Origin of the sequence: Duganella sp. Root1480D1, assembly GCF_001427305.1 — a bacterium.
Lineage (GTDB): Bacteria > Pseudomonadota > Gammaproteobacteria > Burkholderiales > Burkholderiaceae_D > Rugamonas.
The window spans coordinates 56,118-110,239 of sequence record NZ_LMFZ01000049.1 but is presented as its reverse complement, the minus strand read 5'-3'; the positions used below and the strand labels follow the sequence as shown (position 1 = coordinate 110,239).

Below are 54,122 nucleotides of genomic sequence, written 5' to 3'. Positions count from 1 at the left end.
AGTCAGGCAGATTGAAGCGGGCGTAATTGGCGCGGCCGCTGTTGGAGCCCCACAGGAGCTGGTAGAAGTTGTCGCCATCCGGGAAATCGGCAATCCAGTTGGTTTCGAACATCTGCACCTTGCCAAGGCGACTGGCTTTGATGATCTCGGTCTTCTTGTCGGTCTTGAAGCTGACGCGGATGCCAAGCGCGTTCAGGTTCTTGCGCCACAATTCATCGCGCAGGCGGCCCACCATGGTCGGCTCGCTGTGCATCACCAGCGCCAGCGGCTGGCCGTCGGGCAGGGTGCGGAAGCCGTCCTTGCCTACCTTGTAGCCGAAGCGGTCCAGCAGGGCTTTGGCCAGCTTGGGGTTGTAGCTGATCGGGCTGCGGTAGTCGGGGTCGTAGCCAAGCACGTTCGGCGGCAGCGGGCTTTGGGCGGGAATCGCCAGGCCCTTCTTCAGCAGGGCGATATCTTCGGGGCTGTCATAACCCAGTGCTATGGCGCGGCGCAGGGCGACCTTCTCCTTGCTGTAGCCGCCGATGACCGGGTCGTCCATGTTCATCCACATGTAATAGGTCTGCAGCACGGGAAACGGGGACAACACCATGCCGCGCGCAGCCAGGTCCTTTTTCAACACCGGCTTGGGCGAGGAGGGATCGAGCACCATGTCGCGCATCGATTCCGGCACCTGCTCGATGTAATCGAACTCGCCATTCAGGAAGCCCAGCACGCGTGACTGATACTCCTCCATGACCTTGACTTCGACCTTGTCGACGATCGGCAGGTGCTGGCCTCGCCAGGCCTGGTGGTAGCCCTTGTTGGCGGCCAGAGTGATCTTGTCGCTGCGCTTCCATTCTTCGATGACGAAAGGGCCGGAGCCGACCGGGTGGTTGCCTACCTGGCTGCCGTAGGCATCGGTCACTTCTTTCGCCACCGCTCCGGTGGCCGGCAGGGCGAGATAGAACAGCAGGCTCGGGTCGGGCTCTTTCAGCGTCAGGCGCAGGGTGTACTTATCCAGCGTCCTCAGGTCGGCCAGTTTGCCCTCGAACATGAAGGACCAGGGCGATTTGAGCGCGGGATCGAGCAGGCGTTCGATAGCGAATTTGTAATCCTCCGCCGTAACTTCGCGCTTCTTTCCGTTAAAAGCTGGATCGCCGCTGAAAAACATGCCTGGCTTCAGGTGGAAGGTCCAGACTTTGCCGCTGGTGTCGCTGGTTGGCATTTCACGCAGGCTGCTTGGCGCCAGTTTGACCGGGCGCGCCTCGTAGTCGTAGCGCAGCATCGGCTCGAACAGGTTTTCCAGCAGGCTCAGGCTGGCCAGGTCGGAAGCGACAGCAGGATCGAGGCCGGTTTCGCCCGTCGACAGAAAAGCGTGCAGGACCTTGTCGGCGGCCTGCGCTGCCGGAGCGGCAATGGCCAGGGCAAGGGTCAGGGCGGCGAGAACGCGAAGTTTTTTCATGCAGCGGAGCATAAGCCAGTGCTTGGCGATACGCCAGCTTATAACTTTTTTACATGAGCGCAGCGCATACTTTCATCCGCTGGCCCTATACTTTCGCTGCAAAATCGGTCATTCCACTACAAGAAGTACATCCATGTCCCTTAATTACATCTGGTCCGGGTTTTTCCTCGTAGGCTTCGCCGCCGCCATCATCCAATGGCTGTTCATGGGCGATACGGAGATCTTCAAGAAGATCATCGACGGCACTTTCGAGTCGGCCAGGCTGGGTGTGATGGACATCGCACTGCCGCTGGCCGGCGTGATGACGCTGTGGCTGGGGATCATGAACATCGGCGAAAAGGCCGGGGCGATCGGCTGGCTGGCGAAGATCATCTCGCCCTTCTTCTCGCGCATCTTCCCTGAGGTGCCGAAGGACCATCCGGCCACCGGCCACATGGTGATGAACTTCTCGGCCAACCTGCTTGGCCTCGACAACGCCGCCACCCCGTTCGGCCTGAAGGCGATGGAAAGCCTGCAGTCGCTGAATCCGAACAAGGATACGGCCAGCAACGCGCAGATCATGTTCCTGGTACTGCATACCTCCGGCCTGACCCTGATCCCGCTGGCGATCATGGCGCAGCGCGCCATCCTCGGCGCAGCCGATCCATCGGATATTTTCATTCCCTGCATGATTGCGACTTATGCGGCGACGATCACCGGCATCATCGCGGTCGGCATCCGCCAGCGCCTGAACCTGTTCGATCCAGTGCTGCTGGCCTGGATCGGCGGCATGACGGCGGCCATTGCGGGCCTGATCTGGTACTTCACTGCATTCCTGACGCGCGAGCAGATCGAGGTGGTGTCGAAAGTGGCCTCCAACCTGATCCTGATTTCGATCATCGCCGCCTTTATCATCGGCGCGCTGGTCAAGAAAGTGAACGTGTATGAGGCCTTTATCGAAGGCGCGAAGGGTGGCATCCAGACTTCGCTGACGGTGATTCCTTACCTGGTCGGCATGCTGGTGGCAATCAGCGTGCTGCGTAATGCTGGCGTGTTCGGGCTGGTAATGGATGGCTTCAACTGGGTCTTCAATGCACTGGGCTTGCGCACCGACTTCGTGCCTTCGCTGCCAACGGCGCTGATGAAGCCTTTCAGCGGTTCCGGCTCGCGCGCCATGATGATCGATGCGATGAAGACTTACGGCCCGGATTCCTTCGTCGGCCGTCTGGCTTGTATCTTCCAGGGATCGGCGGATACTACCTTCTATATCGTGGCGCTGTATTTCGGCTCCGTCGGCATCCGAAAGACGCGCTATGCGATTTCCGCCGGCCTGATTGCGGATCTCGCGGGGGTCTTGACCGCGATTGCGGTAGCCTACGTGTTTTTCGGTTAAGGATTCGATAATGCGCCGCCTGCTTTTAGCCACTTTGCTTGCCGCTATAGGCGCGTCCGCCCAAGCGGCACTGCCGGAGCCGATCGCTCGCCTGGCTGCCGAAAAAGGCATCCCGGAGGATGCCATCGGGGCAGTGGTGCTGCGCGGCGACCAGGTACTGGTCTCGCACGAAGCGGCGCGCACCTTCACCCCTGCTTCGACCATGAAGCTGTTCACCACCATGGTCGGTCTGGACGTGCTTGGCCCGCAGTTCCGCGGCCGCACCGAACTGCGCACTACCGGTGATGTGGTGGGCGGCGTGCTGCACGGCGACCTGGTGCTGCGCGGGGGCGCCGATGGAGACTTCACGGCCGACGTCTTCACCCACATGCTGGAAAAGCTGCGCACCAAGGGCATCCGCAAAATCGACGGCAACCTGGTGCTGGACCGCCAGCTCTGGCAACCCGCGCGTGCCGATGCGGGTGCGCCGCCGTTCGACGAGTCTCCCGAGGCTTACTACAACCTGATCCCCGATGCGCTGCTGCTCAACATGAACTTGCAGACGCTCGATATCGCCTCCGACGCGAAATCGATCAAGGCCAGCGTGCTGCCGGAGCTGGACAATGTGCGCGTGCGTTCGGAACTGACGCTGGTCGACCGCGATTGCACCAAATGGGAAGACGGCTGGAAGATTCCCGAGTATGTGCGCAACGGATCGCACCTGACCGTGGTGCTGAAAGGGACGTTCCCGCGCAATTGCAGCAAGACCAATGTGATTAACGTGTTGGACCGCACGGATTACGCCGAGCGCCTGTTTCGCGCCACGTGGGAGCGCCTTGGCGGGCAATTCAACGGCATGGCTGTCGAGGCTTCCGCCGAGCAGTCGCGAGCCTTCAATAGCGGTGCTTCGACGCTGCTGGCCGAACATGTGAGCCGCTCGCTGCCTGAGATGGTGCGCGATACCAACAAGCTGTCCGACAACGGCCTGGCGCGCACTATCTTCCTGAGCCTGGGCAGCCTGCAGGCTGATCCCGTGCAGGGCAGCCGCCCCTTGCCGGACGCAGCGCCAACGGAAATTCCCGGCGGCGCCGAAGCGGCGCCAGCGCCGATGACCACTAACGCCCGCTCGGAAATGGTGATCCGCAACTGGTTGCGGGCCCACGGCATCGACGACACCGGCATGGTGTTCGAAAACGGTTCCGGCCTGTCGCGCATCGAGCGCTTCAGCCCGGAGCAGATGGCCGGCTTGCTGAAGGCCGCGCAAAATTCGCTGTGGGCGCCGGAGTTCCTTACCAGCCTGCCGATTGCGGCGATCGACGGAACCATGAAGCGCCGCCTGAAAGAAAGCCCTGCCGCCATGCACGCCCGTGTCAAGACCGGCACGCTGAAAAACGTGGTCGCCATCGCCGGCTACGTCCCGGATGCCAACGGCCAGCAGTGCATCGTCGTCGTGATGGTCAACCATGATCGCGCCGGCAACGGCAATGGCCGCGCGCTGGTCGATGGCGTGATCGATTGGGTTTCGCGGATTCCGGCGCAGTAATCAGACAGTTATAACTCCAACACTCAATCTTCGGAATGAAATTATTCAAAGCGGGCCTGTTGCTGGCCACTCTTTTAGCATCGAACGTAGCCTTCGCGCAGGTGAAGTCTTCCGACCTGGTAATCGACTCGATCAAGCTGGACCCATCCAATGGCAGCACACTGAAGGAACAAACCCCAGTTCTCGCAACAATCAAGTTCCACTTTTCCAAGCCTGCGTCCCCGCTTCGCGCCTGGGTTCGCATTTTCGACGAGACTTATCAGTCGCAGTACATTGGAGTGCCAGAAGAACTGGAGCCAGGGACGCACGTCATCAGGCGTGGTGCCTACCTGACCGAGCCCGGTACTCTGAACAAGATGACCGTAGTTTTCAAGGATGAAAACTCGACCGAGGTATTCAGGCAGGATCTTCCTGTCAACTACAAGTTCGTGCGCGATCCCGCTTTGGATAAACGAAAGCGAGACGGCCTTGGTTCCTCAATCAAGCAGGTACGCCTTCCAACAGGAAAACAAGCCTCGGTGAAGAAAGGCACTTTTATTCCGGTCGAATTCGAGTACGACATCAACACTCCAAATGGCCTTTTTCCCGGCACCGTACCCGACACGAACTGCAGCATGACTCACACCGGTCTTTTCGAACCGCTTTACGCCAAGGGCAAGATCCAGATGGGTTTCTCGGTTGGTGAGCGGTGCTCGATTAAACGTATTAAAGTCTCATTGCGGAACGAGGCGGAACGGCAGGTCTTCGAGAAGATCATTGATGTCGACTTAACGATCACCGACTAGGATCATTTCAGATGGCGAAGCAAAGTAAAGGTATCCCGACGGCATTGCTGGCGGTCGTTATTGCGATAGCGGCGTATTGGTATTGGTCGCCGCTGCTTGTTGTGCACCAGATGAAGGAAGCGGTGCGGGTGCATGATGTGGAGGCATTCAATAGCCACGTCGACTTTCCGGCGCTGCGGGAAAATATGAAGGACGATATCGCCGGCAAGCCAAATGACGATGCTCTCAGCGGCTTCGGCCGACTGCTGGGCGGCGTGGTGGTGGATGCACTGGTGCGGCCGGAGGCGGTGATGCTTGTGCTGGAGCACGGCGACTTTGCGAAGAAGCGCAAGGACCGGCACGAAGATCGTGACGCACGTGAACAGGAACGCGAACGCGATGACGAGCCGCCCTCAGGCGAGAAAAGGCCAAAGTGGGTCACCGAGCGCGATGGCGTCAACCGCTACATCGTCCGCAACGACAAGATCGCGCTGGTCTTCGTTCGCAACGGTTTTGCGGACTGGAAGCTGTCCGAATTCCGTTTATGAAGCGCGCAACACCTTGCGCGTCGCCCACACGATCGGAAGGCTGAACAGGAAGATGTGGGACAGGATGTCCATGCCCCAGGAGAAGGCATTGAACGTCACCGGGCGCGGAAACGCCGACAGCGGCAGCACCACCAGCCGCATGGTGAAGAACACCAGCAGGCCGTAGCCGACCGCCGCCAGCAGCGGCTTGCTCGCCAGCGCCGGAATGCGGCGCGCAGCCAGGAAGAAGATCGCCATCCACGCGAAACTCAGGGCGAAATGGCAGGCGAGGCCGAATGCTGCGGCAGGTGCGCCGCCGGTGAATGCCGCTTGGCCTAATGCGCCGCTGGCCACTACTTGCAGCAGCCGTTCCGGCGGCAGGCCGTTGTAACCGGCGAAGCTGATCGCGAACAGGATGTCCAGCAAGCCGCCCAGCGCACCGCCGGTCAGGATTGCTCGTGTGGTAGACCAGGGCTGCCGCATGGCGGATGTCTCCTTTATAGGACTTTTGTGTAATCGCGGCGCACCAGCACGCGGTCGCCGCAGTCGAAATGCCACCATTCGCTATTGATTCCCGCGAAGCCGGCCTGGAACATGGCGTCGCGCAGCAATTGGCGGTTGGCGATGTGCACGGCAGTCAGTTCACCGCTCGCCAGGTGCCGCGCCTCCAGCGCTGGGTGGGACAATTCTGTCATATCGTCGAAGCCGGTGCCCATGTCGAGCTCCTGCCCTGCCGGATCGAGAATGGTGATGTCGACCGCCATGCCAAAGGAGTGGATCGAGCCGCGTTCCGGCGGCGCCAGGTACATCTGCAGGCTGGTGCCGGCCAGCGCATCCCACAACTGTTCCTGCACGCGGTGCGGGCGCAATGCGTCGAGCAGCAGGACCTTGCAACCAGGCGCACGCTGCGCCAGGTAGCCCACCACGCGTTCGATGGCGGCGGCAGCGTCGCGGTGCAGCCAGGCGCAATCCAGCGGCGAATACAGGTCCCGGCCCACGAAGTTGTCCGGTCCGGCATAGCGCAGGTCCACCGCAATACCGTCGATGGTGTCCAGGTGCCGGAAATCGGGGCTGCCGGGAACCTCTTCACTGGGAATGGTATTGCTCATCACTTTCCTTGTTCGAGGCAGGCGCGGGCCATGCTGGCGATGGAATCAGCCAGTTGCCGGGCGCCGTGCGACAGGGGCGCGTGGCTATTCGTCAGCAGGAAAAGCTGGATCGGAATAGCCGGCGCCCATTGGCGTTTCTGTACTTTGGCCGGATCGGCCGATGCCGCCGTGAACGGATCAACCACAGCCAGGCCAGCGCCGGCTTCCACCAGCGAACGGGCAATCTGGTAAGTCTGCACGGTGGTGCGGAAGTTGGGCTGGATGCCCTGCGCTTCGCAGGAAGCCACGATCATCTCGCCCAGCGGGTCGTTGTCGGCATGGCCGATCAGCTCACCGCTCAGGCCTTCCGCCGTCAGCGGCATGCCGGCGTCGTCGCTGCGCCAGGTGCCGGCCGGTGCGATTACCGTCATTACGCCTTGCGCGATCGGTTCGGCGATGATGCCGGGGTGGCGCGGATCCTGCAGCGACAGCGCCATGTCGGCTTCGCCCAGACGCAAGGTGTTGACGATCTCGGATGTGTGGTGGGTGGCCAGCTCGCAGCGGGTATCGGGGAAATCCTTGCGCCATTCGCTCATGGCTTGCGGCAGCACGCTGATGGCGATGGTCGGGGTCGAGACCAGCCGCACGGTTTCGACGGCGCGGCCTTTCAGGCTGGCCGCCAGGCGGCGGATGCCTTGCAGGTCGCGGTGCAGTTTTTCGGTTTCGGCAAACAGGCGGTGCGCTTCCGGCTTCGGGTACAGCTTGCCGCGCACGCGCTCGAACAGCGGCATGCCCAGTTGCAGTTCGGCGTGCTGCAGCACTTTGGTCACGGCTGGCTGCGATATATGCAGCACCTGGGCGGCACCGCTGATGGTGCCGACCTGCATGATGGCGTGGAAAACTTCGATGTGGCGCAGCCGCATGGTCCTGGTTCCTCTTCCTCAGCGCCGCAGGCCCTCCCCCGCGGCATTTTGGCAGGATAGGGGAAAGCCGGCGGCCGTGCAAACCGCCTTATGGTTTTGGCTTGGGCGCGGTCAGTACGTCGAGGATGGCAGCGGATTCCGCGTCAGGCACGCCGTCCCATTTGCTGTTGCGGTACTTGGCCTGGAAAGTCACCAGCACATTGTGGGTTTCCGGGTCCAGCACGCCGGTCTGCGGGGTGGCGTAGCCGTGCTGGGCCAGCTTTTGCTGGAACCAGGCGACGTCGGGCAGCTGGGTTTCATATTTCGGGAGCGCCGCAGCGACGGCGCTGGCGTCCGGCCAGGCGATCAGGCCCTCGTCGGCCAGGCGCTTCCACGGGAACATCGGGCCCGGGTCCTGCTTGCGCTGTGGCGCCACGTCGGCGTGGCCGAGGAAGTTTTCCGGTGCGATCTGGTGGCGTTCCTTGATCTGCTTGAGCAGGGCGACCAGCTGGTCAATCTGGCGGCCGGTGAAGCCGTACCAGTGGCGGCCATCCGGCATGTCCTTGAAGCCGGGATTGACGATTTCGATGCCGATCGAGTTGTAGTTCAGTGCCGTGTAAGTCTTCCAGCTGCTCAGGCCCGCATGCCAGGCGGCGCGGTTTTCGTCGACCAGGGCGTAGACGCGCGGCTCATTCTCGTCGGTGATCAGGTAGTGAGCGCTCACTTCTTTCTCGGTCAGCAGCTTGACCGACAGCGGCAGGTCGGACACGGTGTAGTGGATCACGACAAAGCGCACGCGGCTGCTCTGCCCCTTGGACGTCAGCGAATGGTCGATGTTCGGCAGTTGGGTGGCGCAGCCAGTCAGCAGGGCGATCAGGGAGGCAAGCAGCAGTTTCTTCATATTTTCCTTAGTTGCGGGGCCGGGCGGCCATCCTGGCAGCCGCATGATGCGGCCTGGCGGTGCGTTTTTGCAAATGGAATCCAGGCGGCAAGTCTGCGCGCATGGCTTCGAAAATCAGGGGATGCAGTTCGGCGGCGCGGCCGGACAGGACAATCGGCCGCTCGCCGAAGCGCGTCACCAGCGCCAGCGCCAGGCGGGCCAGCTCGCGTCCGGCCTGCAGCAGGATGTGGCGGGCGGCCGGGTCGGCGCCGGCGCTCATGGCGACAGCCAGCGCCAGCTTGCCGATCTCGCCCCGCTCCTGGGTGTACATGAAGTTGCGCGAGAAGGACCAGTCGCTGCCGCCCACATGGTCGAACACCGCATGGGCCATCGGCGAATCCTGCCATGTGCCGGGCTGCTCGTCCTCGCCGCGCCAGATGCGGCGCATCGCTTCGCGCGCGATCCAGAAGCCGCCGCCGGCATCGTCCAGCATGACGCCGCGGCCGCCGGCACGGTGGAATTCGCCCTGTTCGTCAATGAAGGCGGCAATCGAACCAGTGCCGGCGTAGACCAGGTAGCCCTGGCCGGGTTCGAAAGCGTCGAGGTAGGCGACTTCGATATCGTTGCAGAGGGTGACCGCGTCCAGGTGCACCCCGAGCAGGGTGGACAGCCAGTCCATCAGCACATTGCCATCGCCGCCGAAACCGGTCAGCCCGGCGCAGATGCGCAGCGGCTTGCCGGCTTCCAGCACCTCCTGCGCCAACTGGCTGAAGGTGGCGTGGACTTGTTCACGGCCGGCTGGCTTGGCCATCATCAGGGCGGACAGTCCGGCGACCGTGCTTTCGGCCACAATTTCGCCTGCCGGGTCGGACAGCGCCCAGCGTGTTTCCGTGCCGCCAGCATCGATTCCCAGCCCTAAGGTACGATCGGTGTCAGGTTTGCCCATGATCTGTCGAGTGTACGTTGAAACGCTGTCATCTTGACATGAATGCGTGTGCGGCACTCATTCCAAAAAGTTATAAGGCAGCGGAAACTCGTGGACTTTCGTTACCTAAGCGGTCGACCGCCGACACCACCACGCTGCGGGCGGGCACGCCGCTGTCGTCGGTCAGCACCACTTCGCTGCGGCCGGCTGGCACTACATTGAAACGCCATTCCTCGCCATACCGCGCCCAGATGGCGAGATGGGTGGCGCGGGCGGCATTGCCAAGGGTAAGCGACAGCCCGCTGGCGTGGCGCTTGACTGCCACGGTCGGTGCGGGCGGCGCTTCACTGCCCAGCCATGGAGATGCCGGCACCAGTGCCGGCCCCTGGTAGCTGGTGGCTTTCAGCTGGTCACTCACGCCTTTGCGGTTTTGCATCAGGGCGGCGATGCTGAAATGGATGTGGCCATTCGCATTGGCGCGGCTGCGCATCACATCGACCTGCTGCACGATTTCGTCCGCCGTGAAGGACTTGCTGCTGTCGTCGATGCGGCTGGTGTACAGGCCCGGCCAGATATGGCGGCCGCGCTTGTTTTGCCCCAGCCAGTAATCGAGCAGCACGGGGAAGGCTTGCGGCTGCTGGGCGATGGGCCAGTAAAGCTGCGGCGCCAGGTAATCGAGCCAGCCGTTTTGCAGCCACAGTTCGGCATCGGCGTACAGCTTGTCGTACTGGCTGAAGCCTTGGATGCCGGGCGGGCGGCGGTCCGGGCGGCCAATGCCGAAGGGGCTGATGCCGAAGCGCACCCAGGCTTTTTCCTTGTGGATGCCGGTGTAGATTGCTTCGATCAACTGGTTGACGTTCTGGCGGCGCCAGTTGGCGCGGTCCAGGGTGCCGCCGCCTTGCAGGTAGCGCTGGTAGGGGGCGCTGTCGGGGAAATCCAGTTCGGGCTTGTTGCCGTTCGATGGTGCGTCCAGCGCCGCCTCGCCGCCATTGGCTCCGGGGGCTTCGATCGGGTATGGATAGAAATAATCGTCGATGTGGACGCCGTCGATATCATAGCGGCGCACCACGTCCAGGATCACGTCCAGCGTTTGCTGGGCGGCGGCTTCTTCGCCCGGGTCCATCCATTGGAACTTGCCGTACTGGCGCACCACTTGCGGCTTGGTGTTGGCGATATGGTCCCGCGCGTTCGGCGTGCGGGCGGCGGAATGACGGGCACGGTAGGGGTTGAACCAGGCATGCAGTTCCAGTCCGCGGGCATGGGCCTGCGTGATCCAGAACGCCAGCGGATCCCAGGCTGGCTCGGGGGCCCTGCCTTGCTGGCCGGTCAGGAATTCGGACCAGGGTTCCAGCCTGGACGGGTAAATGGCGTCGGCGCTGGGGCGCACCTGCAGCACGATGGCGTTCAGGTGCAGGGACTTGGCGCGGTCGAGGATGGCGAGGGCTTCCGCCTGCTGGCGCGCCGGCGGCAGGTTGCTGCGGCTTGGCCAGTCGATGTTGGCGACCGTCGACACCCAGGCGGCGCGGAATTCGCGCGGCGCGGCAGGCGGTTGCTCGCCGGTGATGCGTTGGGGCGCCGCTGCCGAAGCCGCACTCGCGGCCGGAACCGGCATATTGCCGCTCCCGCCACCGGAAGGTGGTACCGCAGCTTCACCGGCGGCTGGCACGGTAGGCGTCGACGAACACGCTCCCATTAATGCGGCCACGCCGGCCGCGGCGGCGGCTATGGTCAGCCGCCTTTTCGCATTAAAAGCCAAAACCTAATCCTCACATCAGCAGGAGCCGTATTCTACCTATTCCCGGCCAAACGCCGGGTCTATCTTGATCAGTGCCGTCATGATGAAGGCCGGGATAGTCGCCGTGCAGGCAAAAATGAAGAAGTGCTGGTAACCCAGGATTTCCTGCAGCTTGCCGCTGGCCATCTGCGGAATCATCATCCCAAGCGCCATGAAGCCGGTGCAAATCGAATAATGCGCAGTCTTGTGCTCGCCCTGGCTCACCATGATCATGTACATCATGAAGGACGTGAAGCCCAGACCGTAGCCAAACTGCTCCACCGCCAGGCAGGTCGAAATCCAAACAAAGTCCTGCGGCTGCGCTTGCGACAGGTAGACGAAAATCAGGTCCGGGATGTGGATCGCAATCGCGAAAGGCCACAGGCAGCGCCTGAGGCCAAAGCGCGCAATCAGCCAGCCGCCTGCCAGGCCGCCGAGAATCAGTCCAATGATGCCGACGGTGCCGTAGGCGATGCCAACGTCTTCGGTGCTCAGGCCAAGCCCGCCTTTCGCCAGCGGGTCTTTCAGGAAGGGCACCACCATTTTCAGCAACTGCGACTCGCCAAGGCGGAACAGCAACAGGAACAGCAGGATCACAACGATGCCGTCCTTGCGGAAGAATGCTGCGAAGGTGGCGAAGAATTCTTTCATCGGCGCAGACGATCGCACCGCCGGTGCATCCTCGGCCGGCTTGGGCAGCGCGAAGAGATGGTAGAGCGCCAACGCCAAAAATACGGCGCCCAGGGCGGCAAAGGCGACTGACCACGCCATATGCGGGTTGCCGGTGTGCTTGATGATTTTCCCAGCGAGGAAAAGCACCCCGCCCTGGCAGGCCACAGTCGCGGCGCGATAGAAGGTACTGCGCACGCCGACGAATTCCGCCTGCTGCTTTTGCCGCAGCGCGAGCATGTAGTAGCCGTCCGCCGCAATATCGTGCGTGGCGGAGCTGAACGCCATCAGCCACATGATGCCAAGGCTAAGCTGGAAGAAGTTCGATAGCGGCAGCGTGAAGGCGACCGAGGCCAGCGATACGCCCAGGACCATCTGCAGGATGGTGGTCCATGCGCGCTTGGTGCCGAGCATTTCGATCAGCGGCGACCACAATGGTTTGATCACCCAGGGCAGGTACAGCCAGCCTGTGTAATACGCCATGTCCGCGTTGGAGATGCCAAGGTCTTTATACATTGCGGTGGTCAGTGCCATGACCGCAAAATAGGGAATGCCCTGGTTGAAATACAGTGTCGGGACCCAGCCCCAGGGGCTGCGTTGCTGCGCTCGATCCATTACGTCCTTTCTTATCGGCCGGGACGAGCGCAGGGCGGGTCAAATGGCGAGTGCGCCGCGCACGCTGCCCCTGGCCTGGTCCAGCAAGTCTCCCGCTTGCTGAACCGTGGTTTTCTTTAACAGGGCGACCACCGCCACTTTGACATGGAAGCCGCACTGTTCCAGCGCTGTGCGGGCTGCCGCTTCGTCGGCACCGGTGGCGTGCATGGTGAGCCGCACCGTGCGCGCAAACAGCTTCGCATTGGTCGGCTTCAAGTCTACCATCAAGTTTCCATAAACCTTGTTCAATCGCACCATGATCGCGCTGGAGATCGTGTTCAGCACGATCTTCTGCGAGGTGCCGGCCTTCAGGCGCGTGCTGCCGGAAATGATTTCGTAGCCGGTGTCGAGGGTGATGCCGATTTCGGCTTCCTGCGTGAGCGGCGAGCCAGGGTTGTTGGCGATGCCGACAGTCAATGCACCGGCTTTGCGCCCCGCCTCCAGCGCGCCCAGCACATAGGGCGTGGTGCCCGATGCAGCCAGCGCCAGCACCACGTCATGGCGCCCGGGGTTCAGCGCCAGCAGGTCGCGTGCGCCCTGTTCGCGGTCATCCTCCGCGCCTTCCACTGCCTGGAACATGGCTTCCGTGCCGCCGGCAAGGATGGCGACCGCACGTTCATGCGGCCAGGAGAAAGTAGGGTAAAGCTCAACGCTATCGAGCACGCCGAGCCGGCCTGAAGTCCCGGCGCCGACGTAGAGCAGCCGGCCGCCCGCTTCGATGCGGGGCACGGCAGCTTCGACTGCTTTGGCAATAGCGGGGACGGCGGCACGCACGGCTTGCACCGCGTTGAGCTGGTCATCGGCAAAGGCGGCGACCAGCTTTTCGATCGGATATTGGTCCAGCTCGCGATGTTGGGAACTGGGCGTTTCGGTCTTCAGCATAAAACGAGTGTAATGCCAAAATGCCGGGCCCCCCCATGACAGGACTTGCGGAGCTTATGCCCCCAGGTTATGCAGCCCGGCCTACGCGGCGCGGCGCATCTCCGCCACGAAGTCGTAATGATCGCTGCGGCAGTAGGAATGCGTGAGCTCGATCGCCTGGCCCGACTCAAGATAGGCGATACGGGTAATAAACAGTACGGCCTGGCCTTCCGGCACTTCGAGCTGGCGCGCCAGCTCGGCCGAGGCATTCATGGCGCGGATGTGCTGCAGCGCGCGTGCCGGCCCCTTGCCGACCGAATCCAGGTATTGGTAAAGCGAATCGCCGATCAGCTCCGGATTGGGGACGATGGTTTGCGGCAGCACCGATACTTCATACGCCATCACCACGTCATCGGCCAGGCGCAGGCGTTCCAGGCGCGCCACACGGGTATTGGGCGACAGGCCAAGGCTCAACTGCTCGTCGGCACTGGCGGCCACCAGCGCGCGCTTGAGCCAACGCGAACCCGGCTTGTAGCCGCGCTGCGAGAGTTGTTCCGAAAAGCTGGTCAGGTTCGACAACGGTTGTTCAATGCGCGGCGCGATGTAGTTGCCCGAACCGCGACGGCGCACCACCAGGCCCTGGTCCACCAACTGGTCGATGGCTTTGCGGGCGGTCACGCGCGAAACGTTCAGCAATTCCGAGAGGGTTCGTTCGGAAGGCAGCGCCTGGTCGACCTGGTAACGTCCGTTTCGAACATCGTCGCTCAACTTGCGGGCAATCTGCATGTACAGCGGCGAATTGTCTTGTTGATCTGGTTTGAATTCAACGCTGGTGAGGCTCATTACATTTCTCCTATAACTGCTAGTGTAATAGCGAAAGAGAAATTTCGCTGCTCTTTTCATTTGGCTTTAGAGCCCGATACACCGGGGTTATAGGCAGATAATCAGTTTTCATTAGCTGCCTGAAAGGGCGGCGCCGTATGCTGTTTGCAAAAGGAGAATGCATGCAAAAAGGGATACGCGCCCTGATCGGCGCAGTACTGTTGGGCAACCTCGGCCAAGCTGCGGCGGGCAAGCTGGATGCGGAGCTGGCGGCCATCGTCAACGATGCGCAGCGGCCGCTGTCGGGCTTGTCGGTGCTGGCGATCCGCGATGGCAAGGTGACTTATCAACAACAGTTCGGCTTGCGCAGGATTGATACCACGGGCAGCGGCGGCGCGGCGCCGGTAACGCCGCAGACCATGTTCCGCATCGCTTCCATTTCCAAAATGATGACCACCTTCGGCGTGATGAAGCTGGCCGAAGAAGGCAAGCTCAAGCTCGACGCCGATGCCGGCGATTACCTTGGCTTTGCCTTGCGCAATCCGAATTATCCTGAGCGGGCGATCACGCTGCGGCATTTGCTGAGCCACACTTCGACCTTGCGCGACGACGGCGGCTACTTCTGGAGCGCAGGCACGGCCTTGCGCGCGGTGCTGGTCCCGGACGGCAAGATGTGGGCGCGCGATGGCGAGCCCGGCCAATACTTCACTTATTCCAACCTGAACTGGGCTGTGATCGGAACCATCATGGAGCGCGTGACGGGCGAGCGTTTCGACCGCCTGATGAAACGTTTGCTGCTGGCGCCGATGGGACTGCGGGGCGGCTATAACCCGGCAGAATTCAGCCCGCAGGAGGTAGCAGATACCGCCACGCTATACCGCCGCCGCACGCGCGATACCGAAACCTGGGATAGCAAGGGGCCCTGGATCGCCCAGGTCGACGATTTTGGCGTGGCGGCGCCGCAGGATCCGCCAGGGCTGGACAACTATGTGATTGGCACCAATGCCACCCCCTTCAGCCCGACCGGCGGCCTGCGCATCTCGGCTGGCGATTTGGGCAAGATCATGCTCATGCTGATCAACCATGGCCGCCATGAGGGCAAGCAGATCATCAGGCCGGCTTCGCTGGCCCTGATGTTCGGCGAACAATGGCGCTTCAACGGCCGCAATGGCGATACGCTGAAAGGGCTTTACCATAGCTGGGGCCTGGGCACGCAACGCTTCGTCGACGTGCGGGGCAATATGGGCGGCATGCCGCAGGATGGCCGCTTCAATGCAGTCGGCCACCTGGGCGAAGCTTATGGCCTGGTCTCCACCTTCGCCGTAGACTTGAAGAAGAAACAGGGCATCGTGTCCCTGATCGGGGGCTTTGGCAGCGATCCGGACGCCGCCCCGGGCCAGCACTCGGCGCACACGCGTGCCGAGGAACAGATCCTTGATGCGATTTTCCAACGCGCCGTCCTGGGCCGCGACGACTGAACTACAATACGTTTAATTTTCCACACGGCAATACAAATCGGAGACTGGATGGCGAGAGCACGGCAAGTGGTGGTGATTGGCGGAGGCGTGGTCGGCCTGGCGTCGGCGTGGTGGCTGCTGGAAGCAGGCTTCCGCGTGACGCTGCTCGAGCGCGCCCCGACCGTTGCCAGTGCTGCCAGCTATCGCAATGGCGGCCAGCTCAGTTATCGCTATGTCTCCCCGCTGGCCGACGAGGGCGTGCCCAAGAAGGCCATGCAATGGCTGTTCGAGCGCGACGGCCCATTCCGCTTCCGTCCCGAAGCCGATTACCGCCAGTGGCGCTGGATGGCGCAATTCCTGGCCAATTGCAAAGCGGAGGCCAATGCCCGCACCACCGCCAAGTTGCTGCAGCTCGGCGAGTTGAGCCGGATGTCACTGTCGTTGCTGGAACTGAAACTGCCGCTGCGGGAATTCAACTGGCGCAATGCCGGCAAGCTGGTGGTCTACCGCAGCGAGGAAGCCTTCAAGGCGGCCCTGGACAAGCCCGATAACGACGAAAACCGCGCGGTGTTGTGGGGCCGGGATACAGCCCGCATCGAGCCGGCCCTGGCCCAGTTGGCGCCCAAGCTGGCCGGCGGCATTTTCAATCCCGGCGAAGCGGTGGCGGATTGCTATGCCTTCTGCCTGGCGCTGGAAAAGCGCATTTACGCCCACCCGCGCTTCGAGCGCTGCATGCACACGGCGGCGCGCACCATCTTCGTCGAAAACGGCAAGGTGACGGCAATCGAGACCGATGCCGGCTGGCTGTCGGCCGATCATTATGTGCTGGCAGCAGGCATCCAGAGCCGCGACCTGGCTGCCACGGCCAACCTGGACCTGCCCATGTATCCGCTGAAAGGCTACAGCCTGACGGCGCCGATCCGCCACGAGCATGTGGCGCCGAATATCAGCGTGACCGACTTTGAGCGCAAGACCCTGTACGCCCGCATCGGCAAGGAATTGCGTATCGCAGCCATGGTGGACATGGTGGGCGAAAGCACGCGCATCGACCGGCGCCGCATTGCCAGCCTGTCACGCCTGGCGCGCGAATCGATGCCGAATGCCGCCGACTACGACAAGGCGGAGGCCTGGGCCGGCCTGCGTCCAGCGACGCCAAACAGTGCCCCGATCATCGGCCCGACGCCTTACCCCAATTTGTGGCTTAACGTCGGCCACGGCCCGCTGGGATTTACCTTCGCCTGCGGCAGCGCCAGCCTGCTGGCCACCCTGATGCGCGGCAATGAGCCGCCGTTTGAACTCGACTGCCTGGCTTACAAGCGTTGACGCCGAGCGTTCGCGGTCGCGCTGGAGCAGGAAATCCGCTTTAATCCGTATCTGGCAGCTGGAGGTATTGGGCCGGCACGGCATCGGTCAGCCAGACGCCGTTTTCCGAAACGTAGAACAGGCGGCCGTCGCGTGCCATCTGGCCGGTCTCCACAGTCAGGATCACGGGGTTACCGTGCCGGCTGCCGACTTTTTCAGCAGTTGCCCGGTCGGACGAGAGGTGGACATGTTGGCGGGAGGCCGAATGCAGCCCGATTTCGCGGATCGAATCCAGGAAACGTGTGGCGGTGCCGTGGAACAGCTGCTCCGGCGGCGTGTGCGGCGCCAGGCCGAGGGCAATGTCGACGGAATGGCCCTGGTTGGCCCGGATTTTCATGCCATCCGCGCTGATTGCAAATCGCTGCTTGTCGCTGTTCTCAACGATGGATTGGATCTGGGGGCGGCTCAAGTTCGTGCCGCGGACGTTGGCAAGGGCGATCAATTCGTCGATCGACGCCCATCCATTCTGGTCCAGTACGAGCCCGATTTGTTCCGGTTGGTGTCGCAAGACCAGGCTCAGGAACTTGCTTATTTTTACTTCGTTCATGCCGACATGTTAGCACTAGGCACTGTCGGCTTTCTTTACTCTGCAGCAAATCAGAAGGGCCAGACCAAGGCCCAGCAAGGCGACCGTGCCCGGCTCAGGCACTGCCACCACCACTGGCGACTGGACCGGCGTCTCGAAGAGCGGGGGCGAACCGGTTTGCCCTGCTTGAGCCGGAGGCAATGCCGGGCCAGGCACGCTGGCCGGCGGATCGGCAGGCAAGGGAGGCGGCAGTCCTCTGAAAGGCGGTGGCTTGCGATTGAAATAAGAGGCCGGCGGCTGGCTGTAATTCATGTAGCTGAAATGGATACTGTTGACGGTATAGGGCGACGGCGTCGATATGATTGGATCTGCGAGCGCTTGGCCCCCTGTCATGGCAGAGCAGGCCAGCAGGCAGGTCTTGAACAAGGCATCAGCTTTCATTTTGCGCTCCCTTTCGGTTGGCCAAACTCCAAGCTTGACGATGCATTAACTGTACCTGCGTCTAAGTACTTGATTATCCAGTCACCTCCTGTATCAACCGCGCCAGGCGTAAAGAATTGCGACGCGCTTAAAGCAGCTGCCTGGCCTTGGGAAGCCACACCAGCCGGCGATATGGCGGATAATGGCGGGATGTCCAAATCCAAGACCCCTGTCGGCTGCCCATGTGGCGGTCCCACTTTTGAGGCTTGCTGCGGCCCCTTTATCGAAGGGAAAGCCGTGCCGGAGACGGCTGAGCAGCTGATGCGCTCCCGCTATTCCGCCTATACGCTCCGGAACGAGCCGTATTTGTTGTCGACCTGGCATGAAAGTACCCGTCCAAGCGAGCCACTTATTCAGCAGGACGAAAAGCTCCAATGGCTGGGACTTGAGGTAAAATCTGCTTTACGTTTACGTCAACGTAAAGCAGAAGCCCAGCCGAACGAGGATTTTGTCGAGTTCGTCGCCCGCCTGCGCGTGAATGGCCGTGGCCAGCGCCTGCATGAGCTGAGCCGCTTCCTGCGCGAACCGGGTGAAGGCGGCTTGCGCTGGTTTTACGTCGACGGCGAATTTCCAGAATAAGACAAGAGGACGAGACAATGCCGCATATCGAAAGCAAACTCAATCCGCGTAGCGAGGACTTCAAAGCCAACGCCAACGCCATGCAAGCCCTGGTCGACGACCTGCGCGCCAAGGTCGCCAAGGCGGCGCAGGGCGGCGGCGAAGCAGCCAGCGCCAAGCACGTGGCGCGCGGCAAGCTGCTGCCACGCGACCGCGTCCAGATGTTGCTCGATCCCGGCACGCCTTTCCTTGAGTTCTCGCAGCTGGCCGCTTTCGATATGTACGACAACGCCGCTCCTGCAGCTGGCGTGATCACCGGCATCGGCCGCGTCAACGGCCAGGAATGCGTGATCGTCTGTAACGACGCCACCGTCAAGGGCGGCACTTACTACCCGATGACGGTGAAGAAACACCTGCGCGCGCAGGAGATCGCCGAGCAGAACAACCTGCCGTGCATCTACCTGGTCGACTCGGGCGGCGCCAACCTGCCGAACCAGGACGACGTGTTCCCGGACCGCGACCACTTCGGCCGCATCTTCTTCAACCAGGCCAATATGTCGGCCAAGGGCATCCCGCAAATCGCGGTGGTGATGGGTTCCTGTACTGCCGGCGGCGCTTACGTGCCCGCCATGTCGGACGAATCGATCATCGTGAAGGAACAGGGCACCATCTTCCTGGGCGGTCCGCCGCTGGTGAAGGCGGCGACCGGCGAAGTAGTTTCCGCTGAAGACCTGGGCGGCGGCGACGTGCACACCCGCCTGTCCGGCGTGGCCGACCACCTGGCGCAGGACGATATGCATGCGCTGTCGATGGCCCGCACCATCGTTTCCAACCTGAACCGCCAGAAGCCGCAGCAGGGCGTGCTGCGCGAAGCAGTGGAACCGAAGTACGCGCCGGAAGAACTGTACGGCGTGATTCCGGTCGATACCCGCAAGCCTTTCGATATCCGCGAAGTGATCGCGCGTATCGTAGACGGTTCCGAATTCGACGAATTCAAGGCGCGCTATGGCACCACCCTGGTGTGCGGCTTCGCCCATATCTACGGCATGAAGGTCGGCATCATCGCCAACAACGGCATCCTGTTCTCCGAGTCCGCGCTGAAAGGCACGCACTTCATCGAACTGTGCTGCCAGCGCAAGATCCCGCTGGTCTTCCTGCAGAACATCACCGGCTTCATGGTCGGCCGCAAGTACGAAAACGAAGGCATCGCCCGTAACGGCGCCAAGATGGTGACCGCAGTCGCCACCGCCTCGGTGCCGAAGTTCACCGTGATCATCGGCGGCTCTTTCGGCGCCGGCAACTACGGCATGTGCGGCCGCGCCTACTCGCCGCGCATGTTGTGGATGTGGCCTAACGCGCGCATTTCCGTGATGGGCGGCGAGCAGGCGGCAGGCGTGCTGGCCACCGTCAAGCGCGACGGCATCGAAGCCAAGGGCGGCACCTGGAGCGCCGAGGAAGAAGCGGCCTTCAAGCAGCCGATCAAGGAGCAGTACGAAGTGCAGGGCCACCCATACTACGCCTCCGCGCGCCTGTGGGACGACGGCGTGATCGACCCGGCCGACACCCGCATGGTGCTGGGCCTGGGCCTGTCCGCTGCGCTCAACGCGCCAATCCCGGACACCAGGTTCGGCGTATTCCGCATGTAAGGAGATGGCGATGAGCTACGAGACCCTGACCATCGAGATCAACGACAAGATCGCCACCGTCACCCTGAACCGTCCGGAGGTGCGCAATGCCTTCAACGAGCATTCGATCAACGACCTGACGCGCGCTTTCTCGGAGCTGGGCCGCAACGAAAACGTGCGTGCCATTATGCTGGCCGGGAACGGCCCGGCCTTCTGCGCCGGCGGTGACCTGAACTGGATGAAGAAGATGGCCCATTACACCCACGAGGAGAATGAGGCCGACGCCATGCAGCTGGCGCAAATGCTGCGCACTATCTACCTGTGCCCGAAACCGACCGTTGCGCGCGTGCATGGCGATTGCTATGCAGGCGGCATGGGTCTCGTCTCGGCCTGCGACATCATCGTTGCGGTGCCGGAGGCGAATTTCTGCCTGAGCGAAGTGAAACTGGGTCTGATCCCCGCGACCATTTCGCCGTATGTCATCAAGGCGATGGGTGAGCAGGCTTCGCGCCGCTATTTCCTCACCGCCGAACGTTTCAGCGCCGCCGAAGCCCACCGCATCGGCATGGTGCACGAACTGGTCGCCGCCGACGCACTGGATGCCAGGATGGCGGAAGTGCTGAAGGCGCTGGTGACCAACAGCCCGAACGCAGTGAAGGAAGCCAAAGTGCTGGTGCGCGACGTGGTCGGCAAGCCGGTGAACGATGCGCTGCTGGCCGATACGGCCGAACGCATCGCCCACATCCGCGCTTCCGAGCAAGGCCGCGAAGGCGTGACCTCCTTCCTGGAGAAGCGCAAGCCGGGCTGGCTGAATTGAACGGAGCAGTTTTTGGAAGCAAACCAACAAAGCGATTGGGTAGCACGTAGCCTGAAGTCTGTCTGGCACCCGTGCACCCAGATGCAGCACCATGAAACGGTACCGCTGATTCCGGTCAGCCATGGCCGCGGCGTGTGGCTGTATGACCACCAAGGCAACCGCTACCTGGATGCGATCAGCTCCTGGTGGGTGAACCTGTTCGGCCATGCCAACCCGCGCATCAACGCGGCGCTGCGTGAGCAGCTCGACATGCTGGAGCATGCCATGCTGGCCGGTTTCACCCACGAGCCGGTGATCCAGCTCAGCGAACGCCTGGCGGCGCTGACCCAGCACAATCTGGGCCACGCCTTCTATGCGTCGGACGGCGCGTCGGCAGTCGAAATCGCGTTGAAAATGAGCTTCCACGCCTGGCGCAATATGGGCCAGGGCGGCAAGCAGGAATTCGTTTGCCTGAAGGGCAGCTACCACGGCGAGACCATCGGCGCGCTGGCCGTGACCGATGTGGCGCTGTTCAAGGATGCCTACGGCCCGCTGCTGCGCGCCACGCAGACGGTGATGTCGCCGGATGCGCGCCAGGCTGCCGAAGGCGAAACGGCGGCCGATGTGGCACGCCGCGCCGCCGCCGACGTCGAGCGCATGTTCACCGAACGCGCCGGCAGGATCGCCGCCATCATCATTGAGCCGCTGGTGCAATGCGCCACCGGCATGGCGATGCACGATCCCCTTTACCTGAAGCTGGTGCGCGAGCTGTGCGACAAGCACGGCGTGCACCTGATCCTGGATGAAATCGCTGTCGGCTGCGGCCGCACCGGCACCTTCTTCGCCTGCGAACAAGCCGGTATCTGGCCGGATTTCCTGTGCCTGTCGAAGGGCATCAGCGGCGGCTACCTGCCGCTGTCCATCGTGCTGTCGCGCGACGAGATCTACCAGGCGTTCTACGATGCCGACGTGACGCGCGGCTTCCTGCACTCGCACTCGTACACCGGCAATCCGCTGGCCTGCCGCGCTGCGCTGGCCACGCTGGATATCTTCGCCGAAGACCACGTGCTGGAAGCGAACAAGGCACGCTCGCGCAAACTGACCGAGGCGCTGGCGCCGCTGGCCAACCACGAGCACACCGAAAACTTCCGCAACCGCGGCATGATCTGGGCGTTTGACGCCGTCGGCGCCACGCCGGGCTTCTCGCGCCGCTTCTTCACCGAGGGCACCAGGCAGGAGCTGCTGCTGCGCCCGATCGGCAATACCGTGTACCTGATGCCGCCATATATCCTCAGCGATGAGGAAATTGACGGCCTGGCCGCACGCACGCTGTCGGTATTCGAGCAAACGCGGGTGGGCTGATCATGGAACTGCTCGCAAAACTCGACCGGCAGCTGCAAGCGCTGGATGACAAAAACCTGATCCGCAAACGCCGCTCGGTGGAAACGGCCTGCGCGCCGCGCATGATGGTGGATGGCCGCGAACTGCTGGCCTTCTGCAGCAATGATTACCTTGGCCTGGCGGCGCACCCACGCGTGGCCGAGGCCCTGCAACAAGGGGTTGAACTGTATGGTGCGGGCAGTGGCGCCGCGCACCTGGTCAGCGGCCATAGCCGCGCGCACACGCTGCTGGAGCAGCGCCTTGCCGAGTTCCTGTCGCCACACCTGGTGGAGTCGCAGGCGCTGTACTTCTGCACTGGTTACATGGCTAACCTGGCCGTGGTGACCGGCCTGGCAATAGGCGACAAGGACACTGAAATCTTCAGTGAAGCCTTGAACCACGCCTCCCTGATCGACGGCGCCCGCCTGGCGCGCACCAAGTTGTCCGTCTACCCGCACGCCGACGTAACGGCGCTGGGGAAACTGCTGGCAGCTAGCACCGCCAGCAACAAGATCGTGGTGACCGATGCCGTGTTCAGCATGGATGGCGACCTGGCCGACCTGCCGGCGCTGCTGGCGCTGTGCGAACAGCACGATGCCTGGCTGGTGGTGGACGACGCCCACGGCTTCGGCACGCTGGGCGACAGCGGCCGCGGTGCGCTGGAACATTACGCCATGCGCTCGCCTTACCTGGTGTATGTCGGCACGCTGGGCAAGGCCGCCGGCGTGGGCGGCGCCTTCGTGGCTGCACACCGCACTGTGGTGGAGACGCTGATCCAGCGCGCCCGTCCGTACATTTTCACTACCGCCGCGCCGCCGGCGCTGGCGCACGCGCTGCAAGCAAGCCTGGATATCATCTGCGGCGAAGAAGGGCGCGAGCGCCGCGCTCACCTGCAGTCGCTGGTGGCACAATTGCAGGACAGCCTGCACCTGAACCGCTGGCAACTGCTGCCGTCGAAGACGGCGATCCAGCCAATCATCATTGGCGAGAACGACGAAACCATGCGCCTGTCCGCCGCGCTGTACGAGCAAGGCATCTGGGTAGGCGGCATCCGCCCGCCGACCGTGCCGGCCGGTACCGCGCGCCTGCGCGTTACGCTGTCCGCCGGCCACACCGCCGACGACGTGCGCCGCCTGGCTGACGCGATCAACGAACTAGAAAGGACCTGATATGGCGCTTGAAGACCCAGTCATCGCTCCTGAACCCCAAGCCGCTGCAGCCGCCGATGGCCTGCCGCCACGCTTCTCCTGCTTTGTAGCGGGCACCGACACTGAAATCGGCAAGACCATGACGTCTTCCGCCATGCTGTACGCGCTGGTGCAACAGGGCGCCCGCGCCTGCGGCATGAAACCCGTCGCCGCCGGTGCAGTGATGAAGAACGGCCAGTTGCACAACGACGACGCCGACCAGCTGATCGAAGCAAGCAATGTGCACCTGCCGCAGTCGCTGACCACCCCATTCATGCTGAAAGAGCCGGCTGCACCGCATATCGCCGCCGCACTGGAAGGCGTGGAAATCGACCCGGTACCTATCCTGGCAGCTTACGTTGAAATCGCAGCCGCCACCGACGCCATCGTGGTGGAAGGCGTGGGCGGTTTCCGCGTGCCGCTGACCGACGACTTCGACACTGCCGACCTGGCCGAACAGCTTGCGCTGCCGGTGGTGCTGGTGGTCGGCCTGCGCCTGGGCTGCATCAATCACGCGCTGCTGACCGTGGAAGCGATTGAAGCGCGCAGCCTTAAGCTCGTGGGCTGGGTCGCCAATACCCTGGAATTTGAAATGAACTTTGCGGACGAGAATATCGCCGCACTGGCAGCGCGCATTCCCGCACCGCTGCTCGGCCGCATCCCGCGACTGGCAAAGCCAACTGCCGCCGCCGCTGCCGAATACCTGAACTTCACGTCCCTGCCGAACTGGCCGGGCCGCCGCACCAAGTAAGAGAGGAAGAACATGTCCCTGCAAGAACCTAAAGCCGTCCAACTGCACCGTCCAACCGCCGCCATCAAGCTGCCGGAAGCCGCCACCTGGCCCCTGGAAGACGTGATGGCCCTGTACGAGCTGCCATTTAACGATTTGATGTTCCGCGCACAGGAAGCGCACCGCGCCCACTGGCCGGACGGCGACGTCGAACTGGCGACCCTGCTTTCGATCAAGACCGGCGGCTGCGAGGAAGATTGCGGCTACTGCCCGCAAGCCGCGCGCTACGACACTGGCGTGGAAGCGAAGAAGATCCTGGACCTGGACACCGTGCTGGACGCCGCAAAACAGGCGAAAGACAACGGCGCCACCCGTTTCTGCATGGGCGCAGCATGGCGCAGCCCGAAAGAGCGCGACATGGAAAAAGTCGAAACCATGGTGCGTGAAGTGAAGGCCATGGGCCTGGAAACCTGCGCCACCCTGGGCATGCTGGAAGCCGATCAGGCGCAGCGCCTGAAGGATGCGGGCCTGGACTACTACAACCACAACCTGGACACTTCGCCGGACTTCTACGACAACGTGATCTCCACCCGCCAGTACCAGGACCGCCTGGACACCCTGGGCCACGTGCGCAACGCCGGCCTGAAAGTCTGCTGCGGCGGCATCGTGGGCATGGGCGAGACGCGTGAACAGCGCGCCGGCCTGATCGCCCAGTTGGCGAACCTGAACCCATACCCTGAGTCGGTACCGGTCAACCACCTGGTACAAGTGGAAGGCACCCCGCTGCACGGCCTGGACAAGCTGGACCCGCTGGAATTCGTGCGCACCATCGCCATCGCCCGCATCACCATGCCGAAAGCGCGCGTGCGCCTGTCGGCTGGCCGTCGCGAACTGGGCGAAGCCGTGCAAGCCATGTGCTTCATGGCTGGCGCCAACTCGATCTTCTACGGTGACAAGCTGCTGACCACCGATAACCCGGAAGCCAACGACGACCGCGCACTGCTGGCGAAACTGGGTCTGCCTACCCGCGGCGCCGTGCTGGACTCCGTGCAAAAAGAAGCCTGCGGCTGCTAAGAAAAAATCCAAAAAAGAGTAGAGAGAGACATGTTCAAGAAAATCCTGATTGCCAACCGTGGCGAGATCGCTTGCCGCGTCGCTGCAACCGCACGCCGCCTGGGCATCAAGACCGTGGCCGTGTATTCGGACGCGGACGCGAATGCCAAGCACGTTGCCGTGTGCGACGAAGCGGTGAACATCGGCCCGGCCGCTGCCAAGGAATCCTACCTGTGCGGCGACAAGCTGATCGCCGTGGCGCTGGCCACCGGTGCGGAAGCGATCCACCCAGGCTATGGCTTCCTGTCCGAGAACGCGGAGTTCGCCGATGCCTGCGCCGAAGTAGGCCTGGCCTTCATTGGCCCGCCAGCTTCCGCCATGCGCGCCATGGGTTCGAAATCGGCTGCGAAGCAGCTGATGGAGAAGGCCAACGTGCCGCTGGTGCCGGGCTACCACGGTGACAATCAGGATGCAGGCTTCCTGCAGGAACAGGCCGACCGTATCGGCTACCCTGTGCTGCTGAAGGCTTCGGCCGGCGGCGGCGGCAAGGGCATGCGCGTGGTCGAATCGTCCGAGGCGTTCAAGGATGCGCTGGCATCCTGCAAACGCGAAGCGATCAGCTCCTTCGGCGACGACAAGGTACTGGCGGAGAAATACCTGCAGCGCCCGCGCCACATCGAGATCCAGGTGTTCGCCGACACGCACGGCAACTGCATCTACCTGTTCGAGCGTGACTGCTCCGTGCAGCGCCGCCACCAGAAAGTTCTGGAAGAAGCGCCGGCGCCAGGCATGAGCGCTGAGCGCCGCGCTGCCATGGGCGAAGCCGCCGTTGCTGCGGCACGCGCCGTGGGCTACGTCGGTGCTGGTACGGTCGAATTCATCGCCAACCAGGACGGCAGCTTCTACTTCATGGAGATGAACACCCGCCTGCAGGTTGAGCACCCGGTGACCGAAATGATCACCGGTACCGACCTGGTGGAATGGCAGATCCGCGTCGCCGCCGGCGAAACCCTGCCGAGGAAGCAGGAAGAGTTGGCCATTAACGGCCACTCGATCGAAGCGCGTATCTACGCCGAGAATCCGGAGAAGGGCTTCCTGCCGTCGATCGGTACCCTGCGCCACCTGGAAACCCCAAGCGCCGCCAACTTCGAATTGGGCGGCGTGCCTGGCCATCCGGCTGCGGTGCGTATCGATTCCGGCGTGCGCGAAAACGATGCAATTTCCCCGTTCTACGACCCGATGATCGCCAAGCTGATCGTCTGGGGCGCAGACCGCAAACAGGCGCTGGCCCGCATGGCGCAAGCGCTGTCGCAATACCAGATCGTCGGCCTGGCGACCAATATCGCCTTCCTGAAGCGCCTGGTGGAAGGCGATGCCTTCGCCAACGCCGACCTGGATACAGGCTTGATTGAGCGCAACCACGATGCGCTGTTCCCGCCGGCGCGTTCGATCCCTGTCGCCGCCGTGGCGCTGGCCGCGGTGTCGCTGATCGAAGAAGAGAAGGACAAGTCGGCCGCCCAATCCGGCGCCAACAAAGGTGATCCATGGGGCCAGGCCCTGGGCTGGCGCATGAACTTCAACTATGCGCGCAAGCTGTCCTTCAGCGACGAGCATGGCAAGCAGTACGCGCCGATGCTGACCTACCTGCCGCACGGCTGGCAGTTCGAGATCAAGGGCCTGGAAGTCGACCTGTCGCTGTTCAAGCAGGACGGCGTCGACCTGAGCATCAAGCTGGGCGAGACTTCGGTGCATGGCACCGTGCGCCGCGACGGCGACGTGTTCCACGTCTTCACCGGCGGCGGCCACTATGTGCTGGACTATAACGACCCGATGGCGCATGCCGGCGAGTCCGAAGCGGAAGGCGGCCGCCTGACCGCACCGATGCCGGGCAAGGTTGTCGCCGTGCTGGCCGAGAAGGGCAAGGAAGTGAAGAAGGGCGACGCGCTGGTCATCATGGAAGCGATGAAGATGGAGCACACCATATCCGCGCCGCATGACGGCGTGGTCGAAGAGATCCTGTACGCCGTGGGCGACCAGGTGGCCGATGGCGCGCCGCTGCTGGCGTTCAAGACCGCCGCTTAAGGAGAAGCGGAATGCGCATCCTGCTGTATCGCGCGGATGGCAATACCGCGCCCTGGATCAAGGATTTCGCCGACTTCATGCCGGAGGCGGAAGTGGTGGTGTGGCGTGAAGGCGCCGACCTGCCGCCTTGCGATTACGCCGTGCTGTGGACTCCGCCGCAGGCAATGCTGGCCGACCTGGCACGCGTGAAGGCGATTTTCCTGACCGGCGCCGGGGCCGATGCGATCATGAAGTACTCGCATGCGATTCCGCCGCATATCCCCATCGTGCGCCTGAACGACGCAGGCATGGGCATTCAGATGGCGGAATACGTCACGCATTCCGTGCTGCGTTATTTCCGTCGACTCGACGAATACGAGGCGCAAGCGCGCGCTGGCGCCTGGCTGCAGCTTGAAGCACGCGACAAGGCCGATTTTCCCATCGGCGTGATGGGTGTGGGCGCTTTAGGGTCGCATGTGATCGAAGCGCTCAAGCCTTTCGGCTTTCCGCTGCGCGCGTGGAGCCGTTCGCCGAAGTCGCTGACTGGCGTGGAGTCCTTCCATGGGTCGGAGGGGCTGGATGGCTTCCTCGGCTCGTCGCGCGTGGTTGTGTGCATGCTGCCCTTGACCGAGGAAACGGTCCACATCCTCAACCGCACCAACATGATGAAGATGCCGCAGGGTTCTTACATCGTCAACGTCGGGCGCGGTGCGCATATATCCGAGCCGGACCTGCTGCCGCTGATTAAAGCCGGCCACATTGCGGGTGCGACGCTGGACGTGTTCCGCAGCGAACCGCTGCCGGCGCAGCATCCGTTCTGGCAGGAACCGCGCATTACGATCACGCCGCATATTTCCGCACTGACGCTGCGCCGCGAAAGCGTGGGGCAGATGGTTGGCAAGATGCGCCAACATGCACGCGGCGAAGAAGTCGCCGATGTAATCAATCGCACAAAGGGATACTGAAATGAGTTTGCCAAAGAAGGTCAAGATTGTTGAAGTGGGCCCGCGCGACGGCCTGCAGAATGAAAAAGGCGACGTGCCGGCCGATGTGAAGATCGAACTGGTGAACCGCCTGACGGAAGCGGGCTTCCCGAATATCGAGGCGGCGTCGTTCGTATCGCCGAAATGGGTACCGCAGATGGCCACGTCGAAAGAAGTCATGGCTGGCATTACGCGCAAGCCGGGCGTGATCTATTCCGCGCTGACGCCGAATATGCAGGGCTTTGAAGCCGCGCTGGCGGCTGGCGCCAATGAAGTGGTGATCTTCGGCGCGGCATCGGAGGCATTCTCGCAGAAGAACATCAACTGCTCGATCGCGGAATCGATTGAACGCTTTGTGCCCGTTGCGAAAGCCGCCAAGGACGCAGGCCTGCGCCTGCGCGCCTCGGTCAGCACGGCCTTTGGCTGTCCGTACCAGGGCGAAGTACCGCTGGATTCCGTAGCCTATGTGGTTGGCCGCATGCGCGACCTGGGCTGCGACGAAATCGATATTGCCGACACTATCGGCGTATCGACTCCGCGCAAGACGCAGGCGGTGATGGAACGCGCGATCCAGGAATTCCGGGCCAATTCGCTGGCGGGCCACTTCCACGATACTTATGGCCAGGCGCTGGCGAATATCTACGCCTCGATGGAGCTGGGGATTGAGATCTTCCATTCCTCCGTGTCGGGCCTGGGCGGCTGCCCTTACGCAAAAGGCGCTACCGGCAACGTCGCCACGGAAGACGTGATCTACATGATGAATGGCCTGGGCATCGAGACTGGCGTGGACCTGGACAAGGTAGTCGACGCTGGCCAGTTTATCTCCAACTTCCTGGGCCGCAAAGCCGCCAGCCGCGCGGGCAATGCGATTGCCGCCAAACGCGCCGGCTGATCAGTTTTCGTCCGAGCGGCCGCGCAGCAGGAAAACTGCCAGCAGCGTGGCCGCTGCACGTTGCAGCGATTGCCAGTTGGGCGTCGCGAACAGCGTTTCAAGCCGTGGCAAGGGATGCGGCGCACCGTCGGCGATCTCACGCCACACGCGCGCAAACTGGGCGATGCCGTTGCGTTCTTCCGCGGAAAAGACTGGTTCGGTGAAATGCTGCTTCCAGTCCGGCGTTACCCAGTCTTCCCATTGATTCAATACTTCGTCCGCCGCCGACATCGCTGGTGCGGACGCTTGCAGTTGCCGCTGTGCGTCGAAGGAGCTGGCCAGTTCCAGGTATTCGATGATCCGATTGCGCACGCGGCGCAGGCCGACCGGCTGCTCGGGCACGGAGGCGCGTGGGGTACGGAGCCAATAGTACAAATCGTATGTAGTAGCGTTGTCTTGCGGCGAGCCGTCCGGAATATCGGCTTTTTGCTGCCACAGCGGGAACCAGTGCGGGTCCCGCACGTGTTCAGCGCCAGCTGGCGCGCCACCGAATTGCACGTAACGGACTTGCGCCTCCGCCAGGTTATGCACGTTTGCGCCGCTGGCAAGGAAGGGGGAGTAGAGTTGCGGCAGGTCGTCGTGCCACTCGCAGACAGGGCACGTTGCGAGGGAGCCGGGGGCGCCGGCGAAGGTGGCATATCCGCAGCAAGGGCAGGTGTACATGGCGCTGATCCTAACGCAGAAAAAAAAAAGACCTGCACGAATGCAGGTCTTTTTTCTGAAACTTGGTCGGAGTACAAGGATTCGAACCTTGGACCCTCTGCTCCCAAAGCAGATGCGCTACCGGGCTGCGCTACACTCCGAAGAAGCAAGATAATACAAGCTGGGTCAGGGATCGTCAACCCCCAATTTAAAAATTGGAGAATTTTGATGCCTTATCGAACGCCGAGATGGCGGATAGCGGTCGGGATCGTTATTTCTTTGCTACTGCACGTGGCGGTGGTGGTGTTCGTGCGCCTGCCCGAGCCGCGCCATGCGCCCGATGCGCGCACCTGGTTGACGACAGTGGAAGTCAGGATTGTGGCGCCGCCCCCGCCGCCGGAGCCTGCGCCCGACGTTGAGCGCAAGCCGGAGCGAGTTGCGGTCGCCGAACCACGCCGCCCGCCGCGTCGCGCAGAACCGCACAAGAACGCATCTAAAGAGGAATCGGAGTTGTCAGCCCCGCCGGCGCGGGAATCGACCTTGATCCTGCGTCCGGCCGAGCCTGGGCCGGCACCACATTTCGACCGTGAAGCGGCGAAAGTCGCCGCCCGCGACATAGCCGGCGAGCTGGACACAGCCCCACCCAAGCTGCGCGAAACCCGTGAGGAAAAGCTGGCCCGCCAGATCCAGAACGCCGCCCGCCCCAACTGCAAGGACGGCATCCCCGGCGGCCTGCTGGCCCCGCTTTACCTGATGATGGACAAGAAAGACAGCGGCTGCAAATGGTAAGAAATAAATGGGGACGTACCCCATTTATTTCAGCTCGAGTGCGCGGTCGTAGAGGGCGTTCTTTTTCTTGCCGGTGATCTGGGCGGCAAGGGTGGCTGCTTGTTTTACCGGCAACTCGGCCAGCAGGATTTGCAGGATGCGGTCTGTGTCGGCATCCTGGCCTTCGTCGGCTGGCGGGGCGCCTTCCACCAGCACCACGAATTCGCCTTTTTCATGATTGGCATCGGATTTCAGCCAGGCCACGGCTGCGCCCAGCGGGCAGCGGTGGATCTGCTCGAACAGCTTGGTCACCTCGCGGGCGAATACGACCTGGCGTTCGGCCCCGAAGGCGTCGGCCAACGCCTGGGCGCACTCGACAATACGGTGCGGGGCTTCGTAGAACACCAGGGTGGCTGGCGCGGCCGCTAATCCTTGTAGTACTGCCTCGCGCTGTTTGGCTTTTGATGGCAAAAATCCAACAAAATGGAATTGGTCGTTTACCAGGCCACTGGCCGACAGCGCGGTCACGGCGGCCGACGCACCCGGTAGGGGGATCACGCGCAAGCCGGCTGCCCGTACCGCGTCCACGATCCGGGCGCCCGGGTCGGAAACAGCAGGCGTGCCGGCATCCGACACCAGGGCGATGCGTTCACCAGCCTGCAGGCGGATGATCAAGCCTTGCGCTGCTTCACGCTCATTGTGCATATGGGCTGCAATCAAAGGCTTGTGCAGGCCGAAGCGGTTCATGAGCTGCGCTGTGTTGCGCGTATCTTCACAGGCGACCGCATCGACCAGGGACAACACGTGCAGGGCACGCAGGCTGATGTCAGTAACGTTGCCAATTGGCGTGGCCACCACGTATAAAGTTGCCGTAGGATAATTCTGATGGGCGGTCTCGCCGAGGATTGGTAAACTGGCGAGAGGGCTGGAATCTTGTGCTGTCATTGGGGGAAGCATGCTGTTTAAAAATATCAAAAAACTGATACTCGGCGTTGCCACGGCCATGTTGGCCAGCGCTTGTAGCACACCGTGCGACGCGCCCGGGGGATTGTGCGCGCCAATCACTTCGGTGACAAGTGCGCCGCCGGCTGTTGCCAAGGCGCCGCGGCCGAAACCTCCCGCGCCGCCGCCTGAACCGGAAGTCGTGGTCGAAACCTTCTCAGTGCCGTCGCCGGAAGATGCGGCACGCCCGCCAGGCATCATGCAGGTCATCCCTCAGCCTGCGGAAAATGCTGACGGCAAGCGGGCTTACCGCATCGCGCTGCTGCTGCCGCTGCGTTCGGAGGCGCTGGGCCGCGCTGCAGACGCCTTGCGTGCCGGCTTCATGGCGGCAATGGAACGCGACAGCCATGGCTTTGAAGTCAATGTAGTGGAAACCGGCGACTCGCCGCAGGACGTGCTGTCGGCCTACGTCACTGCGCAGGAAAAGAACGATATGGTGGTCGGCCCGCTGGCCCGTTCCGCCGTCACGGCCATTGCGGCCAGCCCGCTGGTGGAAAAGCCGACCATCGCGCTCAACCACCCCGAGCTGCGCGGCGATCCCCAGGTCCCGCCGCAGTTGCTGGTGATCGGCCTGTCGATCGAAGACGAAGCACGCCAGGTGGCCGATTGGGGCGCGCGTGAGAATCCTTCGGCCAGGGCGCTGGTCATTTCGGGCAACTCGTCGTGGCAGAAGCGCATTGCTGGCGCCATGTCGACGCAATTGCAGCGCCTGGGCCTGCACCCTCGCAACGTTGACCTGAACCCGCTCAACGGCTACCTGCAGGATTCGGAACTGGTGGCCCTGCGCACGCGCCTGCAAAACGAGCCGGCCGGCGTGCTGTTCGCCGCGCTGGACCCGGACCAGGTACGCCAGCTCAAAATCGCGCTGTCAGCGCCACCGCTGGGCGATATTCCGCTGTATGGCACTTCTTCCCTGAATCCCGGCCGCAGCATGTACCGCGCCGGCCCCGAGCTGGACGGTGTACGCCTGCTCGACCTGCCATGGCTGGTGCAGCGCGACCATCCGGCGGTGATGACCTACCCGCAGCCGATTCCCCGCGATGAAGCGCGCATCAGCGCCGATATGGAAAGGGTTTATGCGCTTGGCATCGATGCCTTCCGCATTGCCCGCGAAATCGCCATCCAGCCGCAGCGCCGCTTCCAGCTCGATGGCGTGACCGGCCAATTGACCATCGATTTCGGCAACGGACCGTCCTGGTTCGAGCGGATCGAGGTGCCGGCCGAATACCGCAACGGCGTGCCGGTACCGGTCGCCCAGTAAGGAAATCGCATGCCCCGCACCGAACTCCAGGAGATCGGCCGGGGCGGCGAAGACCGCGCACTGGCCTACCTGCAGCAGCAGGGGCTCAAGCTGGTCGAACGCAATTTCCTGTGCAAGACGGGGGAGCTGGACCTGGTCATGCGCGATGGCGAGCACCTGGTGTTCGTCGAGGTCCGGGAGCGCAGTAATCCCCGGTTTGGCGGCGCCGCCGCCAGTATTTCCCCCGCCAAGCAGCGCCGCATCGTGCGTGCCGCCCAGTTTTACCTGCTCCGCTTTGCCAAAATGCCACCATGCCGTATTGACGTGGTGGCAATTGATGGCGAGCACATAAACTGGCTGCGCAACGCTATCATTGATCAAATGTAAGCATTTTTAACAGCGCTTGTGAGACCCGCCAAGCCACTGCACTATAATTACGCACACTATGACCAATCAACGCATCCTCTCGCACTTTCACGAAAGTGCCGAAATCAAGATCCAGTCCGCAACCGTCCTGGCGCAGCCTATCGCGCAGGCTGTGGACCTGATGTTCTCTGCCCTCTCGAACGGCAACAAGATCCTGGCCTGCGGCAATGGCGGCTCGGCGGCTGACGCCCAGCACTTTGCAGCGGAGCTGGTTGGCCGCTTTGAGCGTGAACGCTTCCCGCTGCCAGCCATTTCGCTGGCAACCGACACCTCGATCCTGACTGCTGTGGCCAACGACTACAGCTACCGCGAGATTTTCTCCAAGCAGGTGCAGGCGTTCGGCCAGGCTGGCGACATCCTGCTGGCGATTTCGACTTCGGGCAATTCGGCCAACGTGATGGCTGCAATCGAAGCGGCGCTGGAACGCGAGATGCGCGTAGTGGCACTGACCGGCAAAGGCGGCGGCGCAATCGGCAAGATGCTGACCGACGCCGACGTGCATATCTGCGTGCCGGCAGACCGTACCGCCCGTATCCAGGAAGTCCACCTGGTGACCATCCATTGCATTTGCGACGGCATCGACGTCGCCCTGTTCGGAGGAGATGTAAATGAATAAAGCCCGTCCACTTTCGCTGGCCGTGATGGCCGCGGTCCTGGCGAGCACCACCCTGTCCGCTTGCGCGCCGATCCTGGTCGGCGGCGCGGTTGCAGGCACCCTGGCAGCGTCGGATCGCCGCACCCTTGGCGCTCAAACCGAGGACAAGTCGATCGTTGTGAAGGCCGAGGTCAAGATTCCTAACATCGCCGGCAAGAGCTCCCACGTCAACGTGAACAGCTTTAACCGCCGCGTGCTGCTGACCGGTGAAGTGCCAGACGACGAAACCAAGGCCAAGGTGGAACGTGAAGTGCGCGCCATCGACGGCGTGCTGAACGTGACCAATGAGCTGGAAGTGGGCTTCTCCTCCAGCTACACCTCGCGTTCCAACGATGCGCTGATCACCTCCAAGGTCAAACTGAGCCTGGCCGACGCCAAGGATATTTCGGCCAACTCCTTCAAGGTCGTGACCGAAAAGGGTGCCGTGTTCCTGATGGGCCGCGTGACCCAGCGTGAAGGCGCGCAGGCGGCCGATATCGCGCGCGGCGTGTCCGGTGTGTCCAAGGTCGTTAAGGTATTCGAATACATCACCGATGACGACGTGAAGCAATACCAGCCGTCGCAGCAGGCTTCGCAGGGCTAAAGAAGTATCATGGGTACAGGCTCCAGGGCGTGGATTAAACCGGCGATTGCGCTTGCCGTCATCGCCGGCATCGGCTTCACGACTTACCAGTCGCTGAACAAGCATCAGTCCGCGCCTGCGGTCACCTTCCTCGGCATCAAAGGGGAAAAAATCACACCGGATAGCCTGAAAGGCAAGGTGGTGATGGTCAATTTCTGGGCCACCTCGTGCACCACCTGCGTGGCCGAGATGCCGGAAATGGTCGAAACGTACAATAAGTACAAGGGTCAGGGCCTGGAATTCGTCGCCGTGGCGATGAAATACGATGCGCCCAACTACGTGGTCAACTTCACCGAAACCCGCCAGTTGCCTTTCAAAGTGGCGCTTGACGTGAGCGGCGATGCGGCCAAAGCCTATGGCGACGTCTCCATGACCCCGACCACCTTCGTCATCGACAAGGACGGCAACATCATCAAGCGCTACGTGGGCAAGCCGGAATTCCCAGCCCTCCACGCGCTGCTCGAAAAAGCGCTGAAAGGCTGATCGCTCAGAAAGCCACTTGCGCGGACACGTAAGCGCCGCGCTGGGTCTTCGGGTTGAAGACCGTAATCGTTCCCAAGTCGGCATACGCTGCCGTCAGCGAGACCTGGCGGTTCGGCAGCCATGCAAGGAAGATGTCCTTGTAGGCTTTCTCGTTATCCACGCTGAGATTGTGCGGTTTGCGGCGGTATTCCGCGCCAAGCGCCAGCTTGCGCGTCAGCAGGTAGCCGAACGACAGCTCGGGCAAGAGCTTGCGGCTGCTTTCCTTGTCGCCGCCAAACCCCAGTATTCCCATCTGGTTGGCGCGCGTGCTGCGCAGGGTGGCGTTCACCAGCAGGCTTTGTTCGAACAGAATCTTGGTCGCTGTGATGTAGAAGTCGGTGCCGCGCTCGGATCTTGCGCCGAGCTGCTTGACGCTGGTAACGCCGAGTGCGCCCAATCCGCCGATACCCTTGTTCTTCTTGTACTGCACGCCGATCGCGATCTGCGGCTTCCAGCTATCCTGTTCGTAGACCGCATCTCCGGCCAGTCGCAGCTTGACGCCGACGATGTCCTGCTTGATGCGCAGTTGGTCAAGCGGGGCCAGGTTGCCTTCGAAATCCTGGCGGGCGAGCGAGACTTCGACGCGGTCGCCAATGCCGACGGCTGCGCCATAACTGAGCAGCTTGTAGTCCTGGGTGGAAACGTGTGTGGCGAAAGCGCTGGCGCCCCAGCTATCGCGTGTGCCGTAGCCGGTAATCAGCGCCCATGGCACGATGCCGCCGCCGGCGCTGCCTTCCACCGAGCTGACGCCGCCGGTTGCGATGAATTTTCCGTGATCCGGTTTCGCTTCCGGCGCACCGCCGCCGGCGGTCACGATATCGCGCTGCATGGGAGCCAGCTTGGCGACCAGGCGGTTCGACACGCTGGTTGGAATGTTGTTGCGTTCCATCGCAATTTGCAGGTCTTCCGTCAGCGCGTTGAAATGCTTGTTGTTGAGCTTCAAATCTTCATGCGCTGTCTTCATATCACGGTTCTTGCCCTGACCCGTGAATTTGCACGGGCCGCCGGACAATTCGCAGAACTGCTCGGCCAGCCGCGCCTTGGTTTGCGGGATGTCGAAGCCGTCGAAAGTCTCCTTGATGCGTTCATCGGCCAGCACGATGTCGAACATTGTGTCGACGATACGTTTGATCCCCGCATCTCCGCCAAGCCCGCGATAGAGGCTGCCGTCCTGCGCTAGCGCCGCCGAGGCGGCCACCAGCAAGCCAGCACCAAGGAGTTTTCGCATATCAGCCCTTTGGATAGAGGATCATCTGCGTGCAGCGGAACAGGGCGATGGCTTTGCCGGTCGCCTTGTTGGTGACGGTTGCGTCCCACACTTGCGTAGTACGGCCGCCATGCACCATGCGGGCGGAGACGGCGATCGTGCCTTCACGCGCGGTGCCGAGGTGGTTCGACTTCAACTCAATCGTGGTGAAATTCTGGGCGCCTTCCGGCAGGTTGGCGATGCAGCCGAAGCCGCAGGCAGTATCGGCCAGGGTGACGACCGTGCCGGCGTGCAGGTAGCCATTCGGGGCCAGGTGATGCTGGACGATGTCGATTTCGGCCTGCAATTCGCCTTCGGAGGCACCGGTAACGCGCACGCCGAGGTGGCCAGTCAGGTTGTTGTAGGTGAGCTGGTTGAGTTTTTCGAGGTCGAATTTCATCTGGCTAGTCTCCGTTTACAGATGAAGAATCATAACAGCGCGAAACAGGGTATGCTTACGCATGCGCGACCTGCCCCACAAGGGCCCGGTCTGCAGGCAAGACCAGAAGCTCAAAAGGTGGATTCAACCGATTAACTTACGGAGAATGACCTATGAATGAACGAGAGCAACTGTCTGCCATCGTGCAGCGCATGGAAGTGAAGCTGGCGCAAGGCCACCAGGATGATTGGGCTCGCCTGCTGCACCGCGCACGCACCTTGAGCGCCTTCGATTGCTCGGCTGCCAAGGGCGAGATCCTGCATTATTTCGGCGGCGCCGGCTCCATCAGCGATCTTCAGCTCGATGAAGAATTCAGCGACCTGCGCACCCAGCTCTACACCCTCTGCTACGGCAAGCGCACCACGCATTGAAGCGCAGGACAGTCCGTTGGCTGTTCCTGGCCTGGGCCCTGGTTTCAACGGGCTGGCTGGCCAACTCTTATCGGACACGAGGCGTCGGCCCGGCGCTGCTGGCTGGCAGCGTCGACGCTGACGAAAACCTGTTCCTCCCGGCCCACGCGCAGGGCGTGCATTCAGGGCTGGTGTTTATCTGCGGCTCCGGCGTCGCGGCGGAAGCTTATGTGCCGATGTTGCACCCGGTGGCAGATGCCGGCTTCCCAGTCGTCATCATCAAGCTGCCGCTGCGCTTTGCGCCACTCGACAGCAATAAGGACGAAGCACTGCAGCGCGTGCGCCGCGCCATGGCGGCCCACGGTGACATTCGGCGCTGGGTCGTAGCAGGTCACTCGCTCGGTGGCGCCCTGGCGGCAAGGCTGGTGCATGATGCGCCCAATTTGCCGGCGGCGCGCTGGTATTGGTGGGCACGACCCATCCCAAGCAGCAGGATCTCTCCGGCCTGCGCATTCCCGTTACCAAGGTGTTCGCTACCCACGATGGCGTGGCGCGCCTGGGCGACGTGATGCGCAATAGGCCTCTGCTGCCGCCACACACTCGCTGGGTAGAAATCAAGGGTGGAAACCATTCGCAGTTTGGCCACTACGGGCACCAGTTGCTGGATGGCGATCCAAGCGTGAGCCGTGGAGCGCAGCAGGCCATCGTCGCGCAGGCCTTGCTCGACGCGCTCAAGCCCAATTAATCGGCGCCTTGCCCTGCTGCGCCAGGAAGGCATTGGCGCGCGAGAACGGGCGGCTGCCGAAGAAGCCTTTGTGCGCCGAGAATGGCGACGGGTGCGGCGAGGTGATGACCATATGCTTGCGCGGGTCGATCAGCGCGCGCTTGGCGATGGCGTAGCTGCCCCACAGGATAAAGACCAGGCCCTCGCGGCCGGCCGACAGGCGCTTGATGGCGCTGTCGGTGAAGTTTTCCCAGCCCTTGCCGGCATGCGAGCCGGCTTCCCGGGCGCGCACGGTCAACACGCTGTTCAACAGGAACACGCCCTGGCCGGCCCAGTCGGACAGGTCGGTGCGCTGGCGCGCAATGCCAAGGTCGGATTGCAGCTCCTGGAAGATGTTCTGCAAGCTCGGTTGCGGGCGATTGCCGTCGGGAACAGAGAAGCAGAAGCCCATCGCGGCGCCGGGCGTGTGGTACGGGTCCTGGCCCAGGATTACGACTTTCACATCGTCGAACGGCGTCAGGTCGAAAGCGCGGAAGATATTGCGGCCGGCAGGAAAACACTGGCGTTCGGCGTATTCGGCGCGGACGAAGCCGGTGAGCGCTTCCCAGTAAGGTTGCGCGAATTCGTGTTCCAGTTGGGCTTTCCAGCTTGGTTCGATTCGGACTGTCATATGGAAATCTTATCATCCTGTGAGAGGCCTATACTGGCCCAATGAGCACTCCAACCCTGTTTGCCCACTCGGTGGCTGCGGCGCCGGTCGACATCCGGCGCGCTGCACGGTTTGGGGAGGCATTTGAGGCCGTCGCACAGAATTGCCTGGCGCAGTTCCGCGGCAATCTGCCTGGCGTGCTGGCAGGAGATATCGAGAGCCTGCACCAGATGCGCGTGAGCGTGCGCCGCTTGCGCGCACTGCTGTCGGCGGCGCGGGCATGGGATCCCATGCCCGAAGGCACAGCCGGCAAGTTGCGCTGGTTCGGCGTGGAGCTGGGCCGGGCACGCAACTGGGATGTCTTCCTTGGTTCGACATTGCCCGGCCTGGGCGGCTCCTCGCAACCAGTTGAAGCGATGGCACGCGAGCTGGCGGCGAAGCAGCACATCCACATCCAGCATTTGCTGCAAGGCCCGCGCTGCAAGGCGTTGCTGGATGAGTTGGCGCTGTGGAGCGGCGAACGGCTGTGGCGCGATCCGGCACGCATACAGCCTTGGGATAAGGATGCGCGCAAAGTGTCGCGGTCCTTGGTACGCCAGGCGCGCGAACGGGTTGCGAAGCGGGTCCGCCAACTCGATGCCGCGCAACCGGGCGGCTTGCACCGGCTGCGCATCGCAGTGAAAAAAGAGCGCTACATGCGCGAGTTCTTTGGCGTGGGCAGGCGCTTGCAGCTATTGTCCGAGGCGCAGGAAAAGCTGGGCAAGCTGAATGACAGTCGCATTGCACGCGATTTGCTGCGCACCCTGCAGGATCACTTGCCTGCCCACGCGGCCGAGCTGTCGTTCATGGAAGGCTTACTGGCCGAGCGCCTGGACCAGGAGCTGCCCAAGGCCTTTCGCTTCGCCCGCCACAAGCTTTAGTCGTCGAGACCCTTGCCGGCCAGGATCTGCGGCATGCATTTCTCGACGCGCGACTCGCGGGTCTTGGACTGCTTGGCGGAGGAAAAGTGCAGCAGGTAGCCACGCTGGCGGCCCGGGGTCAGGGCATAGAAGGCTTCCGCCAGGGCGGGATGCTCGTCGAGCTTTTGCAGGAACTCGTCAGCCATCGGGAAGTCGTTGGTATCCTTGAATTCAACCTTAGCGCCGGACTTTTCGACGCGGATCGCTTCTTCGACATAGTCTTTGATGACCTTCGCCTGCTTCTTGATTTCTGCGAGACCTGTGAAGCGCAACTGACGCCCGGCTTGCACGTTGGCGGTCTGCTGCACCAGGATGTTTTCCGGGTCGTGCATGATGGAACCCTTGAAGAACAAGAGCGCGCAGTATTCCTTGAAACCATGGATCAGGACCACGTTCTGGTCATTATAGGTAAAGCACGCGCAGCCCCATTTCGTCTCCTCGGTCAAATGCGCGGAGAGAACGATCTTCTTCAGTGCCGCAAACTCTTCGTGCCACTTGTGCTCAGCCATCTCCGCCTCCGTTTTAGTTGGCGACAATACTACTTCAGTTTCGTGGAGCTCGCCCCAACAAGTCGTGACGCCGCTCAATACTGCAGACGGCTCAAGTCTGGACAATCGACCTGCATTACGGAATGCTGAATGAGTCGTACTTCCAAAGCGCCTCAATGACGGCATTGGGAGTTGAACTGTGAAAGGGAAGAAAGGCGAGAAGGCGGGACAAAACGTGTTCAGCGTCGAATGCTGCTGAACACGTTCGGGTGGCAGGATTACGCCTGCTCGAGGACGTTATGCGCCTGCACGTCGGCGTGGTACGAAGAACGCACCATGGCGCCAACCGCGGCGTGGGCGAAGCCCATTTCGTAGGCTTTTTCCTCAAACATCTTGAACACGTCCGGGTGCACGTAACGGCGCACCGGCAGGTGGCTGTTGGACGGCGCCAGGTACTGGCCGATGGTCAGCATGTCGATGTCGTGGGCACGCATGTCGCGCATCACTTCCAGGATTTCTTCGTCGGTCTCGCCCAGGCCGACCATCAGGCCGGACTTGGTCTTGACGTGCGGGTAGCGTGCCTTGAAGTCTTTCAGCAGGGTCAGCGAGTGCTGGTAGTCGGCGCCTGGGCGGGCTTCCTTGTACAGGCGTGGCACGGTTTCCAGGTTATGGTTCATCACGTCCGGCAGGCCGTCGGCGAAGATATCCAGCGCCTTTTCCAGGCGGCCGCGGAAATCGGGCACCAGCACTTCAATCTGGGTCTTGGGCGACAGTTCCTTGGTCTTGGTGATGCACTCGACGAAGTGGCCGGCACCGCCGTCGCGCAGGTCGTCTCGGTCCACGGAGGTGATCACCACGTAGGACAGGCGCAGCTTGGCGATGGTGTTGGCCAGGTTGATCGGCTCCTGGGTGTCCAGCGGGTCAGGACGGCCGTGGCCCACGTCGCAGAACGGGCAGCGACGGGTGCACTTGTCACCCATGATCATGAAGGTAGCAGTACCCTTGCCGAAGCATTCGCCGATGTTCGGGCAGCTCGCTTCTTCGCACACGGTCACCAGCTTGTTCTCGCGCAGGATGTCCTTGATCTCGTAGAAGCGGGAAGAATGCGATGCTGCTTTCACGCGGATCCACTCCGGCTTCTTCAGGCGTTCTGCCTGTTCGATCGGGATGATCTTGATCGGGATGCGGGAGGTCTTGTCGGCGCCTTTTTGCTTGTCGCTTGGGTTGTAAGTCATAGCTGCTTGCTTTCAAGTTAATTCAGGTTCGGCCACCTGCAGCTGGTTGACCAGCTCATTAGCCAGGGCCTGCTGGACATCGGCCAGCGGGACATCCACGCCCATCGAACGCATGTCGATGGTTTCCAGGCCTGCGTAACCGCAGGGATTGATCCAGGTGAAGGGGGCCAGGTCCATGCCCACGTTCAGCGATACGCCGTGGTAGGTGCAGCCATTGCCGCGCACCTTCAAGCCGAGGGCGGCGATCTTGGCGCCTTTTTTCGGGCCATTGGCGATGTAGATGCCGGGCGCACCTTCGATGCGCTCACCGGCGAGATTATACGCGGCCAGCACATTGATGATCGCTTCTTCGATCTTGTTGACGAACTGGCGGGCGTACAGCTTGCCGCCTTTCTTGTTGCGGCGCAGGTCCATCATCAGGTAGATCACGACCTGGCCGGGACCGTGGAAAGTCACCTCGCCGCCGCGGTCGGTCTGCACCGTGGGAATCGAGGTTGCTCCGGCCAGCAAGTGGCCGCGGTCGGCGCCCAGGCCCAGCGTATAGACGGGCGGGTGCTCGACGATCCACAGTTCGTCGGGCGTATCTTCCTGGCGCGCGTCGGTGAAGGCGCGCATCGCTGCGAAAGTTGGCTCGTATTCGGCTTGGCCGAGATGGCGGATCACCGCCGGCTGGATAGGCATAGGGCTACAGGTCGGGAAAAGCCCCGCCATTATACCGGCCTCGCCCTTTCACTGCTTAATGACTGAGCAGTTTTATGCCGATTTCCTTAAGCTGGCATCAGGTTGATGTTCTTTAGCCAATCTTGCAAAGACTCCCGCTGCCATTGGTGCGCGACGTAATCCTTAAGCTTTTGCGGCACCGGGTCACCGTTCATCACCAGGCGGCTCAGCATGATGGCCAGGTCGGTATCGGCGATGCACCAGCGGCCGAACAGGTAGGGGCCGTCGATCACGCGTTCCGCCAGGTGCACCAGCTTATCCGCCGCCGCTTGGGCGGCGGGGGACAGCGGCTGTTCGGCGCGGCGGTAGAACACCGTGTAGGTGCTGCGCTCTTCCCTCAGTGCGCCCAGGTCGCTGCGCACCCAGGCCTGGATCTGGCGGGCGACTGCGCGTTTCTGGGGCAGCACCGGGTAAAGCGCTCGGTGTTCCGGGGCTGGAAACATCTCGTCCAGGTATTCGGTGATGGCGCTCGACTCCGTCAGCATGAAGTCATTGTGTACCAGGCAGGGCACGCGACCGGTCAGTGCCTTGCCGGTATAGGACAGTTCCTTGTTCTTGCCGGCTTCCAGGTCCACAGTCTCGAGTTCGAAATCGAGGCCTTTTTCGCGCAGCGCGACGAAGGCTGAAATGGCGTAAGGGCTGGTGAATTGACTGTCCACATACAGTTTGAGGCTCATGGCGGGGCTCCGGCTTGGTTAGGTTTATTCACATGGTATGCCTTGCTTCATGCTTGCCAAAACGATATATTTTCAATTGCCTGGTTAGTTTTTCTCACAACGATATGCGTTTGCCGAATTTGTCTGCCCTGCGCGCCTTTGAGGCGGCGGTGCGCCACGAGAACTTCTCGCGCGCAGCTGCGGAGCTGTGCCTGACGCATGGTGCGATCAGCCACCAGGTGCGCGGGCTGGAGGAAGAACTGGGTGTGCAGCTGTTCGTCCGCAACGGAAAGCAGGTGACGGCGACGCCGGAGGCGCGGCGCTATGCTGCGACGGTGGCGCGCTGCCTGGCGGAATTGGCGGACGGCGCAGCCGAGCTGCGGCCGCCGGATGGCGTGCAGCGCCTGAGCGTGACGGCGATTCCTTCGTTTGCAGCGCGCTGGCTGGCGCCGCGGTTGGGGCAATTCATCGAGCAGCATCCGACCATCGAGGTGATCTTGCAGGCCAGCGGGGCTTTGCAGGACCTGGTGCGGGAGGGAATCGATGTCGGCATCCGCTTCGGCCGAGGCAAGTATCCCGGGCTCGATGTGGAGCGATTGATCGGCGAGATTTACTATCCGGTAGCGAGTCCTCACTATCGCGGTGGACAACTTCCTGCTTGTCCCCAGGACCTGGGGAAGGCGACTTTGCTGCGATCGAATGAACCTTGGGCGCCCTGGTTCCGGGCAGCCGGGCTGGACTTGCCGGAGCCTTCCGGCGGCGTGATGTTCGAGGATTTGTCGATGCTGATACGCTCCGCCGTCGATGGCGACGGGGTGGCGCTGGTGCGCCATGTGGTGGCGATGCAGGAGATTGCGTCGGGCCAGTTGCTGCGGCTATTCGATATCGCCTCGCCTTGCCCGGACGATTACTACCTGGTCAGTCCGCCCGGCGCCTTGCGGAAACCGCAGGTGCGGGCCTTCCGTGAGTGGCTGAAGGCAGAAATCGCCCGCAGCCAGCTCCTTACAACACCATCTTGACCATTGGGTGGCCGGACAAGGCGCGATAGATATTGTCCAGCTGCTCGCGGCTGGTAGCGCGCACGGTGCAGGTCAGGCTGGTGTAATTGCCCTTCGCGGATGGACGCGACTCCAGCTTCCCTTCGTGGAAAGTCGGGTCGTGCTCGACCACTACCTCAATGATCGTGGGGGCGAAGGCGTCGTGGGTGGCGCCCATCACCTTGATCGGGAAGTCGCTCGGGTACTCAATGAGGGACTCTTCAGGCGGGATGGGTTTCATCATGATTTTTCCAATCGTGTAACAAAAAAAAGACCCGGCGCGGTGCGAGTGCGCCGGGTTCCATTTTACATCGATAGCTAAGTGGGTCCTTCTTGCTGATTTTCAAGCCCGCTGCTTCGGGCTGGACAGCAGGCGAAAAAGACGAAATACTTGGCAACAATAATTTTTTACTAATTTCCCTTACTAATCGCCAACTATGAAATTCGTTGTCCCATTTGCTTTAATGATCTCAGGTGCGCTGATGGCCGGTTGCAACGGCAGCAGCTATGAATTAGAGGCTGCCAAAAAGAAGATTGCTGAACTAGAAGCGGAAAACCAGAATCTTAAAGCGCATGCAGCTGGTTCAACTCAGAAACCCGCTGCGGGTTCCGATGCGAAAGCTGGCGAGGACAATTCAGGCAAACAATGGGATTACACGGCATCCGAAGACAAAATGAGTGGCGGGACCACTTACTTTGCCTCGGTCAAAAGCACTAATACCGTCAATTTTGACTCTCCTTATCGGGGCGAGCAGCACGCTACATTGGATCTTCGGATAGACCCTAAATATGGAAAGGACATGATCTTTTCCATTGAACGCGGCCAACTCCTGTGCCGCTCATACCAGGCCTGCTCTGTCCTCGTCCGCTTCGACAATGGAAAGCCGACAAAATATTCGGCAAATGGCCCATCCGATCACAGTTCTAAAACGCTTTTTATCAGCAACTACGATCAATTTCTCAACAGTATGAAGAAAGCGAAGATAGTTCGCATTTCTCCGGAGGTCTATCAAAACGGCAACCCGGTATTCGAGTTCGATGTCAGCGGCTTCAGCCAAGACAAGTTCCGCCCCAAAAGCTGAACACTAGCGAGGGTTGAACGCCGCGCTAGTGTGGTTGCTATGCAATTGCCTTACGCAGCCGCGACGTTACCGGAAAGGCGTTGCAGGCGTTCCAGGGCCGACTCGCTGCCGTTCACCGGGTTAGTGACGGATTTGCGGATTGCGTCGATTTCGGCAGCCTGGTCGTATGGGCGCTGGCCGATGTCGGAGACGATCTTCATGCCTTCGGCTTCGTTGCTGATCTGCTGGGCACGCTTGGTCAGCGCATTCAGCGCATTGGTGTTGCCGCGCATGCCGGACAGGCTGGCAAGCTGGCTCTGACGGTCTGCCCGTACTTGCTGCAGTTCGCGTTGGGCCTTGGCCTGGGACAGGGCTTGCATCGCTTTCTTGGCGGCGGCGTCGAAGTCGGCCAGTTGCTGCGACAGCGCGTCGACAATCTTTTGCAGCTCTTCCATGTAAGCCTGGGCGTCGGCTTCCTCCTGGATTTCCTGCGGCAGGCGGCCCTTATTGGCTTCCAGCTCGTCGCAGAACAGGTTGATCGTCGCTTCCGAAATCTGGCCGGCGGCCAGGCGTTCGGCCAGGGTGCCGGTGGCCTTTTCGTCGGTTTCGATCAGCTTGCGCAGGCGGACCACGTCGTCGCGCTCCTTGTTGAAGGCGGCGCGGGCCTGGGCCAGCTTTTGGGCGGCGCTGCGCAGAGTGTCGGCCAGGCGGTCGCGGTCGGCCTCGGTCGCCGTTTCCGGGTCAAAACTGGCGATCGCTTCCGACACGCGGTCGCCCAGGGCGCCAAAGTGCTTGGAAATCAGTCGTGCAGTCAGGGCCCAGCCATTCGAGTTGCTCATTTTTTGCATCCTTTCAGTTAAGTTCAATTCACCAATGCGGCGGTCGTTATTGGATGACCAGCCGTTCCTGCTCCACCGGAATTCCCACTACGAAGTCGACGTGAATTCCGCGTTTCCTTGCATCGCCGTTCACGCTTTGGACAATCTCCGTCGTGATCAGCAGATATTCCTTGCTGCCGTCGCCCAACTGACGGGCGTAGGGCATGAAGTACAGCTCTTGCTTCAAGCCCTGCATGCCGCTGGCTTCGTCGATGCGGGTTTCCGTACCCGTGAAAGGCGGGACGAAACCGGCATTCGGGTCGCCCACATCACGTTCGAAGTCCAGCGCTTCCTGTTCGCCGAAGGCGGTAGCCAGTACTGCGCTGTCGGCGCCGCTTTCCTCCAACTGGCTGCGCCACAGGCTGAACTGCAAGTCGCCCAGGCCGCAACCATCGGCACCGGTAAAAGCGTCCTGGTCTTCCACGCTGGTGGGGATGAAGCGCACCAGTTGTGTGCAATACAGGATTTCCTTCACTTCGCCATGCTCATCCACGTAGAGCTGGAGGAACTTCTCGCGCTCGTCCTCGTCGCCCTTGGCCAGGTAATAGCGGTACAGGCGGCCGGCCATCGACAGCTTGAACTGGGAGATGGCGAGGATCCGGCTGTCTTCCGCTTCCGGCAGCGCGACCAGGGAGCCATTGGCGTTGGCGCGCAGCAGTGGCGAGGCTTGCAGGTCGACCACGCTGCCAATCCTGGCTTCCAGCGGCAGGCCACGGTCTTCCGACTGCGGCGCGTCGCTTTCGACACCGCGGCGCTTGGCGCCGCTGCGCAGGTATTCGATGGCGTCTTTCCAGCCCATTCCTTAGTTCCTTTCAAACGAGTAGTTAGCGTTCTTTTTCACGTCCTGTGCTCCAGCCATCAGGCGGAAGGCTTTCCAGGCCAGCCAGACCAGGCCGCCAACCAGCAGGGCTACTGCCAGCTTGGCCAGGGTGCTCGATTCGTGCGCGGCCGGCTTGGCGGCCGGGGCTTGCACCTGGGGCTGGCGTGCCTGCTCTACTACCGCGCCTGAGGCCCCAGCCGAGGTGGCGATGTCGCTGGCACCAGCCGCATCTGCCATGGCGCCGGTGTTGCCGCTGACGTCGGCAGGCTGCGCCGGCGGCATTGGCTGGGGTGCCGGAGCCGGGGCGGGAGCGGCGTGGCCGCTTGCGGCGCGGCCCAGCATGAAACCGCCAATGCCCCACAGCCAGCCGTTGCTGCTGTCACGGACGATTACCGGGGCTGGCGCACTGGTCGAGCCGCTATTTGGGGCGCCATGCTGTGCATAAGCACCGCTGTTGTAGCCGCCGCTACCGCCACTTCGGCCGCCGGGAACCACCGGGTCGAGCGGGGGCAGCGGAGGCGTGGTGCCGGAACTGCCAGTTGCTGCCTGGCCGCTTGTGGCGGCGCGCCGCGTGTCGTAAGTACGCATCGCCTGGTCCTGTGCCGCGCGGCGGTCGAGGTCGCGCGACATCGCAGAGTCGCGTTGTGGCGTGCGCGCTGCAGCCGGTGGCGGCGACTGGCGCTGGCCGAAGGTGCCGAAACTTGGCTGTTTCGGCGTGCTGACGCTGCGCGACACCGTGCTCCGGCCCGAGGAAAAACCGCTGCGGTACGAGCTGCCCGGACGGGCATCGGCCGTGTTGGCGACTACAATTGCCACCACGATTGCCATGATGGCCGCGAAGCGAGTGCGCTTTAACATGAATTTCACCGTTGTCAGGTAGTTAAACTTTCGATGAAAATCAGCATATCTTTCAAACAATCCGACTGCATCGGTAAAAAAAGGCCAGCTTCACCATGACTAAGAAATACCTGGACATGAACCAGCACGACGCGCTGTATAAGGTGGCGCGTACTTTCCCCGGCGGTATCGAGGCACTTGCCCAGCAAATGGGCATTTCGGCCAATGTGCTGCGTAATAAGCTGGCGCCGACCATCGCCTCGCATTACCCCTCGTTCGAGGAGGTTTCGACTATCGTCGACCTGTGTCACAAGGCCGGTGTGCATGAGGCCATGCTGCCGCTGCATGCGCTGCTGACGCGCCATGGCATGGCGGCCTTCATGGTGCCGATCCCCGATGACGTGAGCAATGACGACCTGTCGCAGACTGTCTGCAAGGTGATGGCCCAGGTGGGCGCGGTGGCGGAGGCGGTGTCGGAGGCCCTGCTCGATGGCAAGGTAACGGAGGCGGAAGCTGACCTGATCGAGCGCGAATTCCATGGCGCGCTGTCGGCGCTGGGCGAGTGGCGCGAGCGCATTCGCCAGCGCGCCAAGATCAGCAGGTGAAAAAAAGCCAGCCTAGGCCCTGCGGCCCGGCTGGCTGAAGATTTTTCATCCACATGCGGGCGAATAGTCGGGACAAGGCGCGCAGCCTATCCCGCTTTCGCTACCGCTTCATGACTTAGCGGCGGTTGCCGTCGTTGTCCTGGCGCTCCTGAGCACGCTCGCGCGAGTCTCGGCGCTGTTGCTGTTGCTGCTGGTGCTGTTGCGGCTGGGGCTGGGGCTGCTGCGCCTGCACTTGCGGCTGGGGCTGCGGTTGTGGCTGGGCCTGCTGTGCCGGTGGCGACATCTGCGCCGGGCGGGCCGGGGACACCTGCATCTGCGGCGCTTCGCGGCGGCCGCGGTCTTCACGCTCGCCCCCGCCAAAAAAGCGCCCGTGGCGTGGCTGTTCCACCGGCTGAGGCTGAGGCTGAGGTTGCGGCTGCGGCTGCGGTTGTGGCTGCTGCTGCACTTGCGGCGGCGCGACCTGGAACTGGGACTGTTGCTGAGGCGCCGTGATGATGCCGGAACGGCGCGGCTCCTCGCGCGAATTGCGGCCACGCCAGTTATCGCGGTCGTCATTGTCGGTACGGGTCCAGTTCTGGCGCGGCTGCGGCTGCGGTTGCGCCGTTACCTGCTGCGGCTGTTGTACTTGCGGCTGGGTCTGCAGCAGCGGCTGGCGTTGCTGCTCCTGGCGCTCGGCGCGGCGATCCTGGCCACGGTCGCGGTTGAAGCGGTCGTCGCGGTCGCGGTTGAAGCGCTCTTCACGGTTCGGCAGCGGATCCTGGCGCTGAGGACGCTGCAGGCTGGAGGCCAGCACTGGCGGCGCAGTCATGATCGGCACATTGCGCACATCTTGCGGCGTGACACGTGCTCCGTTCGTTACCGGAATATGGCGGCCCCGGCCGAATTGGTCGCTCGGCAGGGCGGTCACGCCATCGCGGCGGCCGTCGTGGTCGCGGTCCTGGTAACGCTCACGCCAGCGATCGTTGGTGCGGTGATTCCAGGCCAGGCGGCGTTCGAAATCCGCCGACATGCGGTAGGCCGGCACATACGGGTCGCGCGGGTTCAGTGGATACCAGCCAACCGCAGGGCTCGAGCGGCCAGAGCCGAAGCTCACGCTCCAATTGTTGCCCCCGACCCAGCCCACCAGCGCTGGCGACCACACCGGGCGGCCAACCACACGGCCTGGCGTCCAGCACCAGCGGCCGCTCACCACGACCCAGCGGCCGTAGTGGAACGGGGCATAGCCCCATGGCGAATTATCGACCCAGGTCCAGCCCCAAGGCGAGATCCAGACCCAGCGGCCGTCGCGGTAAGGTGCCCAGCCGACCGGCACGGCGCGCGGGAACCAGACTGTGCCGTATTCGCGGTCTTCGACCCAGTTGCCGTAATTATCCAGGTCTTCGTAGCCGGTCATGTCGGCCGGCACATAGCGCGAGGCGACCATGCCTTCATCGCGGCGGTCGCGGCCGGAGACCCAGTTGTCGAAATCGTCACGCCGTGCCAGCGCGGTGAAGATGTCGTCACCGCGCACTTCCACGCGCTTGCCGGCGCGGGCTGTCAGCATGGTGCCGGCGCCTTCGACACGGATGTTGCCGGCGAAGACATTGACCACGCTGGTGTCGGGCGCGCGTTCGGTGTCGACGCGGAAAGAACCTGGTTCGGTCAACGTGACGCGCGCTTGCGGGGTGAGGAATTCGAATTCGTTAAGCATGCCGGGATCGCGGACGCGCACGGCAGCGGAGCCGTAATTCAGGCGCAGCACCAGGCGGTCGTCATCCAGCTCCTGCACCTCGATATCGGTATCGCCATCCAGGCGAATGGCTGCGGAGCCGACGCGGAATTCCGCGCGGGCCCCGGAGGCGGTTGTCAGGTGGTTTTCGCTGGTGACCGGCCAGTTCATCAGGTTGCCGGATTCTTCTTCGCCGTTGACGAGCATGGTCACCCTGCCTTCGGTGACGGTGACTCGCCCCACCCGGGCGGGGGGATCGGCCAAGGCGACCGAGGTGACTGCAACCAGGGCTGCCAACATCAGGAACTGCTTAATCTTGCGGCTCATTTCTATCTCTCCAAGGGAACGTCTGCGGCGTTTTTGTTTTTATATAACGCCTGAGCCCCCTTGGCGAGGACGCAAGTTACAAATAATTTCAAATGGGGGTGAAGCGCTGCACCTTTTTGCCATCCACCTCGATGATTTCGAAGAAAACCTCGCGCGGACGGCACCAGATGGAGCCGTTGGCGGCCTTGTACACGATCATCGTGCTCAAGTCGGATTCCAGCGTTGCTTCGCACACCAGCTCGTAAAGGCCACCTTTGTAATGCCGGAACCGGGTCGTCATGCCTGGGCCGCTCCCCGCTTGACGAAGAACAGGGCGCCGCCAATAAACATCAGAAGGCCGCCGAAGACGCGGTTTTGTACCTTGATGGCAGAAGATTCGCGGAAGAAGCGCTGCATTGACGACGCCAGGAAGGCGTAGCTGTGCATCACCACCAGGTCGATCACGCACATGGTCGCCGCCAGGATGGCCAGTTGCGGCAGCAGCGGCGCATGCTGGTTGATGAACTGCGGCAGCACGGCCACCATGAAAATGATGCCCTTCGGGTTGGTAGCGTTGGTCAGGAAGCCGATCATCACGCGCTTGCGGAATGTCGGCAGCGCCTGGTGCGTGGCGTGCACGCCTTCGCCGGCAGCGACCCTGGCGCGCCACTGGCTGATGCCCAGCCAGATCAGGTACAGGGCGCCGACCGTCTTGACCACGCTGAAGGCGACTTCCGAGGCCAGCAGCAGGGAGCCAACGCCCGCGCCGGCAATCGCCAGCACCAGCAGCAAGCCCAGTTGCAGGCCGAGGATGGTGGCGGAAGTGCGCTTCACGCCATAGGACAAGCCATGCGACATTGACAACACCGCGCCCGAACCAGGCGACACGGCAATGATGCAGGCAGCAATGACAAAGGTGATCCAGGTGGTGAAAGTCATGACCGATTACCGACGAATAAAGAGTTCATTGTAGCGTTGAAGGTGCCCGCTCGCAGCGGCGGCGTGTTAGATTGTCGATCCTGTAATTTTTCTTTGGAGTTATACGACATGGCCGGTTCCAGCCTGCTTGCACTGATCGACGATATTGCCACCATCCTGGACGATGTGGCTGCCATGAGCAAAGTGGCGGCCAAGAAGACCGCGGGTGTGCTGGGCGACGACCTGGCGCTGAACGCGCAGCAGGTCGCGGGCGTGCAAGCCGACCGTGAACTGCCTGTTGTTTGGGCAGTCGCGAAAGGTTCGATGATCAACAAGGCGATCCTGGTGCCTGCCGCGCTGGCGATCAGCTATTTCGCTCCTTGGGCGATTACGCCCCTGTTGATGCTGGGCGGCGCCTACCTGTGCTTCGAAGGTTTCGAAAAGATTGCCCACAAGTTCCTGCATTCGGACGCGGAAGACGAACAGCACCACAAGGAGCTGGTCGACGCGAACCAGAGTGTTGACCTGGTGGCAATGGAAAAGGAAAAGGTCAAGGGCGCCGTGCGCACCGACTTCATCCTGTCGGCCGAGATTATCGTGATTGCCCTGGGCACCGTGGCGACCGCTACCTTCCTGCAGCAGTTGACCGTGCTGGTCGGTATCGCCATTGTGATGACCATCGGCGTGTATGGCCTGGTAGGCGCCATCGTGAAGATGGACGACGCCGGCCTTTACCTGAGCAAGCGTGCCGGCGCCGGCGTGCAGGCCTCGGGCCGTTTCCTGCTGAATGCCGCGCCCAAGCTGATGAAATTCCTGTCGGTGGCCGGTACCGTAGCCATGTTCATGGTCGGCGGTGGCATCCTGACCCATGGCATCCCGGGCGCACATGAGGTGATCCACCACGCGGCCGAAGCTGCCGCTTCGGTGGGCGGCGTTGGCCCCCTGCTGGCTGCCGTGACCCCGTCCGTGCTGGACACAATCGGCGGCGTGCTTGCCGGTGCCATCGTGCTGGCCGTCGTCACCATCGGCAGCAAACTGTTGAGCGCGCTCAAGCGCTAAGCGCCGGCCTGGCCGCACACTGTCATTTTTAACAAGGAGACCTTATGTCGACCCATCACCGACCTTCCGGCGCCTTTGTCGGCGCCTCCTGGACCGCCCTGCTGCTGGGCGCCGGCGCCTTCCTCGCCGGCCTGTGGAATGCCCAGATGGCGCTGAACGAGAAAGGCTATTACCTGACCCTGCTGCTGTACGGCCTGTTCGCGGCCGTGTCGCTGCAAAAGTCGGTGCGCGACAAGGTGGAAGGCATCCGGGTGTCGAATATGTACTTCGGCCTGTGCTGGATTTCGACCGCTTCCGCCATCCTGCTGCTGGGCGTCGGCCTGTGGAATGCCAACCTGGCACTCAGCGAAAAAGGCTTTTATGGCATGGCTTTCTCGCTGAGCCTGTTCGCCGCCGTGGCGGTGCAAAAGAATGTTCGTGACAGTTCGGCAATCCAGGCGGAAGTGGCCTGACAGGCCAACCCTGCCAGATTTGATCTACATCATTAAAAAAGCGCGCCTAAGTCCCTAGACTTATCCCTGTGATCTTGCGTTATGGCAAGAAAGTCAACAGGGAGCGCGCGATGCGTAAGAATTTACCGGTAACCAAGCAGGAAGTAGAACTGGACGAAGACCAGGCCATCGTCTCCAAGACGGACCTGGAAGGCAATATCGTCTACGTCAATCCTTACTTCGAGCACATCAGCGGCTTCTCCGCTGCGGAGCTGGTTGGCCAACCGCAAAATATCATCCGCCACCCCGACATGCCGCCGGAAGCGTTTGCCGACCTGTGGCAAACCATCCGCGCCGGCATCCCCTGGACCGGCCTGGTGAAAAACCGCTGCAAGAATGGCGATTTCTACTGGGTCAAGGCGAATATCACCCCGATCAAGGAAAATGGCCGCACCACCGGCTATATGTCGGTGCGCACCAAGGCCGAGCGCGGCCAGGTTGCTGCCGCGACCGAGGCTTACCGCAAGATCGCTGCCGGCGCCGCCAATATCCGCATCAAGAACGGCCAGATCGTGCGCCTGGGCCTGTCGAACGTGATGGCGCGCCTGAGCCACGTGTCGCTGGCGATGCGTATCTGGCTGGCCACCAGCGTGGTCAATGTGCTGCAGATCGCGGTCTGCGTTGCGGCGCTGTTTGCGGACGGCACCAGCGATGTGACGCGCTGGGGCATCTTCGGCGCCACCGCCTTCGGCTTCCTGATCAACGTGTTCCTCTGGTACACGCTGCGCACCAGCATGCTGCAGCCGCTGGGCCGCGCCCTGGACGGCGCGCGCCTGATCGCCGCCGGCGACCTGACCGGCTCCTTCGATACCGACAGCACCGACGAAATGGGCCAGTTGCTGCGCGCCCTGCAGCAAATGAATAACAACCTGATCGCCACCATCCGCGACGTGCGTTTCAATATCGATGCGATGGCGGTGGCGACCAAGCAGATCGCCGCCGGCAATGCCGACCTGGCAGGCCGTACCGAATCGCAGGCCGCCAGCCTGGAAAAAACCGCGTCGAGCATCGAAGAATTCTCGTCGACCGTGAAGGCCAATGCCGAGAACTCGATGGAAGCGAACGACCTGGCGCTCAGCGCTTCCGACGTGGCGGTGCAGGGTGGCGAGATCGTGTCCGAAGTGATCGCGACGATGGACGAAATCAATTCCTCCTCCAGGCGCGTGGTCGACATCATCGGCCTGATCGAAGGCATCGCCTTCCAGACCAACATCCTGGCGCTGAATGCCGCTGTCGAAGCGGCGCGTGCCGGGGAACAGGGCCGTGGTTTCGCCGTGGTGGCAAGCGAGGTGCGCAACCTGGCGCAGCGTTCCTCCGCTGCCGCCAAGGACATCAAGCAACTGATCGAAGTCTCGGTGGAGAAAGTCAGCACCGGCATGGAGCGGGCCCAACGCGCCGGCGCCACCATGGACCAGGTGGTGAACTCGGTCAAGCAGGTCACCACCATCATGCACGAGATTTCCACCGCATCCCGCGAACAGAGCATTGGCGTGGACCAGGTCAACCAGGCCGTCAACCACATGGACCTGGTCACGCAGCAGAACGCCGGCCTGGTCGAAGAAGCCGCCGCTGCGGCAGTCAGCCTGGCCGACGAGGCCGGCCACCTGCGCGACGCTTTCAGCCTGTTCAAATTTGAACGCACCCGCCACGCGCGCCTGGCGGCTGTCAATTCGGCACGCGGCGCGCAGCAAACCCGCCAGGCCCCTAAACGCCTGGCAGCCTGATACCG

Annotated in this window: 60 protein-coding genes and 1 tRNA gene (1 of these 61 only partly in view); 32 read left to right on the top strand and 29 right to left on the bottom strand. The window is 62.3% G+C overall.

All coding sequences use genetic code 11. From position 1 onward, the window contains the following. Window positions 1-1,441: the 5' portion of an ABC transporter substrate-binding protein gene (locus ASD58_RS28520; protein WP_057265600.1), read on the bottom strand. It extends 239 nt beyond the left edge of the window; 1,441 of the gene's 1,680 nt are visible here — the first part of the coding sequence; it begins with the start codon at window positions 1,439-1,441; its stop codon lies beyond the left edge, outside the window. Window positions 1,442-1,574: 133 nt separating this feature from the next. On the opposite strand from ASD58_RS28520, the gene ASD58_RS28515 reads away from it, so the two are divergent. From ASD58_RS28515 to ASD58_RS28500, 4 genes are read left to right on the top strand one after another with little or no spacing between them, the layout of a single operon-like run. Continuing rightward, on the top strand, window positions 1,575-2,813 hold the full coding sequence (locus ASD58_RS28515; protein ID WP_057265598.1) for a nucleoside recognition domain-containing protein: 1,239 nt from the start codon (window positions 1,575-1,577) through the stop codon (window positions 2,811-2,813). Between the two features lie 10 nt (window positions 2,814-2,823). Continuing rightward, window positions 2,824-4,335, top strand: coding sequence for a D-alanyl-D-alanine carboxypeptidase/D-alanyl-D-alanine-endopeptidase (dacB, locus tag ASD58_RS28510; protein WP_229210137.1), 1,512 nt, complete (start codon window positions 2,824-2,826; stop codon window positions 4,333-4,335). Window positions 4,336-4,370: 35 nt separating this feature from the next. Next, entirely contained in the window at window positions 4,371-5,120 is a 750-nt protein-coding gene (locus ASD58_RS28505; protein ID WP_057265594.1) for a hypothetical protein, read from the top strand. Between the two features lie 11 nt (window positions 5,121-5,131). Further along, window positions 5,132-5,647 (top strand): DUF2939 domain-containing protein, encoded by a 516-nt coding sequence (locus tag ASD58_RS28500; protein ID WP_057265592.1) that lies wholly within the window; start codon window positions 5,132-5,134, stop codon window positions 5,645-5,647. Here ASD58_RS28500 and ASD58_RS28495 read toward each other — a convergent pair. The 9 genes from ASD58_RS28495 to ASD58_RS28455 all read right to left on the bottom strand — a co-directional run bounded on the left by ASD58_RS28495 (window position 5,642) and on the right by ASD58_RS28455 (window position 14,222). Continuing rightward, on the bottom strand, window positions 5,642-6,109 hold the full coding sequence (locus ASD58_RS28495; protein ID WP_057265590.1) for a hypothetical protein: 468 nt from the start codon (window positions 6,107-6,109) through the stop codon (window positions 5,642-5,644). The two genes, ASD58_RS28500 and ASD58_RS28495, sit on opposite strands and share 6 nt — an antisense overlap. A gap of 14 nt (window positions 6,110-6,123) precedes the next feature. After that, a complete protein-coding gene (locus tag ASD58_RS28490; RefSeq protein WP_057265588.1) occupies window positions 6,124-6,735 on the bottom strand; it encodes a M15 family metallopeptidase in 612 nt (203 codons plus the stop codon). Continuing rightward, on the bottom strand, window positions 6,735-7,637 hold the full coding sequence (locus ASD58_RS28485; RefSeq protein WP_057265586.1) for a LysR family transcriptional regulator: 903 nt from the start codon (window positions 7,635-7,637) through the stop codon (window positions 6,735-6,737). The genes ASD58_RS28490 and ASD58_RS28485 overlap by 1 nt, the downstream gene beginning before the upstream one ends. A gap of 88 nt (window positions 7,638-7,725) precedes the next feature. Beyond that, window positions 7,726-8,517, bottom strand: a complete 792-nt coding sequence (locus ASD58_RS28480) for an N-acetylmuramoyl-L-alanine amidase (protein WP_057265584.1) — start codon at window positions 8,515-8,517, stop codon at window positions 7,726-7,728. 7 nt (window positions 8,518-8,524) lie between these two features. Next, on the bottom strand, window positions 8,525-9,442 hold the full coding sequence (locus ASD58_RS28475) for an N-acetylglucosamine kinase (RefSeq protein ID WP_057265582.1): 918 nt from the start codon (window positions 9,440-9,442) through the stop codon (window positions 8,525-8,527). Window positions 9,443-9,512: 70 nt separating this feature from the next. After that, window positions 9,513-11,177, bottom strand: a complete 1,665-nt coding sequence (locus ASD58_RS28470; protein WP_057265581.1) for a glycoside hydrolase family 10 protein — start codon at window positions 11,175-11,177, stop codon at window positions 9,513-9,515. Window positions 11,178-11,213: 36 nt separating this feature from the next. Continuing rightward, window positions 11,214-12,479 (bottom strand): MFS transporter, encoded by a 1,266-nt coding sequence (locus ASD58_RS28465; protein ID WP_057265579.1) that lies wholly within the window; start codon window positions 12,477-12,479, stop codon window positions 11,214-11,216. 39 nt (window positions 12,480-12,518) lie between these two features. After that, window positions 12,519-13,400: an N-acetylmuramic acid 6-phosphate etherase gene (gene murQ, locus ASD58_RS28460; protein WP_057265577.1), complete on the bottom strand. Its 882-nt coding sequence runs from the start codon at window positions 13,398-13,400 to the stop codon at window positions 12,519-12,521. Between the two features lie 81 nt (window positions 13,401-13,481). Further along, window positions 13,482-14,222 carry a GntR family transcriptional regulator gene (locus ASD58_RS28455; RefSeq protein WP_055939138.1) on the bottom strand — a complete coding sequence of 247 codons (741 nt, stop codon included), beginning with the start codon at window positions 14,220-14,222 and terminating at the stop codon, window positions 13,482-13,484. A gap of 161 nt (window positions 14,223-14,383) precedes the next feature. On the opposite strand from ASD58_RS28455, the gene ASD58_RS28450 reads away from it, so the two are divergent. Both ASD58_RS28450 and ASD58_RS28445 read left to right on the top strand, forming a co-directional pair. After that, the gene (locus ASD58_RS28450) at window positions 14,384-15,679 is read left to right on the top strand and encodes a serine hydrolase (RefSeq protein WP_057265576.1); all 1,296 of its coding nucleotides are present in this window, start codon (window positions 14,384-14,386) and stop codon (window positions 15,677-15,679) included. Window positions 15,680-15,727: 48 nt separating this feature from the next. Next, complete coding sequence (locus ASD58_RS28445; protein ID WP_057265574.1) at window positions 15,728-16,981, top strand: D-amino acid dehydrogenase; 1,254 nt, start codon at window positions 15,728-15,730, stop codon at window positions 16,979-16,981. Between the two features lie 40 nt (window positions 16,982-17,021). On the opposite strand, the gene ASD58_RS28440 is transcribed toward ASD58_RS28445, so the two are convergent. After that, window positions 17,022-17,567 (bottom strand): RNA 2'-phosphotransferase, encoded by a 546-nt coding sequence (locus ASD58_RS28440; RefSeq protein ID WP_057265572.1) that lies wholly within the window; start codon window positions 17,565-17,567, stop codon window positions 17,022-17,024. A gap of 15 nt (window positions 17,568-17,582) precedes the next feature. After that, window positions 17,583-17,987 (bottom strand): PEP-CTERM sorting domain-containing protein, encoded by a 405-nt coding sequence (locus ASD58_RS28435; RefSeq protein ID WP_057265570.1) that lies wholly within the window; start codon window positions 17,985-17,987, stop codon window positions 17,583-17,585. 189 nt (window positions 17,988-18,176) lie between these two features. On the opposite strand from ASD58_RS28435, the gene ASD58_RS28430 reads away from it, so the two are divergent. From ASD58_RS28430 to ASD58_RS28385, 10 genes are read left to right on the top strand one after another with little or no spacing between them, the layout of a single operon-like run. Next, on the top strand, window positions 18,177-18,605 hold the full coding sequence (locus ASD58_RS28430) for a YchJ family protein (protein WP_057265850.1): 429 nt from the start codon (window positions 18,177-18,179) through the stop codon (window positions 18,603-18,605). Window positions 18,606-18,622: 17 nt separating this feature from the next. After that, complete coding sequence (locus ASD58_RS28425; protein ID WP_057265568.1) at window positions 18,623-20,230, top strand: carboxyl transferase domain-containing protein; 1,608 nt, start codon at window positions 18,623-18,625, stop codon at window positions 20,228-20,230. A gap of 10 nt (window positions 20,231-20,240) precedes the next feature. Beyond that, a complete protein-coding gene (locus ASD58_RS28420) occupies window positions 20,241-21,026 on the top strand; it encodes an enoyl-CoA hydratase/isomerase family protein (protein ID WP_057265566.1) in 786 nt (261 codons plus the stop codon). A 12-nt stretch (window positions 21,027-21,038) separates the two neighbouring features. After that, the gene (gene bioA, locus ASD58_RS28415) at window positions 21,039-22,367 is read left to right on the top strand and encodes an adenosylmethionine--8-amino-7-oxononanoate transaminase (RefSeq protein WP_057265563.1); all 1,329 of its coding nucleotides are present in this window, start codon (window positions 21,039-21,041) and stop codon (window positions 22,365-22,367) included. A 2-nt stretch (window positions 22,368-22,369) separates the two neighbouring features. Then, the gene (gene bioF / locus ASD58_RS28410; RefSeq protein ID WP_057265560.1) at window positions 22,370-23,554 is read left to right on the top strand and encodes an 8-amino-7-oxononanoate synthase; all 1,185 of its coding nucleotides are present in this window, start codon (window positions 22,370-22,372) and stop codon (window positions 23,552-23,554) included. A gap of 1 nt (window position 23,555) precedes the next feature. After that, window positions 23,556-24,323, top strand: coding sequence for a dethiobiotin synthase (gene bioD, locus ASD58_RS28405; RefSeq protein ID WP_057265557.1), 768 nt, complete (start codon window positions 23,556-23,558; stop codon window positions 24,321-24,323). Window positions 24,324-24,335: 12 nt separating this feature from the next. After that, on the top strand, window positions 24,336-25,376 hold the full coding sequence (bioB, locus tag ASD58_RS28400) for a biotin synthase BioB (RefSeq protein WP_057265555.1): 1,041 nt from the start codon (window positions 24,336-24,338) through the stop codon (window positions 25,374-25,376). A 30-nt stretch (window positions 25,377-25,406) separates the two neighbouring features. Beyond that, on the top strand, window positions 25,407-27,437 hold the full coding sequence (locus tag ASD58_RS28395; protein ID WP_057265554.1) for an acetyl/propionyl/methylcrotonyl-CoA carboxylase subunit alpha: 2,031 nt from the start codon (window positions 25,407-25,409) through the stop codon (window positions 27,435-27,437). 11 nt (window positions 27,438-27,448) lie between these two features. After that, window positions 27,449-28,381 carry a glyoxylate/hydroxypyruvate reductase A gene (locus ASD58_RS28390; RefSeq protein WP_057265552.1) on the top strand — a complete coding sequence of 311 codons (933 nt, stop codon included), beginning with the start codon at window positions 27,449-27,451 and terminating at the stop codon, window positions 28,379-28,381. Window position 28,382: 1 nt separating this feature from the next. Next, the gene (locus tag ASD58_RS28385; protein ID WP_057265550.1) at window positions 28,383-29,291 is read left to right on the top strand and encodes a hydroxymethylglutaryl-CoA lyase; all 909 of its coding nucleotides are present in this window, start codon (window positions 28,383-28,385) and stop codon (window positions 29,289-29,291) included. Here ASD58_RS28385 and ASD58_RS28380 read toward each other — a convergent pair whose 3' ends face one another. Both ASD58_RS28380 and ASD58_RS28375 read right to left on the bottom strand, forming a co-directional pair. Further along, on the bottom strand, window positions 29,292-29,993 hold the full coding sequence (locus ASD58_RS28380) for a CPCC family cysteine-rich protein (RefSeq protein ID WP_057265548.1): 702 nt from the start codon (window positions 29,991-29,993) through the stop codon (window positions 29,292-29,294). Window positions 29,994-30,056: 63 nt separating this feature from the next. Further along, window positions 30,057-30,133: transfer RNA gene (locus ASD58_RS28375), tRNA-Pro, on the bottom strand. A gap of 118 nt (window positions 30,134-30,251) precedes the next feature. Between ASD58_RS28375 and ASD58_RS28370 the strand changes: the two genes are divergently transcribed. Next, on the top strand, window positions 30,252-30,761 hold the full coding sequence (locus ASD58_RS28370; RefSeq protein ID WP_057265546.1) for a hypothetical protein: 510 nt from the start codon (window positions 30,252-30,254) through the stop codon (window positions 30,759-30,761). A gap of 24 nt (window positions 30,762-30,785) precedes the next feature. Here the strand turns inward: ASD58_RS28370 and rsmI are convergent, their stop codons facing one another. Beyond that, the gene (rsmI, locus tag ASD58_RS28365) at window positions 30,786-31,685 is read right to left on the bottom strand and encodes a 16S rRNA (cytidine(1402)-2'-O)-methyltransferase (RefSeq protein WP_057265544.1); all 900 of its coding nucleotides are present in this window, start codon (window positions 31,683-31,685) and stop codon (window positions 30,786-30,788) included. A gap of 10 nt (window positions 31,686-31,695) precedes the next feature. Here rsmI and ASD58_RS28360 point away from each other — a divergent pair, with 10 nt between their 5' ends. The 5 genes from ASD58_RS28360 to ASD58_RS28340 are packed head-to-tail and all read left to right on the top strand — an operon-like array spanning window position 31,696 to window position 35,168. After that, window positions 31,696-33,003: a penicillin-binding protein activator gene (locus tag ASD58_RS28360; RefSeq protein ID WP_229210135.1), complete on the top strand. Its 1,308-nt coding sequence runs from the start codon at window positions 31,696-31,698 to the stop codon at window positions 33,001-33,003. A 9-nt stretch (window positions 33,004-33,012) separates the two neighbouring features. Further along, window positions 33,013-33,369: a YraN family protein gene (locus ASD58_RS28355; protein ID WP_057265542.1), complete on the top strand. Its 357-nt coding sequence runs from the start codon at window positions 33,013-33,015 to the stop codon at window positions 33,367-33,369. Between the two features lie 58 nt (window positions 33,370-33,427). Beyond that, the gene (locus ASD58_RS28350; RefSeq protein ID WP_055939195.1) at window positions 33,428-34,024 is read left to right on the top strand and encodes a phosphoheptose isomerase; all 597 of its coding nucleotides are present in this window, start codon (window positions 33,428-33,430) and stop codon (window positions 34,022-34,024) included. Then, window positions 34,017-34,646 carry a BON domain-containing protein gene (locus tag ASD58_RS28345; protein ID WP_057265540.1) on the top strand — a complete coding sequence of 210 codons (630 nt, stop codon included), beginning with the start codon at window positions 34,017-34,019 and terminating at the stop codon, window positions 34,644-34,646. Before ASD58_RS28350 ends, ASD58_RS28345 begins: the two co-directional genes overlap by 8 nt. 9 nt (window positions 34,647-34,655) lie before the next feature. Beyond that, window positions 34,656-35,168, top strand: a complete 513-nt coding sequence (locus ASD58_RS28340; protein WP_057265538.1) for a TlpA disulfide reductase family protein — start codon at window positions 34,656-34,658, stop codon at window positions 35,166-35,168. Window positions 35,169-35,172: 4 nt separating this feature from the next. Here ASD58_RS28340 and ASD58_RS28335 read toward each other — a convergent pair whose 3' ends face one another. Continuing rightward, a complete protein-coding gene (locus ASD58_RS28335; protein ID WP_082565755.1) occupies window positions 35,173-36,435 on the bottom strand; it encodes a DUF3034 family protein in 1,263 nt (420 codons plus the stop codon). A gap of 1 nt (window position 36,436) precedes the next feature. Continuing rightward, window positions 36,437-36,853 carry a PaaI family thioesterase gene (locus tag ASD58_RS28330; RefSeq protein WP_057265537.1) on the bottom strand — a complete coding sequence of 139 codons (417 nt, stop codon included), beginning with the start codon at window positions 36,851-36,853 and terminating at the stop codon, window positions 36,437-36,439. 152 nt (window positions 36,854-37,005) lie between these two features. On the opposite strand from ASD58_RS28330, the gene ASD58_RS28325 reads away from it, so the two are divergent. From ASD58_RS28325 to ASD58_RS32590, 3 genes are read left to right on the top strand one after another with little or no spacing between them, the layout of a single operon-like run. Then, complete coding sequence (locus ASD58_RS28325) at window positions 37,006-37,263, top strand: hypothetical protein (protein ID WP_057265534.1); 258 nt, start codon at window positions 37,006-37,008, stop codon at window positions 37,261-37,263. Continuing rightward, window positions 37,260-37,811, top strand: a complete 552-nt coding sequence (locus tag ASD58_RS32595; RefSeq protein ID WP_057265532.1) for an alpha/beta hydrolase — start codon at window positions 37,260-37,262, stop codon at window positions 37,809-37,811. The genes ASD58_RS28325 and ASD58_RS32595 overlap by 4 nt, the downstream gene beginning before the upstream one ends. Beyond that, window positions 37,709-37,987, top strand: a complete 279-nt coding sequence (locus ASD58_RS32590; protein ID WP_162253072.1) for an alpha/beta hydrolase — start codon at window positions 37,709-37,711, stop codon at window positions 37,985-37,987. Before ASD58_RS32595 ends, ASD58_RS32590 begins: the two co-directional genes overlap by 103 nt. Here the strand turns inward: ASD58_RS32590 and ASD58_RS28315 are convergent. Then, window positions 37,974-38,636, bottom strand: coding sequence for a uracil-DNA glycosylase (locus tag ASD58_RS28315; protein WP_057265530.1), 663 nt, complete (start codon window positions 38,634-38,636; stop codon window positions 37,974-37,976). The genes ASD58_RS32590 and ASD58_RS28315 overlap by 14 nt on opposite strands. 41 nt (window positions 38,637-38,677) lie before the next feature. On the opposite strand from ASD58_RS28315, the gene ASD58_RS28310 reads away from it, so the two are divergent. Beyond that, a complete protein-coding gene (locus tag ASD58_RS28310; RefSeq protein WP_057265528.1) occupies window positions 38,678-39,535 on the top strand; it encodes a CHAD domain-containing protein in 858 nt (285 codons plus the stop codon). Here ASD58_RS28310 and ASD58_RS28305 read toward each other — a convergent pair. From ASD58_RS28305 to yfcF, 4 genes are all read right to left on the bottom strand, one after another. After that, a complete protein-coding gene (locus ASD58_RS28305) occupies window positions 39,532-40,083 on the bottom strand; it encodes a YdeI family protein (RefSeq protein WP_057265526.1) in 552 nt (183 codons plus the stop codon). The two genes, ASD58_RS28310 and ASD58_RS28305, sit on opposite strands and share 4 nt — an antisense overlap. A 257-nt stretch (window positions 40,084-40,340) precedes the next feature. Continuing rightward, complete coding sequence (gene lipA, locus ASD58_RS28300) at window positions 40,341-41,297, bottom strand: lipoyl synthase (RefSeq protein ID WP_057265523.1); 957 nt, start codon at window positions 41,295-41,297, stop codon at window positions 40,341-40,343. A 12-nt stretch (window positions 41,298-41,309) separates the two neighbouring features. Further along, window positions 41,310-41,978 carry a lipoyl(octanoyl) transferase LipB gene (lipB, locus tag ASD58_RS28295; protein WP_057265521.1) on the bottom strand — a complete coding sequence of 223 codons (669 nt, stop codon included), beginning with the start codon at window positions 41,976-41,978 and terminating at the stop codon, window positions 41,310-41,312. Between the two features lie 86 nt (window positions 41,979-42,064). After that, the gene (yfcF, locus tag ASD58_RS28290) at window positions 42,065-42,694 is read right to left on the bottom strand and encodes a glutathione transferase (RefSeq protein WP_057265520.1); all 630 of its coding nucleotides are present in this window, start codon (window positions 42,692-42,694) and stop codon (window positions 42,065-42,067) included. A 104-nt stretch (window positions 42,695-42,798) separates the two neighbouring features. Between yfcF and gcvA the strand changes: the two genes are divergently transcribed. Further along, window positions 42,799-43,692 carry a transcriptional regulator GcvA gene (gene gcvA, locus ASD58_RS28285; protein ID WP_057265518.1) on the top strand — a complete coding sequence of 298 codons (894 nt, stop codon included), beginning with the start codon at window positions 42,799-42,801 and terminating at the stop codon, window positions 43,690-43,692. Here gcvA and ASD58_RS28280 read toward each other — a convergent pair. Next, window positions 43,676-43,951 (bottom strand): DUF493 family protein, encoded by a 276-nt coding sequence (locus ASD58_RS28280; RefSeq protein WP_057265844.1) that lies wholly within the window; start codon window positions 43,949-43,951, stop codon window positions 43,676-43,678. The genes gcvA and ASD58_RS28280 overlap by 17 nt on opposite strands. Window positions 43,952-44,147: 196 nt before the next feature. Between ASD58_RS28280 and ASD58_RS28275 the strand changes: the two genes are divergently transcribed. Beyond that, the gene (locus tag ASD58_RS28275) at window positions 44,148-44,792 is read left to right on the top strand and encodes a hypothetical protein (protein ID WP_156401542.1); all 645 of its coding nucleotides are present in this window, start codon (window positions 44,148-44,150) and stop codon (window positions 44,790-44,792) included. A gap of 50 nt (window positions 44,793-44,842) precedes the next feature. Here ASD58_RS28275 and ASD58_RS28270 read toward each other — a convergent pair whose 3' ends face one another. From ASD58_RS28270 to ASD58_RS28260, 3 genes are read right to left on the bottom strand one after another with little or no spacing between them, the layout of a single operon-like run. Further along, the gene (locus ASD58_RS28270; RefSeq protein ID WP_057265514.1) at window positions 44,843-45,610 is read right to left on the bottom strand and encodes a hypothetical protein; all 768 of its coding nucleotides are present in this window, start codon (window positions 45,608-45,610) and stop codon (window positions 44,843-44,845) included. A gap of 46 nt (window positions 45,611-45,656) precedes the next feature. Next, a complete protein-coding gene (locus ASD58_RS28265; RefSeq protein ID WP_057265512.1) occupies window positions 45,657-46,448 on the bottom strand; it encodes a DUF2491 family protein in 792 nt (263 codons plus the stop codon). 3 nt (window positions 46,449-46,451) lie between these two features. Beyond that, on the bottom strand, window positions 46,452-47,327 hold the full coding sequence (locus ASD58_RS28260; protein WP_057265510.1) for a hypothetical protein: 876 nt from the start codon (window positions 47,325-47,327) through the stop codon (window positions 46,452-46,454). 95 nt (window positions 47,328-47,422) lie between these two features. Here ASD58_RS28260 and ASD58_RS28255 point away from each other — a divergent pair, with 95 nt between their 5' ends. After that, window positions 47,423-47,911 carry a phage regulatory CII family protein gene (locus ASD58_RS28255; protein WP_057265508.1) on the top strand — a complete coding sequence of 163 codons (489 nt, stop codon included), beginning with the start codon at window positions 47,423-47,425 and terminating at the stop codon, window positions 47,909-47,911. Between the two features lie 115 nt (window positions 47,912-48,026). Here ASD58_RS28255 and ASD58_RS28250 read toward each other — a convergent pair whose 3' ends face one another. The 3 genes from ASD58_RS28250 to ASD58_RS28240 form a co-directional block, all read right to left on the bottom strand. After that, window positions 48,027-49,946: a DUF6600 domain-containing protein gene (locus tag ASD58_RS28250; RefSeq protein ID WP_057265506.1), complete on the bottom strand. Its 1,920-nt coding sequence runs from the start codon at window positions 49,944-49,946 to the stop codon at window positions 48,027-48,029. An 88-nt stretch (window positions 49,947-50,034) separates the two neighbouring features. Then, the gene (locus ASD58_RS28245; RefSeq protein WP_057265504.1) at window positions 50,035-50,226 is read right to left on the bottom strand and encodes a DUF1653 domain-containing protein; all 192 of its coding nucleotides are present in this window, start codon (window positions 50,224-50,226) and stop codon (window positions 50,035-50,037) included. After that, window positions 50,223-50,864 carry a LysE family transporter gene (locus ASD58_RS28240; RefSeq protein WP_057265502.1) on the bottom strand — a complete coding sequence of 214 codons (642 nt, stop codon included), beginning with the start codon at window positions 50,862-50,864 and terminating at the stop codon, window positions 50,223-50,225. Before ASD58_RS28240 ends, ASD58_RS28245 begins: the two co-directional genes overlap by 4 nt. Before the next feature lie 108 nt (window positions 50,865-50,972). Between ASD58_RS28240 and ASD58_RS28235 the strand changes: the two genes are divergently transcribed. The 3 genes from ASD58_RS28235 (at window position 50,973) to ASD58_RS28225 (ending at window position 54,117) form a co-directional block, all read left to right on the top strand. Beyond that, on the top strand, window positions 50,973-51,902 hold the full coding sequence (locus tag ASD58_RS28235; RefSeq protein WP_057265500.1) for a DUF808 domain-containing protein: 930 nt from the start codon (window positions 50,973-50,975) through the stop codon (window positions 51,900-51,902). A gap of 44 nt (window positions 51,903-51,946) precedes the next feature. Continuing rightward, window positions 51,947-52,354: an inner membrane protein YiaA gene (yiaA, locus tag ASD58_RS28230; protein ID WP_057265498.1), complete on the top strand. Its 408-nt coding sequence runs from the start codon at window positions 51,947-51,949 to the stop codon at window positions 52,352-52,354. 110 nt (window positions 52,355-52,464) lie between these two features. Further along, window positions 52,465-54,117 (top strand): PAS domain-containing methyl-accepting chemotaxis protein, encoded by a 1,653-nt coding sequence (locus tag ASD58_RS28225; RefSeq protein ID WP_057265495.1) that lies wholly within the window; start codon window positions 52,465-52,467, stop codon window positions 54,115-54,117. Window positions 54,118-54,122: the final 5 nt, after the last annotated feature.

Bases quoted from the DNA above. Each gene is read 5' to 3' on its own strand.
- ASD58_RS28280 (WP_057265844.1), bottom strand. From the start codon at position 43,951: ATGAAACCCATCCCGCCTGAAGAGTCCCTCATTGAGTACCCGAGCGAC.
- ASD58_RS28480 (WP_057265584.1), bottom strand. From the start codon at position 8,517: ATGAAGAAACTGCTGCTTGCCTCCCTGATCGCCCTGCTGACTGGCTGC.
- ASD58_RS28255 (WP_057265508.1), top strand. From the start codon at position 47,423: ATGACTAAGAAATACCTGGACATGAACCAGCACGACGCGCTGTATAAG.
- ASD58_RS28270 (WP_057265514.1), bottom strand. From the start codon at position 45,610: ATGAGCAACTCGAATGGCTGGGCCCTGACTGCACGACTGATTTCCAAG.
- ASD58_RS28500 (WP_057265592.1), top strand. From the start codon at position 5,132: ATGGCGAAGCAAAGTAAAGGTATCCCGACGGCATTGCTGGCGGTCGTT.
- ASD58_RS28435 (WP_057265570.1), bottom strand. From the start codon at position 17,987: ATGAAAGCTGATGCCTTGTTCAAGACCTGCCTGCTGGCCTGCTCTGCC.
- ASD58_RS28445 (WP_057265574.1), top strand. From the start codon at position 15,728: ATGGCGAGAGCACGGCAAGTGGTGGTGATTGGCGGAGGCGTGGTCGGC.
- ASD58_RS28345 (WP_057265540.1), top strand. From the start codon at position 34,017: ATGAATAAAGCCCGTCCACTTTCGCTGGCCGTGATGGCCGCGGTCCTG.
- yiaA (WP_057265498.1), top strand. From the start codon at position 51,947: ATGTCGACCCATCACCGACCTTCCGGCGCCTTTGTCGGCGCCTCCTGG.
- bioB (WP_057265555.1), top strand. From the start codon at position 24,336: ATGTCCCTGCAAGAACCTAAAGCCGTCCAACTGCACCGTCCAACCGCC.
- ASD58_RS28395 (WP_057265554.1), top strand. From the start codon at position 25,407: ATGTTCAAGAAAATCCTGATTGCCAACCGTGGCGAGATCGCTTGCCGC.
- lipB (WP_057265521.1), bottom strand. From the start codon at position 41,978: ATGCCTATCCAGCCGGCGGTGATCCGCCATCTCGGCCAAGCCGAATAC.
- lipA (WP_057265523.1), bottom strand. From the start codon at position 41,297: ATGACTTACAACCCAAGCGACAAGCAAAAAGGCGCCGACAAGACCTCC.
- ASD58_RS28490 (WP_057265588.1), bottom strand. From the start codon at position 6,735: ATGAGCAATACCATTCCCAGTGAAGAGGTTCCCGGCAGCCCCGATTTC.
- ASD58_RS28430 (WP_057265850.1), top strand. From the start codon at position 18,177: ATGTCCAAATCCAAGACCCCTGTCGGCTGCCCATGTGGCGGTCCCACT.
- ASD58_RS28240 (WP_057265502.1), bottom strand. From the start codon at position 50,864: ATGACTTTCACCACCTGGATCACCTTTGTCATTGCTGCCTGCATCATT.
- ASD58_RS28380 (WP_057265548.1), bottom strand. From the start codon at position 29,993: ATGTACACCTGCCCTTGCTGCGGATATGCCACCTTCGCCGGCGCCCCC.
- ASD58_RS28425 (WP_057265568.1), top strand. From the start codon at position 18,623: ATGCCGCATATCGAAAGCAAACTCAATCCGCGTAGCGAGGACTTCAAA.
- ASD58_RS28310 (WP_057265528.1), top strand. From the start codon at position 38,678: ATGAGCACTCCAACCCTGTTTGCCCACTCGGTGGCTGCGGCGCCGGTC.
- ASD58_RS28475 (WP_057265582.1), bottom strand. From the start codon at position 9,442: ATGGGCAAACCTGACACCGATCGTACCTTAGGGCTGGGAATCGATGCT.
- ASD58_RS28225 (WP_057265495.1), top strand. From the start codon at position 52,465: ATGCGTAAGAATTTACCGGTAACCAAGCAGGAAGTAGAACTGGACGAA.
- ASD58_RS28325 (WP_057265534.1), top strand. From the start codon at position 37,006: ATGAATGAACGAGAGCAACTGTCTGCCATCGTGCAGCGCATGGAAGTG.
- dacB (WP_229210137.1), top strand. From the start codon at position 2,824: ATGCGCCGCCTGCTTTTAGCCACTTTGCTTGCCGCTATAGGCGCGTCC.
- ASD58_RS28315 (WP_057265530.1), bottom strand. From the start codon at position 38,636: ATGACAGTCCGAATCGAACCAAGCTGGAAAGCCCAACTGGAACACGAA.
- ASD58_RS28455 (WP_055939138.1), bottom strand. From the start codon at position 14,222: ATGAGCCTCACCAGCGTTGAATTCAAACCAGATCAACAAGACAATTCG.
- ASD58_RS28305 (WP_057265526.1), bottom strand. From the start codon at position 40,083: ATGGCTGAGCACAAGTGGCACGAAGAGTTTGCGGCACTGAAGAAGATC.
- ASD58_RS28265 (WP_057265512.1), bottom strand. From the start codon at position 46,448: ATGGGCTGGAAAGACGCCATCGAATACCTGCGCAGCGGCGCCAAGCGC.
- rsmI (WP_057265544.1), bottom strand. From the start codon at position 31,685: ATGACAGCACAAGATTCCAGCCCTCTCGCCAGTTTACCAATCCTCGGC.
- ASD58_RS28485 (WP_057265586.1), bottom strand. From the start codon at position 7,637: ATGCGGCTGCGCCACATCGAAGTTTTCCACGCCATCATGCAGGTCGGC.
- ASD58_RS28390 (WP_057265552.1), top strand. From the start codon at position 27,449: ATGCGCATCCTGCTGTATCGCGCGGATGGCAATACCGCGCCCTGGATC.
- gcvA (WP_057265518.1), top strand. From the start codon at position 42,799: ATGCGTTTGCCGAATTTGTCTGCCCTGCGCGCCTTTGAGGCGGCGGTG.
- ASD58_RS28360 (WP_229210135.1), top strand. From the start codon at position 31,696: ATGCTGTTTAAAAATATCAAAAAACTGATACTCGGCGTTGCCACGGCC.
- ASD58_RS28355 (WP_057265542.1), top strand. From the start codon at position 33,013: ATGCCCCGCACCGAACTCCAGGAGATCGGCCGGGGCGGCGAAGACCGC.
- ASD58_RS28275 (WP_156401542.1), top strand. From the start codon at position 44,148: ATGAAATTCGTTGTCCCATTTGCTTTAATGATCTCAGGTGCGCTGATG.
- ASD58_RS28260 (WP_057265510.1), bottom strand. From the start codon at position 47,327: ATGTTAAAGCGCACTCGCTTCGCGGCCATCATGGCAATCGTGGTGGCA.
- ASD58_RS28330 (WP_057265537.1), bottom strand. From the start codon at position 36,853: ATGAAATTCGACCTCGAAAAACTCAACCAGCTCACCTACAACAACCTG.
- ASD58_RS28245 (WP_057265504.1), bottom strand. From the start codon at position 50,226: ATGACGACCCGGTTCCGGCATTACAAAGGTGGCCTTTACGAGCTGGTG.
- ASD58_RS28440 (WP_057265572.1), bottom strand. From the start codon at position 17,567: ATGAACGAAGTAAAAATAAGCAAGTTCCTGAGCCTGGTCTTGCGACAC.
- murQ (WP_057265577.1), bottom strand. From the start codon at position 13,400: ATGCTGAAGACCGAAACGCCCAGTTCCCAACATCGCGAGCTGGACCAA.
- bioD (WP_057265557.1), top strand. From the start codon at position 23,556: ATGGCGCTTGAAGACCCAGTCATCGCTCCTGAACCCCAAGCCGCTGCA.
- ASD58_RS28515 (WP_057265598.1), top strand. From the start codon at position 1,575: ATGTCCCTTAATTACATCTGGTCCGGGTTTTTCCTCGTAGGCTTCGCC.
- ASD58_RS28450 (WP_057265576.1), top strand. From the start codon at position 14,384: ATGCAAAAAGGGATACGCGCCCTGATCGGCGCAGTACTGTTGGGCAAC.
- yfcF (WP_057265520.1), bottom strand. From the start codon at position 42,694: ATGAGCCTCAAACTGTATGTGGACAGTCAATTCACCAGCCCTTACGCC.
- ASD58_RS28385 (WP_057265550.1), top strand. From the start codon at position 28,383: ATGAGTTTGCCAAAGAAGGTCAAGATTGTTGAAGTGGGCCCGCGCGAC.
- ASD58_RS28350 (WP_055939195.1), top strand. From the start codon at position 33,428: ATGACCAATCAACGCATCCTCTCGCACTTTCACGAAAGTGCCGAAATC.
- bioF (WP_057265560.1), top strand. From the start codon at position 22,370: ATGGAACTGCTCGCAAAACTCGACCGGCAGCTGCAAGCGCTGGATGAC.
- ASD58_RS28340 (WP_057265538.1), top strand. From the start codon at position 34,656: ATGGGTACAGGCTCCAGGGCGTGGATTAAACCGGCGATTGCGCTTGCC.
- ASD58_RS28235 (WP_057265500.1), top strand. From the start codon at position 50,973: ATGGCCGGTTCCAGCCTGCTTGCACTGATCGACGATATTGCCACCATC.
- ASD58_RS28420 (WP_057265566.1), top strand. From the start codon at position 20,241: ATGAGCTACGAGACCCTGACCATCGAGATCAACGACAAGATCGCCACC.
- ASD58_RS28335 (WP_082565755.1), bottom strand. From the start codon at position 36,435: ATGCGAAAACTCCTTGGTGCTGGCTTGCTGGTGGCCGCCTCGGCGGCG.
- ASD58_RS28465 (WP_057265579.1), bottom strand. From the start codon at position 12,479: ATGGATCGAGCGCAGCAACGCAGCCCCTGGGGCTGGGTCCCGACACTG.
- ASD58_RS28495 (WP_057265590.1), bottom strand. From the start codon at position 6,109: ATGCGGCAGCCCTGGTCTACCACACGAGCAATCCTGACCGGCGGTGCG.
- ASD58_RS28250 (WP_057265506.1), bottom strand. From the start codon at position 49,946: ATGAGCCGCAAGATTAAGCAGTTCCTGATGTTGGCAGCCCTGGTTGCA.
- ASD58_RS28505 (WP_057265594.1), top strand. From the start codon at position 4,371: ATGAAATTATTCAAAGCGGGCCTGTTGCTGGCCACTCTTTTAGCATCG.